Here is a 56,797-nt window from a genome sequence, read left to right as displayed (position 1 = left end):
AATGGCAACGGCCAGACGCTCCAGCCCTTGTTCGGCAGAGCGCTCGACAAATTCGGCCAGAAATCGGGGTGGCAGGTTGTCGATGCACAGGTAGCCGGTATCTTCCAGCAGGCGCAAGGCAACTGATTTTCCCGAACCGGATATGCCGGTAATCAATACAACTTTCAGCATCGTGGCAAAGGGCTCCGAGTCGCCGCCCGGCGGGCAGCGTTTAGGTGAAACAGGACAAAGCTGTCAGGGCCGTTAAGTGCCAACCGGCCCTTGAGCGCCTAGTCGTCGCGACTATTCATGATAGCCAATGCCTGGCGCTCGATGAAGTCGCCCATGGTATCAATGCCGCGGAAGGCCAGAATGGTGTTGCGCACGGCGGCTTCCACCAGCACGGCCAAGTTCCGGCCTGCGGCCACTTGAAGCATCACGCGTTTGATGTCCACCCCCAGCACTTCCTGGGTCTGGTCCTGTGTAGGCAGACGCTCGAAGCTGTCGGGGTTGGAACGAACCAGGTGCACAATTAGTTTAAGCTTCATTCTACGACGAACGGAGGTTTCGCCGAAAATGGTGCGAATGTCCAGCAGTCCCAGCCCGCGTACTTCCAGCAGGTTCTGCAGCAGGGGCGGGCATTGGCCGTCAATCATGTTGGGCGCCGTGCGGGACAGCTCAACCGCATCGTCTGCGACCAGCCCGTGACCACGGGAGATCAGCTCCAGCGCCAGTTCACTTTTACCCAGACCGGATTCGCCGGTAATTAGCACGCCCAGACCCAGCACATCCATGAACACGCCATGCATGGTGGTTTTGGGGGCCAGACGTTTGCCCAGGTAGATGCGCAGCAAATCGATCAGTTGGGCCGCATCGATAGGGGTGTAGAGCAGCGGCACCCCTTGGGTTTCGCAAAACTGGATCAGATCGTCGGGCGCAACGGCGTCGTTGGCAATGAACAGGGCAGGAACACCGCCTTGCCTGAGATCATCCAGATGATGCAGGCGACGTTTGACGTCAAAGCGGTTGTAAAAAGAGAGTTCTTCAGGACCGAAAACCTGAATGCGGCCAGGGTGGATCAGGTTCAGGTGGCCGACCAAATCCGCGGCAGAGGCGCCAAGATCGGGGATGGGGCGTTGGGCAGCTTGTTTTCCGGCTGCCCAGCTTACCTCGAGCTTGTCATGATTATCATTGACCAGTTCTTGAACTGTCAGCATCGGGGTGTTCCGCGTTGAGATCAGGGGTCTGGGTCAGGAGTTGGTGGATTTGAACAGGGTCCGTTTCCTGGGCCAGCGCCTGGCGGATGTCCTGATCGGCCATCAAACGGGCGATCTCGGCCAACAGGTCCAGGTGAATTTGAGTAGCCGTTTCGGGAACCAGCAAAAAGAACAGCAAGCTGGCGGTACGACCGTCGCTGGCATCAAAACGCACCGGTTCGGCCAAGCGCATGAAAACGGCACAAGGCTCCTTCAAGTCCTTGATGCGGCCATGCGGGACGGCTACGTCGTGGCCAAGGGCAGTGGAGCCCAGACGCTCGCGAGCGATCAGGCTATGGAAAACGGCTGTCCGGGCAATGCCGTGATGGTTCTCGAAAATCAGTCCGGCTTGTTCAAAAGCGCGCTTCTTGCTGGTAACAGCAAGATCCAGAACCACGTTGGACAAAGGCAAAATACGCGACAAGAGATTCATGACGGCCATTATAGGGGGGAATGTTTTTTAGCTAAACATTTTTTGGATGGCTAACAACAGGCGGACACTGTGCCAAGAAACACAAAACCCCGAACTTCTGAAAGAACGGGGTTTGTCGGCAGGCGGCTATGCCTGCTGTAACAGTTCGGCGTGATCAGGCTGCCGGAACTTCGAGCCGCTTGGCGGGCTCATGCGCATGGCTGTTTGCCTTTTCCTTGTATTTCAGAATCTGGCGGTCGATCTTGTCGGCTAGCAGATCGATGGCGGCATACAAGTTTTCGTCTGAAGAGGCGCAGTGTATATCTTTGCCGGGGACACGGACGGTCACTTCGGCATTGTGCTTCAGGCGTTCAATGGAAAGCATAACCTGCGAGTCAACCACGTTGTCGAAGTGCTTTTCAATTCGACCAATTTTGCTTTTGACGTAGTCGCGAATGGCAGGAGTTATGTCAAGATTACGGCCAGTGATGTTAAGGCTCATATAGGCTCTCCGTAGTAGTCAAACAACATGTTTCAGAGGGGGGAATATCTTCGTGTTTAGCCTCCTTACTACTGATCTTGGATATTCCAGTATACCTATATGTTGGTCAGATAACATGACCTGGATCAATCTGCAGTGTGCAGGAAAACCCTTGCTCCGACAGGCCCCGTTACAGGGCCACAAGTCGGCTTACATTCGGAAGTTCGAGCCCAGGTAAACCTTGCGCACGGCTTCGTTATCGATGATCTCGGACGGGTGCCCGCTGGTCAGTACCGTGCCTTCGCTGATGATGTAGGCGCGGTCACAGATGCCCAGGGTTTCGCGCACGTTGTGGTCGGTAATCAGCACACCAATATTGCGGCCTTTCAGAAATTGCACAATGCGCTGAATTTCGATCACGGCGATCGGGTCCACCCCGGCAAAGGGTTCGTCCAGCAGAATGAAACGAGGGTTGCTGGCGAGCGCGCGGGCAATTTCTACGCGGCGGCGCTCGCCACCAGACAGGGATAGGGCGGTATTTTGACGAATGTGCGCAATTTGCAGCTCGCTGATCAGGGTTTCCAGGCGCTCGTTGATGTCGTTCTTGCTGATGCTGCGGCCGTTATCGTCCAGCTGCAGCTCCAATACGGCGCGGATGTTTTCTTCGACCGTCAGGCGGCGAAAGACGGAAGCATCCTGGGGCAGATAGGACAGGCCCAGCCGTGCCCGCTTGTGCATGGGCATGGCGGTAATGGGCGTGCCATCAATTTCAATACGGCCTGCATCGGCGGGCACAATGCCCACAATCATATAGAAGCTGGTGGTTTTACCAGCCCCGTTCGGGCCTAGCAGGCCCACCACTTCGCCGCTTTCCACATTCAAAGAAACATCCTGCACGACCGTACGTTTGCCGTAGGTCTTGCGCAGTCCCTGGGCAATCAGACTGCCTTTGGTCGAGTGGCTGGCGCGAGTAGGGGTAGACGGGTTGTTAGAAGCAACCATGATTCAAGGGGGTCCGGGCTATTTGCGGGGGGAGGACTTGCGTTGGCATTCGGCCAGAGCAGCATCGGCATTGGCGCGTGGGCGGGCCACAGAGCGGACCCGGCCATCACGTGTGGCGGAGTCCGAACCACCAAAGGCCTGGTACGTGCCATCTTTTTGGCGGTAGATAATGCGCTGGCCCTGGACAGAGTCCTGCAGCTTGCCGCAAACATAACGATTGACGACTGCCTTGCCAATCAGCTCGACCTCTTCGGTTTTGCCGTTGTAAATAGCTCGGACACCTTCGGCGACCATCAGTTCAAACTTGGCCGGGTCTTCCTGACGAATCGTCACGCGGGCGCGCTCGCTGACCGTGGCCGTGCCGTGCTGGAAACCTTCCGCGTCCTGCTCGATGGCCAATTGGTCAGCCATCAAGGTCATGGCGCCACGGGTCAGGATGATGTTGCCTTTGTAAATGGTCTGCTTGGCAATATCGTCGTAAGTCAGGGTATCGGACAGCACGGAGGTGTCCGGTTCGGCGGCAGCAGAGGCAGCCGCTTGGGCCAGAGCAGGGGCCGTAGGCAGCAAAGCCAGGCTGGCAGTGCTCAGGCACAGGGCCAGGGCACCACGCAAAAGGCTAAGAGAGAGCTTGGGCTTGTGGCCCAGGCGGGCGCTGTCAGGCGTGGTCATGGAGGGGAATCCTTAGAGCTATTGGAAGAACGCGCTTTTTGTGTTTGTTGGCCGGAGATTTTAACGTCGGATTCCGACATGACGTTCAATTGGCGAACGCGATTATCGTAACGCATCCCGGTACCGCGCATGGTGGATTGGCCGTTGACGACCAGGGCCGGTTCGTTGGTGTACACCACGTCCTCTTCGGGCAGGATGATCAGCACTTCGCTGCGCACGTCCATCGCCTCGTCATCGGGTGTGGCCTGGCGGTGAATATGGGCATTGCCTTTCATGGTGATGGTGTCCCCGCCTGCATTCATATGTGCCGTGTCGGAAGTGGCAATGGTCAGGGGCGAATCGGCCCGGTTGCTGACCGCGCGCGGGGCCGTAATGTCGTGCGAGTCGTCATCCGGGTAGTGATAGGCAATCTTGCCATCCAGCCGGCTGATGGCCATCCCGGTTTGGTCGGAGCTGATCATGGTGAAGTCGCGCGCCCAGGAGTCGGGTTCGTGGGTAATGCGGCGCGGCGGGTCAATGGCGACCGAGCTTTGGGTGTAATCGACCGCCCACAGCGTTGCCAGCACCAGCAAGGTCAGCAACAACAGGGAAATGACGGTGGGTAGACGGTCACGCATGATTACTGGATGACTCCCGTGGTCTTCAAAGGACCACCTGTAATAAAGGGCGCAAGGCGACCCTGGGAGGCCAGGATGGCATCACAGCATTCGCGCACTGCGCCGTGGCCGGCGGGCTGTGTGGCTACCCAGCTGGCAATTTGACTGATATAGAAGGGGGCTTCAGGCACGCTGGCGGAAAAACCCACGCGCTGCATGGCGGGCAAGTCGATCAGATCGTCGCCCATATATCCCACTTCACTTAGGGACAGGCCGTTTTCCTGAGCCAGCTGGGTCAGGATGGCAATTTTGTCGCGTACGCCCTGGTAAACAAAAGGAATGCCCAGTTCGGCAGCGCGACGCGATACGATGCCGCTTTCGCGTCCGGTAATCAGGGCGACATTAATGCCGCTTTCGCCCAGCATGCGTAAACCGTGGCCGTCCAGAGCGTGAAAGCTCTTGAACTCCTCGCCGTTCGCGCTGTACCACAGGCGTCCGTCGGTCAGCACGCCGTCCACGTCAAACACCATCATGCGCAACTGACGTAATTGGGTGCGCACGTTCTCGGGCAGCTTGGCCAGAATTTGAGCTTCAGCGGGATGGAGCGGGATGGTGGGCGTATTCATCATGATCAGATTACCTTTGCAGCCAACAGGTCGTGCATGTGCAGAGCTCCCAATAGTAGCCCGTTTGTGTCCAATACCAGCATTTGGCTGATACGCAGGGCATCCATTTGCTCGGCTGCTTCAATGGCCAGGGCTTCGGCGGCAATGCTGCGCGGTTCGCGCGACATGCCTTCAGATACTGGCAGATTGCGTATATCGCCGGCACGAGCAATCAGGCGGCGCAGGTCGCCATCGGTGAACATTCCAACGGGGTGGCCTTGTGCGTCCGTGACAATAGTCATGCCCATGCCTTTGCTGGACATTTCTATCAGGGCATCGGGAATCAGGGTCTCGGGGGATACGATAGGCAGTTGTTCGCCGCTGCGCATGATGTCGCGCACAAACGTCAGTAGTTGACGGCCCAGCGCACCACCGGGGTGGGAGCGGGCGAAGTCTTCGCGGCTAAAGCCTCGTGCTTCCAGGCAGGCAACGGCCAGTGCATCGCCTAATACCAAGGCGGCTGTGGTACTGGCCGTGGGAGCCAGGTTGAGTGGGCAGGCTTCATGTTCTACATGGGCATCCAGATGCAGGTCGGCATTTTGGGCCAGTTCGGACTGGGCATTGCCGGTGATCGCAATCAGTTTGGCGCCCATGCGGCGCAGCACAGTCAGCACCGTGACCAGTTCCTGGGCCTGCCCAGAGTAGGAAATGGCAATGACCACGTCCTGCTTGGTAATCATGCCCAGGTCGCCGTGCAAGGCTTCGGCAGCGTGCATGAAAAAAGCGGGAGTGCCGGTCGAGGCCAAGGTAGCCGCGATCTTGCGCGCTACGTGGCCGGACTTGCCTATGCCGGTCACCACCACACGGCCCTGACAGTGCACGAGCAGTTTGGTGGCTTCTACAAAACTTTGGTCCAGACGCCCGCCCAGCGCTTGTAACGCGTCAACTTCAATGGCGAAGGTGCGTTGTGCCGAGGACAGGATATGTGCGGGGTCTAAAAGTGCCGGTGTATTCATGGCGAAATTGTAAACGTGAAGTGTCTGCTTGGCATGTAGATTTGCAGGAGGCAAATTGTAAGGTCAGATGGCCTTGGACCAGTGGCAAGCCGAATAGTTTAGGGTTAAGATACGTCTTGTTTTGTAATTTCAGTAATTACTGAAAATTCAGGAAGCCATGAATCTAGGACCACAGGCAGAGCGTTTTATTCTGCACTTTGGGGAGATGGGCGGGCGCTGGGGGGTCAACCGGACGGTGGGCCAGATCTATGCGCTGCTGTTCATTGCCCCCGAAGCCCTCCACGCCGACGAGATCGCTGAAACGCTAGGCATCTCCCGCTCCAATGTCAGCATGAGCTTGCGCGAGTTGCAGTCCTGGCGACTGGTCAACATGACGCACAAGATTGGCGAGCGCCGCGAATACTTTGAATCTCCCAAGGATGTATGGGATATTTTCCGTACTTTGGTGGAGGAAAAGCGTAAGCGCGAGATTGATCCCACATTGACCTTATTGCGAAGTATCCTAATGGAAGCGCCCGTCAATGACGAAGAGGAATATGGGCAGCAGCGCATTAACGAAATGCTGGAATTGATCGAGTTGGCTTGTGGTTGGTTTGACGAGGTTCATCACTTACCGCCCGAAACCCTGCAAAATCTGATGCGTTTAGGTAGCAAAGTTCAGAAAGTGCTGGGGTTCGCCGGGAAGATTCGCAAAGCTGATCAAACTGGGGGTCGTCATGATTGATCTGGATGTCGTTACCTTGTCGCGGTTGCAATTTGCTTCCACCGCGATGTTCCACTTTTTATTTGTTCCCTTGACGCTGGGCCTGTCTTTTTTGCTGGCCATTATGGAAAGCGTCTATGTCATGACGGGCAAGGCCATCTGGCGCCGCATGACCAAGTTCTGGGGCGTACTCTTTGGCATTAACTTTGCCCTGGGTGTCGCAACCGGGATTGTGATGGAGTTTCAGTTCGGTATGAACTGGGCCTATTACAGTCACTATGTAGGCGATATTTTCGGCGCACCGCTAGCCATTGAAGGTTTGATGGCTTTTTTCCTGGAAGCAACCTTTGTCGGCCTGTTCTTTTTCGGCTGGGATCGCCTCTCCAAGCTGGGACACCTGATTGTTACCTGGCTGGTTGCCATCGGTACCAACCTGTCGGCCCTATGGATTCTGGTCGCTAACGGCTGGATGCAAAACCCGGTCGGCGCCATCTTCAACCCCCACACCATGCGTATGGAAATGACTGACTTTGCCGAGGTCATTCTCAATCCCGTTGCGCAAGCCAAAGTTGTTCATACCGTCAGTGCCGGCTATGTCCTGGGTGCCATGTTCGTGATGGGCATCAGTGCCTGGTACTTGCTGCGTGGTCGCCATATTGATCTGGCCAAGCGCTCGATGACGGTAGCGGCCAGTTTCGGCTTGGCAGCGTCCCTGTCCGTGGTGGTGCTGGGTGATGAAAGTGGTTACCTGACTACTGAACACCAGCAAATGAAGATCGCAGCCATGGAATCCATGTGGGAAACCGAGGAAGCCCCTGCCAGTTTTAATCTCTTGGCCTGGCCTGATCAGGAGGCCCGTGAAAACCGCTTTGCCGTGGAAATTCCATGGGTGATGGGTTTGATCGGTACACGCTCAGTCAGTACCCCCATGCTGGGCATTAATGAACTGGTCGAACATGCCAAGATTCGTATTGCCAATGGCTTGCGTGCTTACGAGGCACTGCAGCTGGTGCGCGCTGATGACAGCAATATCGAGGCCCGCCGCGTCTTTGACAATAACTGGAAAGACCTGGGCTATGCCTTGCTGCTCAAGCGTTATACGGACGACATTACCAAAGCCGATACCGAGACCATCGCCCAGGCTGCCTGGGATACGGTGCCACAGGTTGCCCCCCTGTTCTGGAGCTTCCGTGTGATGGTGGCGCTGGGGCTGTACTTCATCCTGTTCTTTGGCGTGGCTTTTGTGCTGGCATCGCGTGACCGACTGCAACGTCACCCGCGCTTGCTTAAAGCAGCGGTCTGGAGCATTCCCCTGCCTTGGATTGCGATCGAATGTGGCTGGTTTGTGGCCGAGTTCGGACGTCAGCCCTGGGCGATTGAAGGTGTCTTGCCTACCTACTATGCGGCCTCTGGTCTGTCCTTTGTGGACTTGATGATCAGTATGACCATCTTCCTGTTGCTCTATACCACCTTGGCGGTGATTGGCATCAAGGTCATGTTGCACTCGGTGCGTAAAGGGCCGGACGAGGCTGGCGAGACCGCCACACCTTCCGCTTTGTCTTATGGTTCGCGCAACGCTCCGTTGCTGCGCGGTTAAGGAGGGGGAACCATCATGGAAAATTTGATTCTTCTCGATTACGACACCTTGCGCATCATCTGGTGGTTGCTGCTGGGCGTTTTGTTGGCGGCATTTGCCATCATGGACGGGGCCGACCTGGGTGTGGCCATGGTGTTGCCGCTGGTTGCTCGCACTGATGATGAGCGGCGCACGTTGTACAACGTGATTGGCCCGGTCTGGGAAGGTAACCAGGTTTGGTTGATCGTGGCCGGTGGTGTGGCCTTTGCGGCCTGGCCTTTGCTGTATGCCATGGCTTTCTCGGGCTTTTACCTGGCCATGATGTTGCTTTTGGTCGCCTTGATTGTTCGCCCGGTGGCCATCAAGTACCGCAGCAAGCTCAGCTCGTCGCGCTGGCGTCGTAACTGGGATGCGATCTGGACCGCCTCCGGTCTGGTTTGTGCTCTGGTGTTTGGTGTGGCTATTGGGAACGTGATGCTGGGCGTACCTTTCGGCTTTGACGAGACCACGCTACGTCCCATGTACCAAGGCAACTTCTTCGGTCTGTTCCAGCCCTTTGCCATTCTGTGTGGTTTGCTCAGCGTTCTGATGCTGGCTTTCCAAGGTGCGGTGGTTGTTGCCTGGAAGGGCAGTGATCATGTGGCTCGTCGTGCGCGTGCCTGGGCCATGCCTTTGGGCCTGCTGTCCATTGTGGCTTTTGCTGCCGGCGGCTGGTGGATCAGTGCCATGAATGGCTATAGCATGCCTTGGCCCGAGGCGGCCCACGCCATGTCCAACCCGATTGGCAAGACGGTCGATATGGTTGAAGGTGCCTGGTTGGCTAACTATCGTACCTGGCCTGCCTTGTGGGCAGCCCCCATTGTCGGTTTTGCGGGCTTGCTGTTTGGCGCCTTGCTGGCTGGTCGTGGCCGCGGCTTGTTGGCTCTGCTGTTCTCGTCCTTGGCACTGGCTGGCATCATTCTGACTTTCGGTTTTGCCGTCTTCCCATTCCTGCTGCCTTCGTCCTTGAACCCCGGTTCCAGCCTGACCCTGTTTGATGCCTCTGCCAGTCATCTGACCTTGTGGATCATGCTGCTGGTGACACTGGTGTTCTTGCCCATCATCGTGCTCTATACCTCCTGGGTGTATAGCGTAATGCGAGGCAAGGTGTCGGTTGCCAGCATGAAAGATTCTTCTCATTCTTACTAAGGAGGCCAGCGCATATGTGGTACTTCTCTTGGGTTCTAGGTTTGGGTCTGGCCTGCGCATTCTCCATCCTGAATGCGATGTGGTTCGAGCTGCGTGAAAACACGGCTTTGCAGAGCGCAGCCGCCTCCAAGGCTAAAGCAGATATCGAGGTCTGATTGACACCGCAAAGTCCAACGGCGCAACAATGGCTGGGGCAATTTTCCAGCCGCGCCCGCACGGCTTTGCGGGCTTCCATGCTGGCCCCTGTGCTGGCCGGCGCTTTACTGATTCCTCAGGCCTGGTTGCTGGCAAAGATTGTGCAGGCAATTGTGGTCGATGGCTTGCCCTGGACCGGGCAGCTTTTCTCTATCCTGATGGTGGCCGCACTTTTGTTGCTGCGTGCCGCCATTTCTGCTTTTGGCGAGCGCCGTGCGCAAAAGGTTTCAGAACATCTGAAACAAGGGCTGCGCTCCGAGCTGTTTGCCCGACTGTTCCGCAGTACGATGCCGCGTTTGCGGGCCAGCAATAGCGGCGAACTGTCCACCAGCTTGATCACGCAAATTGAAGCCCTGGATGGCTTTGTGACGCGTTACATTCCTTGCATGGCAGCGGCGGCCCTGGTGCCTTTGGCACTAGTGCTGGCAGTGTTGCCGGTGGATGGCATTGTGTCCTTGATTCTCTTGTTGAGCACGCCCCTGATTCCCCTGTTCATGGCCTTGGTGGGCTGGGGGGCGGAAGCGGCCAGCCGTGAACAACAACAAACAACGCTGCGACTGTCCGGCTTTTTCGCCGACCGGCTGCGCGGCATTTTTACCCTTAGCTTGATGGGGCGTGGGCAGGACGAGTTGCAGCGTGTGGAATTGGCCAGTCAGGAGCTGCGCACACGTACCATGAAAGTGCTGCGAATCGCGTTTTTATCTTCGGCTGTGCTGGAGTTCTTCGCGGCATTGGGTGTGGCCGGGATAGCCGTCTACATTGGCTTGGGTTACCTGGGCTATCTGGGCGAGTCCTTCTCGGGCATTAGCCTGCAACAAGGCTTGTTCTGTTTGCTCCTGGCTCCGGAGGCCTACCAGCCCTTGCGCCAATTGGCCGCTAATTATCATGATCGGGCAGCGGCGCGTGCGGCTGCGGTAGAAGTTGACAGGCTGTGGGCAAACTTGGGCCAGGATTTGATTCCTGCGGCTCCCACCAGCGCCGACAATGAAGCGGTTTTTCCCAACTTGCCGGTACTGGTATTGCGTCATCTGCATTTGCCGCAGTTGGGCGGGCAGGGGACCTTGCTGGAAGTGCCCGGCCTGCAACTTTATATAGATCAGTCTTACGCCTTGCTGGGGGCCAGCGGCTCCGGCAAGACCAGTCTGCTGGAAAGCCTGATTGGTTTGCGCCCCTTGGCGCAGGGTGAAATTTTGCTGCGCAATAGCGATACTGCCGGGCGCTTGCTGACGCGCCATGATGGCGTCGTACTGATTTCCCAGCAGGCCTTTTTAGCCATGGGGACCATTGCCGATGGCTTGCGTCTGGCAGCCCCACAAGCCAGTGATGAACAGCTGTGGCAAGCCTTGCAACAAGCCTGTGCAGCCGAATTTGTACGGGCCTTGCCCGATGGTTTGCAAACGGCGCTGGGCGAGGGTGGTTTTGGTCTTTCCGGTGGCCAGATTCAGCGTTTGGCACTGGCCCGCCTGTTTTTGACAGACCCGCATGTGGTTTTGCTGGACGAACCCAGCTCCCGCCTGGATGCGGCGACCCGGGATCGTGTCATGCGCAATATTCTGCGCTTCTGTCAGGGGCGTTGTCTGGTCGTGGCCACGCATGACCAGCAACTGGCGGCCATGTGCTCGAACCAACTGCACATTGCCCAAGGAGTTCTGACGGCATGAAAGCGTGGTTTCGTCTTTTAGCTTCCAGCCTGCGCGAACGACGTGGGGCCGTATTGTTTACAGTTCTGCTGGCGATCAGTACGGTGGCCGCGGGTGTCGGCCTTTTGGGTGTGGCTGGTTGGTTTCTAAGCAGCGCTTTTCTGGCTACGTTGGGCATCGTATTCAATCTGTTTGGCCCTTCGGCCATGATTCGCGGCCTGTCTTTTTGGCGTATCGCCTCCCGGTATCTGGAGCGCGTCGTCGGTCATGCCCTGACGCTGGATTTGCAAGTACGTATTCGCAGCCTGGTTTTCGGACGCTTGAGCCGATTCAGTCAGTCGCGCTTGGCCCAGTTTCGAGATGGGGAGCTGGCTTCCAGTCTGACCTCTGACGTGGCTGTGCTGGATCTGGTGCTTTTGCTGATTTTGGTGCCGCTGACTACGGCTGTGGTGGCTGGTCTGGTGTTTAGCGCTGTGCTGCAAACCTGGCTGTCCTGGTGGGCCTGGCTGATTCTGGCTTGTTTGCTGATTGCCGCTTGTTTGATTCCGTATATTTGCGCCCGTGGCGCCAGCCGTGCAGCCCAGCAAGTCCATCAACTGGAAAACCGCCAGCGTGTTCTGGTGCATCAGGCCATCCGCGCCTATGCTGATATTCAGGTGTTTGCCGCTGCGGATGCCGTGCAGGAACAAGTGGACAAGCTGGGACTGGAACTGGGGCAAGCCCGTTTGCGCAGTAATGGCTGGGGCATTGTCGGGCAGTTTTCCCAGCAGGTCTTGATGGGCGTGGCCTTGATGACCTGCCTGCTGGTTGGAGCGCAGCAGGTCAATCTGCAAGCCATGAGCGGCCCCTTGTGGGTGGGGCTGGTGCTGGCTTTGCTGGGCTTGTTCGAGATCATGGCACCCATGATGCGCGGTGCGTCCCGCTTGGGAGAGGTTCAGGCAGCCAGCAATCGTTTGCTGACAATTCTGGACGAGCCCGAGGAAACCGATCAGGCGCAAGGGCAGGCGATTGCGTTGGACAAGCCAGCCTCCCTGGAAATCACAGATCTGAATTTTGCCTACGGTTCACAGCCTGTATTGGAGCAGTTGTCGCTGCAAGTCCAAGCTGGCGAGCACATTGCTATTTTTGGCCCCAGTGGTTCCGGCAAGTCCACCTTGCTGGGTGTGCTGATGCGCTTGTTGCCTGTTTCGGGAAAGCAGTATCTGGTTGAGGGTAAAGCAGCCCAGCATTGGAGCCGCACCAGTTGGTTTGATCATTGCGCCTTGCTGGCACAGGACTCGCCGCTGTTTCTGGGTTCGGTGCGAGATAACCTTTTGCTGGCAGAACCGGCAGCCTCAGAGCAACAAATCTGGCAGGTGCTTCACGACGCCCAACTGGACAGTGTGGTACGTGAATTACCCCAAGGGCTGGATACCTGGCTGGGTGAGGGGGGGCAGCAATTGTCCCTGGGGCAGCAGCGCCGCCTGTGTCTGGCACGTGTGCTGTTGTCGCCTGCCCATATCTGGTTTCTGGACGAGCCTACGGCCAGTCTGGATGGCCCGACCAGCCAGGCCTTGATGCGGGATATTCTGGCTGCAGCGCAAGGAAAAACCGTGATTATGGCAACCCACGATACCCGTTTGCTGCCTTTGGTCGATCGTGTTTACCAGTTTGAAGCGGGGCGCTTGCAGGGCAAATCAAGCCTGGAAATAAATGCTTTAGAACCAAACTAAAAGGACGCTGCGGGTCAAGTCTGCAGGGATTTTTGCTCAATCGCGTCGTATTAGTACAACTTACGAGCACAAGCCGGGTGAGCCCTTGTTGCTGCTGCCCAATTGTGTACACTTGCAACGTATCCAAGTGCGCCCTTCGCGCCCGGATTTTTTGTTGTAGAAGCTTTGACATGCAAATTGATCCCACCCAGTACATCCGTCAAATCATTCGCAATGTGCCGGACTGGCCCAAGCCAGGGGTGACTTTCCGCGATATCACCACCGTCTTGCAGGACCCGCGCTCCTTCCGCGTTCTGATTGACCTTTTTGTCTACCGTTACATGGGACAAAAGCTGGATCTGGTGGCGGGTGTGGATGCGCGTGGCTTTATTGTGGGCTCGGTTCTGGCTTACGAGCTGAACTTGGGTTTTGTGCCTGTGCGCAAGAAAGGCAAGCTGCCTTTCAATACCGTGGCCGAAGAGTATTCCCTGGAATATGGCAATGCCAGCGTCGAGATGCACACGGACTCCGTGCGCCCCGGCCAGCGTGTCCTGCTGATTGACGACCTGATCGCTACTGGCGGTACTTTGCTGGCGGCGGCTCGTTTGCTGCAGCGCCTGGGTGCCAACGTGGTGGAAGCTGCCGCGATTATTGATCTGCCTGAACTGGGTGGATCCAAGGCCGTGACAGATTCCGGCTTGTCGGTTTACACCGTCTGTAGCTTTAACGAATCTGACCGCTAATTGCCAGGACCGGCGTATTGCCGGTTTGGCTTTGTAGCCTGAATCCCTGCCATGCCCGGAGCATCGCAGGGATTTTTCATGTCTGTCTGCTTGAGAGCGGGGCTGGCGTACGGCCAGCTCCGCGCTTTGTTGTGTTGCTTAGAAACGGACCTTCATGAACAGGGAGCCAGCATGATCCTGATTGCGGCCAAACTGCCCCTGATAGTTCAGACCAAAAGAAGTGCTCTTGCCTGCTTTGAGCTCTGCGCCCAGCTCGGCAACAGCGGCATTCTTGGCAATAGGAGCACCGCTGATACGGAAGTTGCTGCCGGGCAGGGCGGCAAAGGCCAGTTCACGTTCGGGTGTGGTGTCGCCCAGGGCATGACGCCAGCCTAAACCGGCGCTCAAGGACAGCGTGGTTTTGGACAAGTCCAGTTCCGTGGTGCCGCGCAGACCCAGCGTGACAGTGCTCAGGTTCTGGCGCTGCGAGTCGCCACGCAAGGCGGCTTGACCGCCCGATTCACTAAAGGAGCCGTGACGCAGTTGATGCCAGTTCACGCTGGCATAGGGTTCCACGCTGGAGCGTGGGCTGACCGGCATGCGGTAGCCCAACTGGGCAAAAGCCTGAATGCTATGCGCTTTGTAATCAGCCTTCAGTGTTTCGCTTTGGTGAATCGAAATCGAGCGTTCGCTGTCCAGGCTGTGGCGGGTGTAAGCACCACCTGCCAGCAGGTTCAGACTACCCGAACCCATTTCCCAAGCTTGTGTTCCATACAGGGCCGCGCTGTAGCTGTTGCTGCGTGAGGTCTGGCGACGATCATCCAGCTTGATACGGTTTTCCAGATAGCCCAAGGAGGCCCCCATGCGCCAGCCTTGTTCGCCGATAGCCGTATCGCCACCCAATAACAGACCGCCCACTTTATGACGAACATCCTGGCTGTTGTCGTCACCGTCCAGATCGCGCTGTTGATGGATCACTTCAGCCCAGAGCACTGCCTCTTTGCCTACGGTATTACGCGCGCTTGAAGCCTGTTTGCCCAAAGTACGGGGCAACAGATCTCCGTTGCTTAGCAGGGCGGAAGTCGTACCTGCATGGATCTGGCCTTGTAGCTGTTCCATATAGCCTGCCACGCTACCGGATTGGGCATTGAGTACCGTGTCATACAGCTCAGCCATAGCCGCAGGGGGCTGCGTTGAGCCGGCATCCAAGGCCTGTGCGACAGATTTCTGATTGCCTGTATGAGCAAAAGCGGCAAAGGGGATGTCATTGCGTTCGACCATCACGGACAGACTGGAGCCGTAAAGCAGTGTGGGTGACAAGAAGGCCATGTCATAAGCGATGCTGCTGTATTGCCCGGTCACGCCATTGGCCGCATCCAGGAAGGAATAAGCGATGTTCTGGCGAAAAGGGCCACCGGCCAGTTTCAGTGTGCCGTCGATATGGGCGGCACCACCTACTACTAAACGATCGGTGGCACCTGCTGGGCCAACTTCCAGCTCATGCACCGAACCGGCATGGGCAGTGTAGTCTCCGCTGACGGTCAGAGTGCCAACCGAATTACCTGGAGCCAGGGTGCCGTAGTTATCGACTTGAGCGACTGTACCGGAACCCCCCAGTGTTCCCTCACGCTCGACGGTGACGGCAGATGCCAGCGTGCCATTGATGGCCAGACGACCGCCGCTGACGGTGGTGTCGCCGGTATAGCTGTTATTGCCTGTCAGCTCCAGGGAGCCGGAACCGCGCTTGTGCAGGCCACCTGTGCCGCTGATGTCGTTGGCGAAGGTGGAGTTGTAGCCCAGCGTATCTACATCGAACAGGCGGGTGAATTGTGCGGGTCCTTGTACGGCTTTGCCTACGTTCAACAGGCCCCAACCGTAAATGCTTGGGTCACCCAGAGGCGTCGCGGTGGTCAACAAGGTTTGCTGTAAGTGATACGCCGTGAAATAGGGAAAGGCTTCTTTCACCAGGGCAGCAGCGCCTGCGACGTGCGGGGAGGCCATGGAGGTGCCGCCCGCATAGGCATAGCCACCCGCAGAGTTGACGGAGTAAATACCGGGATTCTCGCCACCGGGGGCGGACAAGCACCATTCAGCAGCGACGCCGCATTTATTGGCATAGGAGGCTAGATTGCCTTGTTCATCCAGAGCTGTGACGGCTAGCCAATTGTCTTTAAGTTCGGGAAACCAGTGAGGAGAGCCAGCCATGAAATCGGGGTGGTCTTGTGTCTCATTACCGGTGGCAAACACCATCAAGGTGCCCGCTTTTACGCTGTTCCTGAAGGAATCAATAATCAAGGGCTGCCAGTCCAGAGCACCTTGTGCTGAGCCATACTCCAGGATATGGCAAGGTGGGTCATAGGAGTCGCGGCAGTCATTGAGTCCTAGGCTGTTATTGATAATGGGCAGTTTGAACTGAGCAAGATAATTCCAGCTTCTGGAAAACTCACGGTCGTCGTACGCGGCTTCTTCTTCGGGGCTTAGGAAATTCCCATTTTCGACGTAAGCAACGGCAAAGAGCTGGCTGTTGAAGGCAACACCGTGCATGCCGACGCCATCGCGGCGTGCACCGATAATTCCAGCAACATGAGAGCCATGGCCTGGTACGTCGTCGTCTGAGTCCACCCCTTGGGTATTGGTGTAGGGAGTATTGGTGTTGAAGTCAAAGCCGCCCGCAATGGCACCCGCAAACTCTGGGTGAGTTGCCTGAATTCCCGAATCCAGATAGCCGACCGTTACGCCTTTGCCTGTAAAGCCTAGCGAATAAGCTTTGGCCGCATTGATCATGTCCAGGCCAGATTGGCGCTTGTACTCTTTTGTGCGCCATTGCTCCAGTGTGTTATCGGGTTCGGCATGGGCGATACCCGGTAGGGCAAGGCTTAGCAAAGCCAACTGCACCAGTAGATAGATAGGGCGTTTCTTGTTCGACATCTCTTCCTCTCTTGGGATTTTCTATGTATGGCGGCAATTCGTTGTGAAAGCTTGCCGTTGATATCCTTGAGGCATATTGAACGGCATGGCCGTTTAATTTTGTTGTTATGTGCCGATGTGGCGTCGAGCTAGTGCTCTATTAAGCGTCTCCGGCGTGTCTGTGCATCGCCGGGATTACTCATGCCTGTTTGTTTTGTTGCGAAGAGGGTGACTGCGCGGGGCAGGCACCACCCTATAGGTTTCTTGTTTAGAAGCGCACTTTCATGAAAATAGAGCCTGCATGATCCTGATTGCGGCCAAACTGACCCTGGTAGTTCAGACCAAAGGATGTGCTCTGGCCTGCTTTGAGCTCTGCGCCTAACTCGGCAACAGCGGCATTCTTGGCGATAGGTGCGCCGCTGATACGGAAGTTGCTGCCGGGCAGGGCGGCAAAGGCCAGTTCACGTTCGGGAGTGGTGTCACCCAGGGCATGACGCCAGCCCAAACCGGCGCTCAAGGACAGCGTGGTTTTGGACAAGTCCAGTTCCGTGGTGCCGCGCAGACCTAGCGTGACGGTGCTCAGATTCTGGCGCTGCGAGTCGCCACGCAAGGCGGCTTGACCGCCCGATTCGCTAAAGGAGCCGTGACGCAGCTGGTGCCAGTTCACGCTGGCGTATGGTTCTACGCTGGATCGTGGGCTGACCGGCATGCGGTAGCCCAACTGGGCAAAAGCCTGAATGCTATGCGCTTTGTAATCAGCCTTCAGTGTTTCGTATTGGTGAACGGAGAGAGAACGCTCGCTGTCCAGGCTGTGGCGGGTGTAAGCACCACCTGCCAGCAGGTTCAGACTACCCGAACTCATTTCCCACGCTTGCGTCCCATACAGAGCTGCGCTGTAGCTGTTGCTGCGCGAGCTTTGACGGCGGTCGTCCAGCTTAATGCGGTTTTCCAGGTAGCCCAGAGAAGCACCCATGCGCCAGCCTTGTTCGCCGATGGCGGTATCGCCACCCAGGAACAGACCGCCCACTTTATGACGAACATCCTGGCTGTTGTCGTCACCGTCCAGATCGCGTTGTTGGTGAATCACTTCGGCCCACAAGACGGTGTCTTTGCCGTTTGTATTACGTGCGCCTGAGGCTTGTTTACCCAGGGTGCGGGGCAGCAGGTCGCTGTTGCTCAGCAGAGCCGAAGTGGTTCCTGCATGGATCTGACCTTGTAGCTGTTCCATATAGCCTGCCACACTGCCAGACTGGGCATTGAGCACCGTGTCATACAGTTCAGCCATCGCGGCTGGCGGTTGATCCGAGCCGGTATCCAGCGCGTTGGCCACGGCTTTCTGGTTTCCCGTATTGGCAAAGGTGGCAAACGGTGTGTCATTGCGCTTGATCAGCAAGGACAGGCTGGGGCCATAAAGCAGTGTGGGCGACAGGAAAGCCATGTCATAAGTGATGTGACTGTATTGACCAGTCACACCATTAGCCGCATCCAGAAAGGAATAGGCTACGTTTTGCCGGAAAGGGCCGCCGGCCAGTTTCAGTGTGCCGTCGATATGGGCTGCACCGCCTACTACTAAACGATCGGTGGCACCTGCAGGGCCAACTTCCAGCTCATGCACCGAACCGGCATGGGCGGTGTAGTCGCCGCTGACGGTCAGAGTGCCAACAGAATTACCTGGAGCCAGGGTGCCGTAGTTATCGACTTGAGCGACTGTACCGGAACCACCCAAGGTGCCTTCGCGTTCCACTGTGACCGCAGAAGCCAGCGTGCCATTGACGGCCAGACGACCGCCGCTGATTGTGGTGTCACCGGTATAGCTGTTATTGCCCGTCAGCTCCAGGGAGCCGGAACCGCGCTTGTGTAGTCCACCTGTACCGCTGATGTTATTGGCGAAGGTGGAGTTGTAGCCTAGCGTGTCTACATCGAACAGGCGGGTGAATTGCCCGGGTCCTTGTACGGCCTTGCCTATATTCATAAGGCCCCAGCCAAAAACGCTGGGGTCGCCCAGGTCAGTGGCGGTGGTCAGCAAGGTCTGCTGCAGGTGATACGCCGTGAAGTAGGGGAACGCTTCCTTTACTAGCGCCGCACCGCCCGCGACGTGGGGGGAGGCCATGGAGGTGCCGCTAAAGGCGACATAGCCGCCAGAGGATTGGACCGAATTAATCCCTGGATTGTCGTCACCACCGGGGGCGGCCAGACACCACTCGGCTGCTACGCCGCACTTGTTCGCATAGGAGGCTAAAGATCCATCCTCGCCCAGGGCTGTCACGGCCAGCCAGTTATCTTTTAGTTCAGGAAACCAGTAGGGGGAGCCTGCCAGCAGGTCAGGGTGGTCCTGCGATTCATTGCCGGTGGCAAAGACCATCAGGGAGCCTGCGTCTACGCTGTTGTGGAAAGCCTCGATCGCCAGTGGCTGCCAATCCAGTACGCCTTCGGGCGAGCCATAGTCCAGGACATTGCAAGGTGGTGGGGAGCTGGCATCGTTGCAACCATTGACGCCCAAGCTGCTGTTGATGATGGGCAGTTTGAACTGTGCCAGATAGTTCCAGCCTCGGGAGGCAACGCGGTCGAATGCGGCGGCTTGGTCGCGTGGGTCCGGTTCATAAGGATCGTTGCCAAGCATGTCATCATCATCGTCTTCTCTCGCATCGTAGGCGACCGCAAAGAGCTGACTGTTGAAGGCGACACCGTGCATGCCTTTGCCGTCGCGACGTGCGCCAATAATGCCCGCAACGTGGCTGCCATGACCTGCTGGAGGATCGGCATCTATGCCTTGGCCGTTGGCATAGGGGGTATCCGTGTTGAAGTCAAAGCCACCCGCAATGGCACCCGCAAACTCCGGGTGTTTGGCTTCAATTCCAGAGTCCAGATAGCCGACCGTCACGCCCTTGCCCGTAAAGCCCAGCGCATACGCTTGGGCGGCGTTGATCATGTCCAGGCCAGGCTGGCGTTTGTATTCTTTAGTACGCCATTGCTCCAATGAGCTGTCTGCTTGCGCATGGGCAAGGCCAGGTAAAGTCAGGCTCAGCAAGGCCATCTGCACCAGCACATAGGTGCTGCGTTTCTTGTTCGACATCTCTTCCTCTCCTGGGTGTTTTTCTCTGTGTGGCGGCAATGTGTTGCGAGGTCGTGTTGTCGAGTCCTTGCGTGCCATTTAACGTCGTAGCTGTTGAATCTTATAGCGGCCAAATTTACGTTTTGTCATGCTTGGCGTTTGAAACACACGAAAACGGACGACTGCACCGGAAGTGCAAGGAGAAGGAGTGGCGATTTCTCTGGTCAGAAAGGCGTTTAATCAGTGATCCGTTTTCTTTGTCTGGAAATCAGTTAGTGACGAATTTGTTGCAGAGTCTGCAACATTTTGGGTGCAGGCCGGGGCTTGTAAGGGGCGAAGGCTCACCTGTTTGTCGTTGTATTAAGGTGCTTTGACGTGGTGAAGGCTGGAGCACAGTTCCAGCGCTTCCAAGGCTTGCTGCGATTGCGAACTCGGGGACTTCAATTGGCCACAGGCTCTGCCAGCAAGGCACGCACTAGCTCAGGGCTCAAGGTTCGTGCCGCCGCAAACCCGGCAATATGGCGCACCCTGACCAGATCCAGAGCGAAGAAATGAAAGTCCGTAAAGCTGCTTAGAAATTCCATATCGGGAAAACGGGCGGTATAGGCTCGTTTGGCCTGTTCCCAGTCGGGCTGCTCGCGCTCCAGTTTGCGGGCCTGCATTTGGAAGGTGACACGGGGCAAGTCATGGACAGCATCCTGGCCATGCTCGCTTTGGCTGACCATCAGGCTGGCATCGGGACGTTGCAGCAAATAACGGGTGTGAGCCGCCATTTCGCTGATGTGGATGATGATGCTGGCTTGTTCGGGGCAGATCGCAAAAGGGACGCGAGAGACCACCGGCAAGCCCTGATTGCTGAGTGTGCCCAAAGACGCAGTGCGTTCACTGCGGAGCAGGGCCTGCAGGCTGTTTAGCAATGGATCATCAACAGACATAAAGACACCTATTCTGAAAAAGCTTCCATACTGCGGTTGGGGTTTCATTCGTCCCCAAGGGAATTTCCTTGGGCTGCTCCGCAGAAAAATCTCCGCGCAGCCCCTTTGCTTTATTGCTATCCGGGCGGCGCTTCTGGGGGAGGGCCTGGCGATGAATAGCGATCACGCTGCGCTTTCTCCCCACCCAGGGGCATTTTTATCCTGGAGCAGTCCAGCGGTAAAAGATACTTGCTCACCCCTTACAAAACAGGCCGACATAAAGCCGGCCTGTTCAGGGGGAGTGATGCGTTTGGTTTACACCAGAACGCGCTCAATACCACCGTCGTTGGCACGGCGTACGTAGTCCGCCATCCAGTTCTCGCCCAACATGTGCTTGGCCATTTCCACCACGATGTAATCCGCATCCATCTTGGTTTCGTCTTCGTAGCGGGACAAACCTTGCAGGCAGGACGGACAGGAGGTCAGCACTTTGACTTCGCCCTGGAAACCATCGGCACGGACGGTGTCCTGGTTCTTTTGCAGTTCTTCGTGCTTGCGGAAACGGATTTGCGTGGAAATATCCGGACGCGACACCGCCAGCGTGCCCGACTCGCCACAGCAGCGGTCGGCCTTGATGGTGCTGTCGCCCACCAGGGATTTGACCGTTTTCATGGGGTCTTGCAGCTTCATGGGGCTGTGGCAAGGGTCGTGGTACATGTAGCGCACGCCTTGCACGTCTTCCAGCTTCAAGCCTTTTTCCAGCAGGTATTCGTGGATGTCGATCAGGCGGCAGCCAGGGAAGATCTTGTCGAATTCATAGCCTGCCAGCTGGTCGTAACAGGTACCACAGCTGACCACCACGGTTTTGATATCCAGGTAGTTCAAGGTGGTGGCCATGCGGTGGAAAAGCACGCGGTTGTCGGTGATGATCTTCTCGGCCTTGTCGCTTTGACCGCTGCCGCGCTGGGGATAGCCACAGCACAGGTAGCCAGGAGGCAGAACCGTCTGCACGCCGACATGCCAGAGCATGGCTTGAGTAGCCAGACCCACTTGCGAGAATAGACGCTCCGAACCACAGCCGGGGAAGTAGAACACGGCTTCCGAATCCACGGAGGTGGCTTCAGGGTTACGGATGATAGGTACGTAATCCGAGTTCTCGATATCCAGCAATTTACGGGCAGTCTGCTTGGGCAGGCCGCCGGGCATCTTGCGGTTGATGAAGTGGATGACCTGTTCACGGATCGGAGCCTTGCCGATGGTGGCAGGGGGAGCGCTGACCTGTTTGCGAGCAGGGGCAGCCAGCAGATTGTGCACCGCACGCTGGGCCTTGTAGCCCACTTCAATCATGGCGGTACGAGTGGCCTTGATGACGCGCGGGTCCTTGGCGTTCAGGAAGAACATGGCCGCAGCCGAGCCCGGATTGAAGGACTTCTTGCCCATGCGGTTCAGCAAGGAACGCATTTCCATGGACACATCGCCAAAGTCGATGTCCACCGGACAGGGGTTGTAGCACTTGTGGCACAGGGTGCAGTGGTCGCCTACGTCTTCAAACTCTTCCCAATGCTTCAGGCTGATCCCGCGACGTGTTTGCTCTTCGTACAGGAAGGCTTCGATCAGCAGGGAGGTGGCCAGGATCTTGTTGCGGGGCGAGTACAGCAGGTTGGCGCGTGGCACGTGAGTGGCACAGACCGGTTTGCACTTGCCGCAACGCAAGCAATCCTTGATGGCGTGAGAGATGGAGCCAATTTCGCTGCGTTGCATGATCAGCGATTCGTGGCCCAGCAGGTTGAAGCTGGGGGTCCAGGCGCGGCTCAAGTCCGCACCGGGCATCAGCTTGCCAGCGTTGAAGTGGTTGTTCGGGTCCACTTCGCGCTTGTAGTTCTGGAAGGGATCCAGCTCTTCCTGCGTCAGGAACTCGTACTTGGTCAGGCCAATACCGTGCTCACCGGAAATCACGCCGTCCAGACCACGCGCGATTTGCATGATGCGGGCTACGGTGACATTGGCTTGTTGCAGCATGCCGTAGTCATCCGAGTTCACGGGGATGTTGGTGTGTACGTTACCGTCACCGGCGTGCATGTGCAGCGCCACAAACACACGGCTTTTCAGCACACGGTCGTGAATGGCTTGCAGTTCGGTCAGCACGGCTGCGCAGTCGGCACCCGGGAAAATATGTTCCAGGTTTTCGCGGATCTCGCTCTTCCAGGAGGTGCGGATCGTGTGATCTTGCAGCAGCTGGAAAATCGAGGTGTTCGGGTCTTCTTGCAGACGGGCCTCGATCGCGGCGCTATCCAGCGGCACACCAATCTCGGCCAGATCAGACTGCGAGTCTTTCAGCGGTTTGTCCAGATTGTCCTGCAGCCACTGCCAGCGCTGGCGCACATTGCGTACGATTTGCAGGGCGTCGTGACGGCGCTCGTCCAGAATCTCTTCGCGGGTGTGCTCGGCGTCGTTGTGATCTTCGATCTTGCCCACAGGCAGATCGCCTTGCAGGAAGTCTTCCAGTTCACGGGTCAAGCGCAGCTTGTTGTCCGTGGACAGTTCAATATTGATGCGTTCGATTTCTTCGGTGTACTCACCCATGCGGCGCAGGGGGATCACCACGTCTTCGTTGATCTTGAAGGCGTTGGTGTGGCGGGCAATGGCGGCGGTGCGGGAGCGGTCGGCCCAGAACTTCTTGCGGGCTTCAGCGCTGACGGCTACAAAACCTTCACCGGAGCGGCCATTGGCCAGACGCACCACTTCAGAGGCAGCTGTGGCCACGGCATCGGGATCGTCGCCCACGATGTCGCCAATCAGGACCATCTTGGGCAGGCCGTCGCGCTTGCTCTTGGTGGCATAGCCCACCGCACGCAGATAGCGTTCGTCCAGGTGTTCCAGACCGGCCAGAATGGCGCCGATGCGCTTGCCTTCGCCGTTCAGGTAGTCAATGACTTCCACAATGGAGGGCACGGCCTGCTTGGCCTGGCCGAAAAACTCCATACAGACGGTGCGTGTATGCGCCGGCATGCGGTGCAGCACCCAGCGGGCCTGCGTGATCAGGCCATCACAGCCTTCTTTCTGAATACCGGGCAAACCTGCCAGGAATTTGTCGGTAACGTCTTTACCCAGGCCTTCCTTGCGAAAGCGCCGACCCTCAATGTGCAGGGTTTCGCTGCGCAGCAACTGGGCACCAGGGGCGTAACGGCCATCAAACCATTTGACTTCAAAATGAGCCATTTCCACGTCGTGGATCTTGCCCATATTGTGTTCAAGGCGGGTGACTTCCAACCAGTTGCCCTGGGCATCGACCATGCGCCACCAGGCGAGGTTATCCAGTGCAGTACCCCACAGCACGGCTTTCTTGCCGCCTGCGTTCATGGCGATATTGCCGCCCACACAGGAGGCATCGGCCGAGGTCGGGTCTACCGCAAACACGGCACCAGCGGCTTCGGCGGCATCAGCCACACGACGAGTCACCACGCCAGCACCCGTCAGAATGGTGGTGACGGGCTCGGACATGCCGGGCAACGTGGTTTGTTCAGGCTTGCCAATGGCATCCAGCTTTTCGGTGTTGATGACAACCGAGCGCCAGCTAAGTGGAATGGCACCGCCGGTGTAACCGGTACCACCCCCACGCGGGATGATGGTCAGCTTCAGTTCGATACAGGCGCGCACCAGTGCGGCCATCTCGTTTTCGTGATCGGGGGTGAGCACGACAAAGGGATATTCCACACGCCAGTCGGTGGCGTCAGTGACGTGCGAGACGCGCGACAGGCCATCAAACTTGATGTTGTCCTTGGCGGTCAGGCGCGACAGGGAGCGCACAATTTTCTGGCGCAGCTCGCGGGTGTCGGTAAATTCTTGTTCAAACGCAGCTACTGCACCCCGAGCAGCGTGCAACAGGCGCAGAACCTTGGCATCGCGATCGGGCACGGCGCTGTCGCGGCGCTGGTCAATCTCGTTCAAGCGATGGTTCAGGGCCTCGATCAGTTGATGCTGGCGCTTGGGATTGTCCAGCAGATCGTCCTGCAGATAGGGGTTGCGCTTGACGACCCAGATATCACCCAGCACTTCAAACAACATGCGTGCGGAGCGGCCGGTGCGGCGTTCGGAGCGTAGCTCGGACAGCTTTTCCCAGGCCTCTTCACCCAGCAGTCGCAGGATAATTTCCCGGTCTGAGTACGAAGTGTAGTTGTAGGGGATTTCACGCAGGCGCGGCGTGTCGTTGTTGCGTGCCTGGGCAGCCAGGTGCTTGCTTGCAATGGGGGCGTTCATGGCGATAGTTGGCAAGGCCCGTCAAGGGCGGCTCAGCGAGGAGCAGATAGGCAAAAGACAAGTGTATACGAATCGTAGCCGGGCTGCCCCCTTACTACAGGGCCAAGTCAGGGTTAAGGGGGCGTTTGCGGCCAGTTTGCTGCAAATTACCAACCCAATTTGGGGAAAATCCACAGCAGGCCAGCGGTCATGGTGATATAGCGCGCCAGTTTTCCCACCGCCATGTAAAACACGCTGGGCCAAAATGGCAGGCGTAGCCACCCGGCTACGGCACACAGGGGGTCGCCTACCACGGGTAGCCAAGACAAGAGCAGGGCGGGTGGTCCCATGCGGGTCAGCCAGCGCTGCCCCAGCTCGTGCCAGCGGCCTGCTGCCTTGTTCTTGGGAGTTGCGCCGTCTTCTGTGTGTTGCGGGTGCTTCTCGCGCCAGGCTTCGTAGGCTTTCTCGGCGCCCAGACCCATGGCATAGCTGATGGCCCCACCTGCCGTATTACCCACAGTGGCAACCAGCACGGCGGGCCAGAACATATGTGGAGCCAGATTGATATAGGCGAATACGGCGGGTTCCGAACCCAGGGGGAGCAGGGTAGCCGAGACCAGGCTGATGATGAAAATGGCGCTCAAGCCCACTTCGGGCAGAGATAGGGCGGCCAAGAGCCACGAAATAAGATCAGAGATCCAGGCTTGCATAAGTAAAGTGGACGGGTTTTGTAGGGAATAATGGACGCCAGTTAGGGCATCCGCCTATGGTATTCTGTTTTTCTTTTCCGGTGAGCGGTCTCAGGCAGGGGCCTGCGGCTGGCCTTGGTGGCAAAACCGGTTGTTATTAAAAGCTGAGTCATGTCGAACGATTACCTAAAGCGCATTCTGACCTCGAAAGTGTACGATGTTGCCATCGAAACACCACTTGAACCCGCTCCCCAGGTATCGGCACGAATTAGTAACACGGTCCTGCTCAAGCGCGAAGACTATCAACCTGTTTTTAGCTTCAAGCTGCGCGGTGCCTATAACAAGATGGCCAATCTGTCGGCCGCGGAATTAAAACGGGGTGTATTGGCCGCTTCGGCGGGTAACCACGCGCAAGGCGTGGCCATGGCAGCGCGCAAGCTGGGTTGCCGTGCCGTTATCGTCATGCCAACCACCACCCCGCAAGTGAAAATTGATGGTGTACGTAATCTGGGCGGCGAAGTGGTCCTGGTGGGCGAGAGCTATTCGGATTCCTACCAGCACGCTCTGGAACTGCAAAAGAACGAAGGCCTGACCTTTGTGCACCCTTTTGACGATCCTGATGTGATCGCCGGGCAGGGGACGGTGGCCATGGAAATTCTGCAACAGCACCCCGGCCCGATTGAAGCGGTCTTTGTCGCGATTGGCGGCGGCGGTCTGGCGGCGGGCGTGGCCACATACATCAAGTCCTTGCGTCCTGAAATCAAAGTGATCGGCGTACAGACCGAAGATTCCTGTGCCATGGTGCGCAGTATCAAGGCCGGTCGTCGTGTGAATTTGTCGGACGTGGGCCTGTTCTCTGACGGTACTGCCGTCAAGCAGGTGGGTTCCGAAACTTTCCGTCTGGTGCGTCAGTATGTGGATGATTTTGTCATCGTGGATACGGACGCGATTTGTGCGGCTATCAAAGATGTGTTCCAGGATTCGCGTAGCGTGCTGGAACCAGCGGGTGCCCTGGCTTTGGCGGGTGCCAAGCGCTACGCCGCTCAAAACAAGCTCAAGAACAAGACCCTGATTGCGGTCACGTCCGGCGCGAACATGAATTTTGACCGTATGCGCATGGTGGCGGACCGTGCGGATGTGGGGCAGGCTCGTGAAGCTTTGTTCGCCTTGACGATCCCCGAGGCAAAAGGCAGCTTCCGCCGCCTGTGCGATGCTCTGGGCACCCGCTCGGTGACGGAGTTCAACTACCGCATGTCCAATCCTGAAAAGGCGCATGTCTTTGTGGGTATGTCGATTTCCTCGGAAGCGGAGATCGAAAAGCTGGAAGAGCGTTTCGTGAAGAAAGGCTTTGGTACCTTGAACCTGACGGGCAACGAACTGGCCAAGACCCACGTACGTCATATGGTGGGTGGAGTGTCCAGCCAGGCTACGGACGAAGTCCTGCTGCGGTTCGAGTTTCCAGAGCGTCCTGGTGCCTTGCGTAAATTCTTGTCCAGCATGAATCAGGATTGGAATATCAGCTTGTTTCATTACCGTAATCAGGGCGATGACTACGGTCGTATTCTGATCGGAATCCAGGTGCCGCCGTCGGACAAGAAAGAGTTCAAGGCGTTCCTGGGCAATCTGGGCTATCCGCATTGGGACGAAACAGACAACCCGGCTTACAAGCTGTTCCTTTAAGTCTTAAGTTCAAAAAACTCCGTCTGTTCAGGACGGAGTTTTTTTATTCCTTGAATGATTTGGGTAGCTGTTTAACCTTGCAGTTTTTTCTCTACCGCCAGAGCAAGCTTCTCCGCGTCCGCAAACAGCACCATCTCGGCTTTAGCTGCGGCCCAGGGGTCATTCAGTGACGCTGTCGAACTAATGAGTAAATCGCGATATTGTTTGTAGAAATCGTGCTCGCGACCGACTCTGGGAGCGCGTTTTACGGACGGTTGGCTACGGATCAATTTGTCGACACGACTGACCACAGTATTACGGCTTTGTAGTTGGGGCAGCAGTACTTCGATACGACCCAGCATGAGGAGTTGCAAGGCGTTCAGTGACATGACGACTCGGGCATCAAAGATAAAGTTTTTTTGTGGTTCAACAACGGCGGCAATCTTAGACCATGATGGAATGCCTTGTAGTTGTGGGTACTGCTGCTTGCTTAATTGAGCAACATAGCGGTCAATAGTCTCTGGGCGTACCGCTCGAATACCACCCCATGTGCGTACAAAGTAATCAGCGATTTCCACGCGTTCAGAGTGATCACTGCCCAGCCAACGTTGATGTAATTGATTTTTGAGGCTCAGGTTCTTGGCTGCCCAGCTGTCACCTTCAATGTGTGGAACTAGATGCTGAACTTTATCCATATCAAAAGCCCATCGATATGAGTCTCCCAGCACAGGAAGGTGCTTGGGTACATATGAGCTCACGATGGATTCCAGACGATGTGGCATAAGGCCTCCTTGGATACGTCCCTACCGCTTGAGGCGGTCAGGAGCTGGGTTTAGGTGGAATGCCTCATACGTTTTCAGGTGTTTTGCGCGCAACCGCTTATGCTGGGTCAAGCTTTCGGGGGGGGCTCGGTCTACCAGTTCAGGACGAGGCAATGCCGTAGTAACGGCAGCATCTAGCGGAAGTTGCTAGCTGTCTTTTGTTTTATCAGTGGTTTGTATGGAGACTGGTAGCTAGGCGTCGTTAACGATGCATTGTTACTTCAGATGGTGGCCAAAGCCTGCCGCAAAGCCTCCAGGCTGTCATTCAAGCGCGCAAAAGCTTGTTCCTGACGGGCAGCCAGGGCAAGAGCCTGCTCTGTGCTCACCACTTCAAAACTCAGATTCTGACCGGGCAAGCGCTGGGCAACTTGAGCCAGATCCACGCTGGCGACTTGTCCGATACGCGGATAACCGCCGGTGGTTTGCCGGTCCGCCATCAACACAATGGGCTGACCATCGTTGGGGACCTGGATTGTTCCAAAGCAGGTGGGGGCGGACAGCAGTTCTTTTGGCGACTTGCGCTGCAAGGGCTGGCCTTCCAGGCGATAGCCCATGCGCTCTGAGGCCGGGCTGATGCGGTAGTTTTGGCTTTGGAACAATTCCAGCGATTCGTCGGTAAACAAATCAGCTTGATCCAGAATGACGCGCAGGCGCTCCCGTGGGGCCAGGGCCAGGGCGGCGGGCATGTAAATGCGCAGCTCATCCAGCTCGGCTTGCAGACGGTTCAAGGTCGTTTCGTCATTGGGTAGTGGTCGAGCCAATGCGATCTGGTCGCCTTTCTTCACGGCGCGGCCTTCAAAGCCGCCCAAACCGACTCGCATATGCGTGCTTTGACTGCCCAGCAAGGATTCGACCTGAAAGCCGCCGTAAACAGACAGGTAGCTACGGGCACCTTGGCCGGGTTTGGCGGACTGCATCGTCAGGGTTTGTCCGGCACGCGCCAGAGTAGGGCGCAGGACCGCCACGGGCTGGCCGTCCAGGCTGGCGTTCATGTCCGCACCCGTCAGGACAAACAGGGCGGGTTCTGCAAAGCGCAGGCTGGGGCCTTGCACCGTGATTTCCAGGCTGGCCAGATCCTGCTCTGCGGCATTGCCTGCCAGCAAATGGGCCAGTCGGTGGGCACGTTCGTCCATGGCACCGCTGGGCGAAACCCCCAGGTGCTGATGTCCATAACGGCCTCGGTCTTGCAGGCTGCTCATCATGCCTGGTTTGAGGATATGCACCGTCATGCGGGTGTCCAGTGATCAAACTGCTCGTGAGGCAGAGGCACAAAGCGCACTTGGTCGCCGGGGGCGAGCAGGGCGGCGGGCGAGCGCCGGGCATCGAATAAATTAACCGGCGAGCGGCCAATCAGATGCCAGCCGCCGGGGGATTCGTTGGGGTAAATAATGGTTTGCTGGTTCGCAATGGCGACCGAGCCTTTGGGCAGCACGGTGCGTGGTGTGGCGCGGCGCGGCACATTCAGTTGCTCGGGCAAGATGCCCATATAGGGAGCGCCGGGGGCAAAGCCCACCATGAATACCAGTTGCACCTGGCTGCTGTGCAGTTCGATGACTTGTTCCTGGCTTAGCCCCAATTGCTCGGCAATGGCAGGCAGGTCCGGACCGAAGAGGCCGCCGTAGCACACGGGAACATCTACCAGTGCGCCGGGAGCGGCCTGGTCCTGGCTGGCATCCAGCTCGGCCAGGGCTTGATGAACATAGTCGTGCAAACGAGCAAGCTGGTCGCTGCTGCCATCCGGGTAAAAGTGGATGGCGACTGCGGTAAAGCTGGGGACCAGATCACGGACACAGGCGGGGGCGTGGTCGCGCAGCAAGCGGGCGGCGCGGGTACAGCGCAAGCCGGTGTCCAGAGAAAGCGTGCCGCTGAACTGCACTAGCAGACAGCGGTCGCCTTGCTCGTTAAGTTGCCAGGATTTGTGCATCTTTATTTGGCGAAAAGCGAATCCAGGCTATTGAAGGCCTTGAACTCCAGGGCGTTGCCCGAAGGGTCCATGAAGAACATGGTGGCCTGTTCGCCGGGCTCGCCCTTGAAACGGATATAAGGTTCGATAACGAATTTGGTGCCAGCGGCAACCAGCTTGTCAGCCAGGGTCTGCCAGGTGGGCATGTCCAGCACGACGCCAAAGTGGCGCACGGGCACATTATGGGCATCCACCGCGCTGGTGGCGTTGCTGCCACACTCTGAAGGGGCCAGATGAGCCACGATCTGGTGGCCGTAGAAGTTGAAGTCAATCCACTGATCCGAGGATCGGCCTTCGGGACAGCCCAGTGTCTGTCCGTAGAACTGGCGTGCAACGGCCAGATCATGGACCGGAAAAGCCAGGTGGAAAGGGCGCAGCTCGTTGGTATGGGACATGCTTGGCTCCTGTGCGGCATAAGGCCGCCAACGTGGTCTTCAGAGCCATTTATTGTAGGGCCAATATGGCCCCACATGTTCTAGCTGTCCTGGAGTCGAACCCGGCTCTTGGGGAAACGCAACATAAACACGCTGCCCACACCCAGACGGCTCTGGATTTGCAGGTCGGCGTTATGTCGCACGATGATGTGTTTGGTGATGGCCAGGCCCAGACCCGTACCGCCAGTGGAGCGGGAACGGCCCTTGTCTACGCGGTAAAAGCGTTCGGTCAGGCGGGGAATATCCTGGGCGGCAATACCGATGCCCGTGTCTTGCACCGAATAACAGGCCTCACCATTGTCATTCAGATACCAGCGCACGGTGATGGTGCCATCCTTTGGGGTATAGCGCACCGCGTTGGTAATCAGGTTGGAGACAGCCGAGCTCAGTTCGGTTTCCATGCCCTGAATGGCAATGTGAGGGTCCAGATCTGTGACAAAGCTGTGTTGGCCGCCAGAAATAGCCTCGCCTTGTTTCAGCGCGCTTTCAATCAACTGGCTGACCTGTACTGTCTCCCCTTCCACTGTGGGTGAGGATTCCAGCGTGGATAAGGTCAGCAAGTCGGACACAATCGACTGCATGTGGCGGGTCTGCTCCAGCATCATCTGCTCGTAGCGTTGACGCTGTTCCAAAGGCAGGCTTTCGGGCGGCATGTCCTGCAGGGTTTCCAGAAAACCCAGCAAGACGGTAAGTGGTGTGCGCAGTTCATGGGAGACATTGGCCACAAAGTCCTTGCGGGTGGTCTCCAGCATTTCCACCTGGGTGACATCACGCGTCACGATCAGGAACTGGCCCAGGCCATAAGGGGTTAATTGCAGCAGCAAGGAGCGCTCACGTCCGTCTTTGCTCAGATGTAGCAGCAAAGGGCCATCCCATTGAGGCTGACGGGCGTAACGAGAAAACTCAGGTTCGCGCAGGATATTGAAGATGCTGTGATGGCGGTCCGTGGCCAGATTCAGGCCTATGTGCTCACAGGCGGTCTGGTTGCACCATTGCAGTTCCATCTCCCCATTCAGGGTAATGGCACCGTCGGGCAGGGCCTCGGCGGCCATCATGATGCCGTCTACGTAACGATTCAGGTCCTGAATTTCCTGCCGGTCGCGGCGCAATTGGCGATAGATGGGAGCCAGGATGGCGTCCCAGGGGCCGACAGCGGGCGGTGGGGGATCGTTCAGGTTGCGGGTCCAGCGCTCAACGCGGGACAACTGCAAGGTGCTGATGACAACCAGCATCAACAGGCCGCCACAAAACAAGGCCAGGCCGATGAATGGCCCGAGCCACCAGCCAATCAGGCTGCCCAACAGGGCCCAGATAACAATAGACGTGAATATGCTGAACATGGGATCAGGCGCTTGGAGCCTTTTCCAGTGGGGAAAGGGCAAAACGATAGCCCGAGCCACGAATCGTTTCAATATGTTTGTCGTGTCCGCTAGGCTCCAGCGCCTTGCGCAAGCGACGAATGTGCACGTCTACCGTGCGTTCTTCCACAAATACGTGGTCGCCCCAGACCTGATCCAGCAACTGGGAGCGGGTGAATACGCGTTCGGTGTGCGTCATGAAAAAATGCAGCAGACGGAACTCGGTAGGCCCGATGGTCAGCGCCATGCCCTGGCTGGACAGACGGTGCGTGCTGGGGTCCAGCTGCAGGTTGCCAATGGAGATCACATCGTCAGTTAGCTGGGGAGCGCGGCGGCGCAACACGGCCTTGATGCGGGCAATCAGTTCTTTGGGCGAGAAAGGCTTGGTGATGTAATCGTCCGCACCGGCTTCCAGGCCATCGACCTTGTCCTGTTCCGAGCCTTTGGCGGTCAGCATGATGACCGGAATATGACGGGTACGTTCGTCCGAGCGCAGTTTGCGGGCCAGATTGATGCCCGAGGAGCCGGGCAGCATCCAGTCCACCAGAATCAAATCAGGCAGTTCCGCGCGAATGAGGATCTGGGCTTGTTCGGCATCGAAGGCGCGCAGCACTTTATGGCCGGCAAAAGACAGATTGACAGAGATCAGTTCCTGGATCGCAGGCTCATCTTCCACGACTAATATGCTTGTACTCATTGTTAGCTTCAGACTGGTCCGATAAAAAATAATAGAGGGTCAGGCTGGCTGTCTGTATTGTGCTTGGGCGCGGGGCCTGCTGTTGCCATCAGGCGGCTCAAGGGCAATACGGCAGGCGCTTCAAATCCCTGACTGCACGTAATAGCGCCATCATATGGCGTTAATGTTTCAGGTTTGTGAACGTGTAAAAAAGGGGAGCACTCAGCGAGCCGGATTTTCGTTTCTGTACCGGGAAATCTGCGTTACGATTATGCACTATGGAAAAACAGCGTCCTCAAACCTCCTCCGCCCAGAACGCCGATACGCACTTCGGTTTTCAAACCGTGGCCGAAAACGAAAAAGCGGGCAAAGTAGCCCAGGTTTTTCATTCGGTGGCTAACAACTACGACATTATGAACGATCTGATGTCGGGCGGCCTGCACCGTATCTGGAAAGCCTTCACGATCGGTCGCGCAGCAGTGCGTCCCGGCATGAAAGTGCTGGATATTGCCGCGGGTACGGGTGATTTGACCAAGACTTTTGCGCGTCAGGCTGGTGCGGACGGCGAGGTCTGGCATACCGATATCAATAGCTCCATGCTGCGCGTGGGTCGTGATCGTCTGCAGGACAAGGGCATCATCACGCCCGTTACGGTCTGTGATGCCGAGCACCTGCCTTTTCCTGATGGCTATTTTGATCGTGTCTCGGTGGCCTTTGGTTTGCGCAATATGACGCACAAAGACCGCGCGCTGGCTGAAATGAAGCGGGTGTTGCGTCCGGGCGGCAAATTGCTGGTGCTGGAGTTTTCCCGCGTGGCCAAGCCCTTGCAGGCCCCGTATGACTGGTATTCCTTCAATATCCTGCCCCGTATTGGCAAGTTTGTGGCCAAGGACGAGGAAAGCTACCGCTATCTGGCTGAATCCATTCGCATGCACCCCGATCAGGAAACCCTGGCCGACATGATGCGCGAAGTGGGCCTGGAGCGCGTGCAGTATTTCAATCTGACAGCCGGCGTGGCCGCGCTGCACGAAGGCATCCGCCTGGATTGATGCCGGGTGTATCCTCTTTCTAATAACAGCGGCACCTTCAGGTGCCGTTCGTTTTTTGTCTGTAATGAACGGTAAAAAAAACATGGTGCATGAGAACTTGTCATGTTAATGTTCAGCTTATCGTAAGTTTTCTTGAATAATCGACTGGGATGGCATGGCCGGGGGCGTCAAAACCCTGTGTGTTAAACGCTTGTTCTGGTCAGGAGTTTGTGACTATGTCTGGACGGCTTTCTCGTTATTTCATGGCCGCTGTATTGGCTTTTAGCACCGGCGCCTTGCTGACCGTTTCTTATGATGCGGAAGCACGACGCATGGGTGGTGGCTCCAGTTTTGGCCGCCAATCCTCCAACATCACCAGCAACCGCTCGGCAGCGACGCCTCCTGCTGCAGCGAATAACGCGACTCGCTCGGCTACGCCTGCTGCGGGTGCCGCTGCTGCCGGTACGGCTGCGGCTGGTACCGCTGCCAAGTCGGGCATGTCCCGCTTCCTGGGCCCGATCGCCGGCATCGCCGCTGGTCTGGGTATTGCCGCCTTGCTGTCCAGCATGGGTCTGGGCGGTGCTTTCCTGGAAATGATGTCCAGCCTCTTGCTGATCGGTCTGGTGATCTTCGCCGTTTTGTTCATCGTGCGTCGTCTGCGTGGCTCGGCCGCTCGTCCTGCCATGCAACAAGCCGGTGGTCAGTCCATGATGCGCAATGCTGATCCTGCTCCTAGCCCATGGAAGCAGCCCCAAGCTGCGCCAGCACCTATGCCTGCTGCCGCTCCAGCTGCTCAGCCCGCTGCTGCCGCCGCTGTTCCAGCGCCGCCAGTAGACGAAAGCTGGTTCATCCCCGGTGATTTTGACACGCCTACGTTCCTGGCCAATGCCAAGACCCAGTTCGTGGAAATCCAGAAACTGTGGGACAAGGGCGACGTGGAACAACTGCGTACCTTCCTGACCGACGACCTGCTCAAGGAAGCCGCTCCTCAAATCGCTCAGCGCCAAGGCGAGAACGTGACTCAAGTGGTACTGCTCAATGCAGAGCTGCTGGGTATCGAAAAAGTAGCCGACGGCCACCTGGCCAGCGTGCGCTACTCCGGTATGCTGCGTGAAGAAGTGGGTGCAGAGGCTTTCCGCTTTGAGGAAGTCTGGAATCTGTTCAAGGCCGACGGCGCAGGCTGGCTGCTGGCTGGTATTCAGCAGATCCCGGTTGACCCCAACGCTTGATCTCTATCTATACAGACAGCCGCCTTCTTACCCAGGCGGCTGTTCTGTTATGAGCGCTCCCGTTTCGCTGTGATCCCATCTGCCCGTGTTCCTGTCGCCCTGTACATCCGGCCGTGTCTGTGTCGGGTTAAACTGGCTGTTTTAATTGGACTGGTTTACTCGCCCCGGCAGTAGACTTGCATGGACATGCTTGGTATCCCTTCATTCCTAGAACCTGGCGCCGTGGGCGTGCGTTTGCTCAATGCCTTGCTTGATCGCGAGGATTGGGCGCGTGAGCGTTTGCGCAGCCATGCAGGTAAAACCGTGTCGCTGATTGTGGGCCGTTTGCAACTGGTCTACACCATCAGCTCTCAAGGAAAGCTGGAGCAGGGCCATCCTGCCGTCGTGCCGGATGTCACGTTGACACTGCCTCAGGACAAGCTGCCTGAACTGCCACAAATCCTTCAAGACGGCGATTTCAGCCGTGTCGCCCAGTTAATGCATGTTCAAGGCGAGGCCGGGCTGGCCAATCTGGTGTCGGACCTGGCGGCCAATCTGCGCTGGGATGCCGAGCACGATCTGGCCAAAATCGTGGGGGATGTCATGGCCGTGCGCCTGTTCAGCGGGGCGCGCCGGGCCTTTTCCGGGTTGAGGGATCTGGGCCAGCGTCTGGCTGGTAATGCCAGCGAATACCTGACTGAAGAAAGCGCCTTGCTGGTTACCCGCCCCGAACTGGAACGGATGCGCGAGCAATCGGCTGGTTTGGTCCAACGCCTGGACGAACTGGACCAGCGTTTGAAACGTCTTGACGCGCGTCGGCGGGAGTCCTGAGCATGTTCTCCTTGTGTCGTCTGCTGACCATTTTACTGGTTGTATTCCGTTATCGCCTGGACGAGCTGGTGCTATCGAGCATCCGCCACCCTTGGGCATCGCGCATGTTGCGCATTGTGCGCCTGGGTCGCAAACCCAAGCTGCCACGTGGCGTACGTTTACGGCTGGCCCTGGAAAGTCTGGGGCCCATCTTCGTTAAATTCGGCCAGGTGCTCTCCACTCGCCGGGATTTGATCCCGCTGGATATTGCCGAGCAACTGGCGTTGCTGCAGGACCGCGTGCCGCCATTCCCTTCGGAGGTGGCGGAAGCCACAATTCAGAAGGCCCTGGGTGCTTCGCCTTACGAGCTGTTCCAGAAGTTTGATCGCGAACCCATCGCTTCGGCGTCGATTGCGCAGGTTCACTTTGCCGAGCTGCATAATGGCCGCGAAGTAGCCGTGAAGGTGTTGCGCCCTGGCATGCGCGAGGTCATCCATAAAGACTTGCGTCTGATGCGCGTGCTGGCTGCGTTCATGGAACGGCTGGGCCCGGATGCCCGTCGCCTGAAACCGCGCGAAGTGGTGGCCGAGTTCGACAAGTACCTGAACGACGAGCTGGACCTGATTCGCGAAGCCTCCAACTGCAGTCAGCTACGCCGCAACTTCACCAAAGATGTAGAGCGTACCCAGCTGTTGATCGTGCCTGAAGTGCATTGGGACTATTGCGCCTCGACCGTGTTCACCATGGACCGCATGAAGGGCATCCCGGTCAACCAGATTGATCGCCTGCGCGCCGCCAATGTGGATTTGAAGGATCTGGCCCGCAAAGGGGTGGAGATTTTCTTCACCCAGGTGTTTACCGACGGTTTTTTCCATGCCGACATGCACCCCGGCAATATTTATGTCTCGGATGCACCGGAGAGCTTGGGCCGTTATATTGCCCTGGACTTTGGCATTGTGGGTTCGCTGTCCGAGTTCGACAAAAACTATCTGGCGCAAAACTTCCTGGCTTTCTTCCGGCGCGATTACCGCCGGGTGGCTCAATTGCACATCGAGTCCGGCTGGGTGCCACCTGAAACCCGTGAAGAGGAGCTGGAAGGCTCGGTACGCGCGGTATGTGAACCGTATTTTGATCGGCCCTTGTCCGAGATCTCGCTGGGGCAAGTGCTGTTGCGCCTGTTCCAGACCTCGCGCCGGTTCAATGTAGAAATTCAGCCGCAGCTGGTGCTGCTGCAGAAAACCCTTCTGAATGTGGAAGGGATGGGGCGGGACCTGGATCCGGAGCTGGATCTGTGGGATACCGCCAAACCTTATCTGGAAAAGTGGATGTACCAGCGTATTGGTCCATCGGGCTTTTATTCGCGTTTGAAACAGGAAGCAGGGCAGTGGGCCCAGATCATGCCGCAGCTTCCGCGTCTGGTGTATTCCGCTTTGAATAGGCCAGAGACAGGGCAGGCGTTGAACCAGGAACTCAAGCTGCTGCGCCAGTCGCAGCAGCAGACCAACCGATTATTGACTGCCTTATGTGCTGTATTGGCGGTTGCGGTCGGGGTGGCCATCTGGGCTTTGGTGGGGCGATAAGTGTGACGACCCCGCAACGCGTCAGTTTTTTTGTGGCTGACATATTTCTGATAACTGCAGGTTCTACGATAGACGCAGGTCCGCCAGCTGATTGCTAAGCTGGCGCTTTCCGGCGCCTTCCGGACGGTGAATGGCCGCCCTCAAGGAACCGCTTGATTCTTTTTAGGAATCGTTATGCTTTACCATGACTTATTTAAATCCATGGAAGCGGTGCGCTGGAATTTTGCGCATGACATACCGTGGGATGACTTTGATGGCAGCAAGCTTACAGACGAGCAAGCCTACACCATCAAAATGAACGCCATTACCGAGTGGGCAGCCTTGCCTGCTACCGAAATGTTCCTGCGTGACAATAAAGATGACAGCGATTTTTGCGCTTTTATGTCCGTGTGGTTCTTTGAAGAACAAAAGCACTCGCTGGTTCTGATCGAATACCTGCGCCGTTTCCGCCCCGAGCTGATGCCTACCGAAGAAGAACTGCACAAGGTGCGTTTTGACTTCGATCCGGCCCCGGCCATGGAAACGCTGATGCTGCACTTTTGCGGCGAAGTGCGCCTGAACCACTGGTACCGCCGTGCTGCCGACTGGCATACCGAGCCGGTGATCAAGGCCATCTACAAGATCGTGGCTCAGGACGAGGCTCGTCACGCCGGTGCTTACTTGCGCTACATGAAGCGTGCCCTGGTGCACAAGGGCCAGGAATTTGGCCTGCAAGCCCGTCTGGCTTTCTCCAAGATTGGCGTTCTGATGGCTTCGGCCCATCGCACCGCTCAGGCGCTGCATCCCACCAACTTGCACGTGAACAAAGCCATGTTCCCGGAAGATACCGTGCAGTCCAAGCTGCCATCGCCCGGTTGGCTGGAAAACTGGCTGGATACGCAGATTCGTTTCGACAAGGAATGGGAGCACAAGGTCAGCTCGCGCATCTTGCACAATATGTCGCTGCTGATGGGGAGCTCGTTCGAGACCGTGCAGGAATTGAACCGCTACCGCAAGGATCTGGCACGTCAGGTCGGCTCTGATTCGACGCTGGTGCAGGCTTGATATGAGCGCACGTTTCGAGGCCAAGGTGATGGGTCTGGATGCCTTGCGTGAAGCGGTGGAGCAGGGGCGCCTGGCGCGCCCGCTGGTCTTTACCAACGGTGTGTTTGATATTTTGCACCGTGGGCATGTCAGCTACCTGGACGAGGCTGCCCAATTGGGTGCCTCGCTGATTGTCGGTGTGAATACCGATGCCTCGGTGCGCCGTCTGAACAAGGGGCCGGAGCGCCCCATCAATCCCGAGCAGGATCGCGCTGCCTTGCTGGCTGCGCTGGCCTGCGTGGATGCGGTGGTCTTGTTTGACGAGGATACGCCCGAAGCCCTGATCGCAGCACTGCGCCCGGACCTGATCGTCAAGGGTGGTGACTACGATATGGAAGCCTTGCCTGAAACGGCCTTGGTGCGTAGCTGGGGTGGTGATGCTGTCGCAATTCCCTTCGAGTTCCAGCGTTCCACGACAGCACTGGTCAAGAAGCTGCGCGACTAAAAGCGCAGGACAAATTGATGTGTTGAATCCCGGCTTGGTCCGGGATTTTTTTTGCTTCTAAGTCGTGAGCTCGAGGTTCTGCTGATGCCCAGGATTGCATGGCGTTTGAGATATGCCGGGGCATTGGGCCCAAGCCAGACCGGGTTGCTAATGCCACTGTCAGTGCTCGGACCAGGTTTGATGTGACCCTCTTGCTTGATCGGGCTTGCTTGGCGTGTCTGTCTCAGAGGCAGATATTGAGCATATTTCGGAGATATTAAATCTGGCTGGAGAGGTCTCGCTTTAAAGGCCAGATTGCGGTGCCTAGTCTGTATTTTTTGCCAGCGCAGGCTTCAGGATGCCGGTTCAAGCAGATCGTTGACAGCACGCAGATCGTTTTCGTTCAAGGTGCCGCTGGCTGCTTTCAGGCGCAGGCTGTTCATCAGAACTTCGTAACGCGCTTGGGCCAAGCTGCGTTGCGCTTCATACAACTGCTGCTGGGCATTGAGTACATCGATGTTTACACGTACACCGACCTCGTAAGCCAGTTTGTTGGCCTCCAGGGCGTCCTGACTGGATTTGGTGGCTGCTTCCAGTGCCTGCACACGGACCAGGCCTGTGGTGACGCCAGAGAAGTACTGGCGCGTCTGCTGGATGGATTGCTGAATAGCGAACTGATGATCGTAGCGGGCCTGTTGCAGGCGCGAGCTTTGTTCGCGTACTTGCGAGCTGGTTTCACCACCACGGAAAATCGGGATGCTTAACTCCAGACCTAAAGCGCTGTTCAGCGAACGTGGGCCACCGCCCGCTTGGCCAAACAGAGTCTGGTCGCTACCGCTGCCGGTTTGGGCTTTCAGGGCCAGGGTGGGTTCGTGCAGGGCCTGGGTGCTTTTCAACTGCTCTTCGGCAGCACGGGCCTTGATATCAGCCAGTGCCACGGTCAAGCCGGACTGGCTGGACTGATCCAGCCAGTCTTGCAAATTCGCAGGTTGCGGGGCGGGAAGACGCAAAGGCTCACGCAGGCGCGCCAGCGTGTCATAACGCTCCAGCGTCAGCGCAGCCAGCTTGTCCTGAGCCACTTGCAAGGCATTTTCAGCCTGCAAGACGCCAGCCCGGGTCAGGTCCAGGCGCGATTTGGCTTCGTAGGAATCGGTAATCGTGGTGCCACCCAGCTGAAAGTTCTGATCAGCAGCGCGCAATTGCTCGTCAATGGCGGCTTGCTGGGCTTTCAGGGTGGACAGCGTATCTTGCGCAGCCAGCACATCAAAATAGCTTTGGCTGACACGCAGCATCAAATCTTGCCGATCCAGCGTCAGTTGAATATCCGCACCCTGCGCCAGTAATTGGGCACGTTCGTAACGGGCCCAGGCATTACGGTTGTACACGGGTTGGCTCAGTGTCAAGGTCCAGGCAGCTCGGTCACTGGAATGCTGATTGGACAGCTTGCTGGTTTGACGACGCTCTTGTAGTTCGGCTGTGCCGATGGCGCTGATCTGTGGCAACAGTTGTGCCCGGCTTTGGGGTACTTGTTCCTGATCGGCTTGATGCGCAGCTTGCGCAGCGCCAAACTGCGGTTCATGTGCCAGGGCCTGGTTCCAGGCCTGCAGCAGATCTTGCGACTGGGCGGTGCTACTTAAGGCAAGCAGCGAAAGCAATGCCAGGCGCAAGGGAGTCATGAACCGCATATGTGCTTAAAAGCGGAATTGCGAAACGGCGGTGCCGCGCAAAGGTTTGATCCAGGTGTCGAACAGGGGCGTAGTCTCGAAGCTGGCCGCGCTGGTGCGAGTAATACGTACAGCCGTCATGACCGGGTTTTGACCGACCACGACAACCAGACGGCCGCCGATACAGAGCTGGTACTTCAAAGCATCAGGAATGGTGGGCACGGAGCCGGTGACCAGAATGGCGTCGTATTCGGTGGTGCCCCAGCCTGCGTGTGCGTCACCCACTTCAACCTTGACGTTGCGCACATTGTTGCGCTGCAGGTTTTCCTGGGCGAAAGCGGCCAGTTTGCTGTCAATTTCAATGGAGGTAACTTGTTGGGACAGGTGAGCCAGCAAAGCAGCCTGGTAGCCCGAGCCGGTACCAATTTCGAGCACACCGTCGCTAGGCTGCAGCAGCAGTTCTTGAGCCAGACGGGCTTCGACTTTGGGCGAGAGCATGGTCTCGTGCGTGTCCACGGCATTGATGATCAGTGGCAGCTCGGTGTCCGAAAAGGCCGAAGGGCGCAAGGACGAGGGAACAAAGCGTTCGCGCTGGACCTCGACCAATGCTTGCAGCACTTTTTCGTCGGATACGTTCCAGGGACGGATTTGTTGTTCCACCATGTAGTAACGGGCACGTTCGAGTTCAGACAGCGCAAAATGGTTCATAGCTTCCAGAAAACTAAAGGCTTGGCAAAGAGCCGATTATAAGCCAGCACATCGATAAAGATGCGCAGTTGGGCTTAGCAGGACGGCACCATTGCATGGAGCAAGGTGCTGGCGTTGTTGACGGCAATGGGCAAGAAGGTATCAAAATCCATGTGCGCTTCACTGTTGGCATTGTCTGAAATACTGCGTATGCAGACAAAAGGTACCTTGTTCAGATAGCACACCTGGGCAATGGCGCCACTTTCCATTTCGCAGGCTAAAGCGTTGAAGGTGGCGCTTAACCACCGTATTTTATCGTTACATGCGATGAATTGGTCGCCGGTAACAATTCGGCCCGTATGGACCTGGTGGCCTTCGATCTGCTGGGCGGCGGTTTGAGCCACGGTCAGCAGGGCGGGGTCAGCGGGGAAATCGAAGGTATCCAGACGGAAAACCTGTCCCGGCGCCAGACCCAGGGCTTTCAGTTCCACATCGTGCTGGACCAGGGTATCGGCAATGACGATATCGCCCGGCCGGATGCTGGGCTCAACCGCACCCGCAATGCCGATATTGATAATGCTGCCCACGGCAAATTCCGAGATCAGCATCTGGGTGCAGGCGGCGGCGTTGACCTTGCCCACGCCGCAAACCACGGCCACAACGGGCTTGCCCAGATAGCTGCCGCGATGAAAATCCATGCCGGCGCGCTGGATGGTCTGGGGCTCTTGCAAGCGCTCCAGCACAATCTCCAGCTCTTCGCGCATGGCGACAATAATTCCAAGTGTAGACATAAGACAGGGGCCTTCAAGCGGCCCGATCAAACGGCACGTATCAGGACGATGGCCACAGTTTATGGAAGTGATGCACCGGACCGTGTCCGCTGCCTACTGTCAGTTCACCCGAACGGGCAATGGCTTCGTACAAGTACTTTTTGGCAGCCAGAGCAGCGTCAGGCACATTGCTGTATTGGGGTAGCAGGGCGGCCAGCGCAGCCGACAAGGTGCAGCCGGTGCCGTGCGTATTGGCAGTATCAATACGTTTGGCGGGCATTTCGATCATCTTGTCGCCATCGTGCAGCAGGTCTATGCAGTCCGAACCGGGCAGGTGACCGCCTTTCAGGAAGACCCAGCGTTGATCGCTGTGATTCATCAGGCGACGCAGGCGCTCGGCAGCCTGACGCATTTCCTTGACGGTTTCTACCGGGCGGGCGTCCAGCAGGACACCGGCTTCGGGCAGATTGGGCGTGATCATGGTGCACTGGGGCACTAACTGTTCACGCAGGGCATGGACGGCCGACTTTTCCAGCAGATGATCGCCGCTTTTGGCGATCATTACCGGGTCCAGCACCAGATGCCTGGGTTTGAAGTGAGCCATGCGCTCGGCCACCACGGTGGTGACGGCCTCCTGGCCCAACATGCCGATCTTGACACCATCAATGCGCACATCGGCAAACAGCGTATCAAGCTGCTGGCGCACAAAGTCGGCAGGAACCGGGCTGATACCGGTTACCCCTTGAGTATTTTGTGCCGTCAAAGCGGCAATCACAGCGGTGGCATAAGCACCCAGGGCGCTCATGGCTTTGACATCAGCCAGAATACCGGCGCCGCCGGAGGGGTCAACCCCGGCAATGGTCAGCGTGTTGGGAATCATGTCTCAATCAGGTACGGGAGTGAATCAGCCCTTCGGTGGGGGAGCTGGGGTCGGCATCGTAGTATTTGCGGGGCACACGGCCAGCCAGATAAGCCTGACGACCGGCTTGTACAGCCAGGTTCATGGCGCTGGCCATCATCACAGGCTGGCGGGCACCGGCAATGGCGGTGTTCATCAGGACACCATCACAGCCCAGTTCCATGGCAATAGCCGCATCCGAGGCTGTACCGACACCGGCATCGACCAGCACAGGCACCTTGCTCTGATCGATGATCAGGCGCAGGTTCCAGGGGTTGATGATGCCCATGCCCGAACCGATCAGGGAGGCCAAGGGCATGATGGCTACACAGCCAATGTCTTCCAGCATACGGGCCTGGATAGGATCGTCGGCGCAATACACCATCACATCAAAGCCTTCATCCACCAGGGTTTTGGCGGCTTTCAAGGTTTCGGGCATATTGGGGAACAGATTGCCGGAGTCGCCCAGCACTTCCAGTTTGACCAGTTTGTGGCCGTCCAGCAGTTCGCGGGCCAGACGCAAGGTACGCACGGCGTCCTCGGCGGTATAGCAACCCGCGGTGTTGGGCAGCAGGGTGTATTTGGAGGGGGGCAGGTAATCGAGCAGATTGGGCTCGTTGGCGTTCTGGCCGATATTGGTGCGGCGAATGGCCACCGTCACAATTTCAGCGCCACTGGCTTCAATAGCCTGACGAGTTTCATCAAAATCTTTGTATTTACCGGTGCCTACCAATAGCCGGGATTGGTAGCTGGTTCCGGCCAGGATAAAGGGATCGTTGTTCACTGTTTGGGTCATGGTGGTGCTTTGTTGCGCATCCGTCTTTGTTGACGGATAAAGAATTGGTTTTTTGCTGGGCAAACACTGCAAGAATAATCCATTTGGCCGGTGCCCGCAGGAAAACCCGTATGCCGGCTTGCTGGTGTGCGGTAGGGATTTGGCTCGGGCAGGGGGCTGGCCACGGATGCGAGCCTGATTGGCCTGTGGCTGTGGCAAATATATACCTTGGCATATTCGCCTTATGTTTAAGGCCATGCGCAAGGCCCCAATGCAGGCTGGCCCTGCCAGAGTTGCGATGCGAAAATTCTGTTGTTCCTCAAGAACGGGATTTTTCTTGAGGAATCCGTAGATTTCATGCGTTCTTTCTGTTTTATCGCTCGGACACAAGCCCTAGGTGCTGATGTACCTGGGGCTTGAGTTCGATTGACATTGTTTGATTGTTAAAGGAGCACGTTCTTGGGCCCTGACCCTGAATCTGAAAGACGCACATTTGCGTTGCGCCCCGCGTTTCATGTCCGCATGAAACCCCATTGCGAATTGAGCACCGGCTCCAGGTTCCTCACGGTCTAAGACGTGTGGGGTGCTTCTGTGGCCGTGTGCCCAGGAGAATCTCATGCTGTTTTCCCGCCCTCACGATAGCTTGCAGCGCGCTTTGCGTATGGCTGTCGCCACTTACCGTCCTGTCGCCGTGTGCGACTTGCTGGCCTCGCACGGCACCCTGGCTTTTGCCCAGGCCTTGCCCGAGCTTTCGGCTCGTGTCCGCGCCGATGTTCTGGCCATGCTTCCCGCGTTTGATCGTAGTCAGGTCTACAACGCCATGCATACCGGCGTGCGAGTAGGGCATTTGGGTCGCCGCCGCACTCATGGCCCGTCGCCCAGCCTGTTCACCCTGTTCCCGCACCGCTACGGCACGCAGGACTGGCTGCGTGAGTATCGCCAGCCCCAGCGCTCTTGAGCACTGGACCCTACCCCTTTTCTGTTCAACCTGTCACAGCAGACCAGCCCATGCGGGGTTCGCACCGTCATGGACGGCTGCTGTGGCTTTCATCAACCCAAAAGAGTGCTATGCCGCAAACCATTCCCTCTTCCTTGAGCAGCAAACCGTATCAGGACAACTCGCTGGCCGCCCAGGTCTGGACCCGCTCGGCGCGTCGCCCCAGTGTTGCACCGCTCAAGGGCCGCAAGCGTTGGTCGCGCTACGAGCGTCTGTCCTTTTCCATGCTGCTGTCTTCGTGGGGCATTTTGATTGTGGTGGTGAGCTGGCTGTTTTTCAGCAACTCGCACCTGGAAACCCGGACCAGTTCTACCTCCGGCTCGCATTCCAGCTTTTACATGGGTACCACGACGCCGTCGCCCGATGCGTCCAGCACCCAAGAGACCCGTTCTGATGGAGATCAACAATGACGGACCAAGGTAAAACGCCGCCGCTCTTTGGCAACGACGGCCAGCCCAATAACTGGATGCGCATCAGCATCCATGCCACCGAGCAGATCAGTGGCCTTCGTAAAAAGCTGGGCGTGGAAATTCCACAGACCTTGCAGAACAGTCCCACACAGGAAGGCCCCTTCAGCTTTGTGCCTGTGACGTTTCTGAACGTGGACAAGGGTCAGAAGAAAGCCAGCCGTGTGGTGTTCATCCTGAGCCGCGAAGCCTTGGTGTCCATTGAACCTGATCCCAGCCCCAAGCCACTGGCCCAGGCCCTGCAGCGCTTGCAGCGTGATGGTCGCGAGAACGATGCCTTTGAAAGCTTTGCGGTGATTTTGCAATCCATTAACGATGCCACCGATGAACTGTTGGACTCCCTGAGCCACGATCTGGGCAAGGTGCTGACTCAGACCAACGCCGTGCTCAACAGCCTGGAAACCAAGGACCGGGACTTTGGCGTCAGTGATGTGGTCTCCACCCAGATGGATTTGAGCGAAGTAGAAGAACTCTTGTCCGACTGCCTGGAAAGCCAATTGCAGCTGGCCATGGCTGCTCGTCATGCCCTGGCGCGTTTACCCGCAGATCAGGAAAAACTGAAGCCTGTTTTTCATACCCTGATCGACGACATCGAGGCCGTGGAAAAGCAGGTGAACTTTGTGCACGACCGCGTCCGCCTTTTGCAGACCACCAACAATATGGCGCTGAACGTGAAGCAGAACCAGATTGTGAAAGTGTTCTCGGTGGTGACCGCCGTGTTCCTGCCCGCCATGCTGATTTCAACCTACTACAGCATGAACTTTGCCTATATGCCGATTCTGCAATGGGAGCACGCCGAGATAGTGGGGATTATTTCCACCGCCTTGTTCTCCATGTTGCCGCTGATCTATGTGAAACACCGGGGCTGGCTGCGCTAGAGCGCGCTGCCTTTGATACTTAAATGAATGGGAAGAATTTCGTATGTTGAACACACTGAAAAGCAGTACCGAGGTGGCAACGGCAGGCTCGGATAAATTACGCGGACTGGTTTGGAATGAAGACTTGAGCCTGCAGTCGGACTCCAACGCGGCCGTCCAGCAGCGCCGTCAGGCCATTGACCGGGCGCGTGCCAACCGCCCACGCACCGCGCATATCGAGCGCGAAATCATGATTGCGGTGGTGGTGCTGTACATCCTGATTCTGGGCAGTTTTGCCGGTCTGCATTTGTATGGCCACTACATGGTTTCCCCGGAAGCGGAACAGGTACAAAGTGAGGACTAAGCCATGACTGAAAAAAAACAGGGGGGCGCGGTGGTGTCCAGCCTGAGCGACAAGCGCGGGCAAAAAACGGCATGGTTGCAGCTGTCGGCCAGCCGGCACGATGAACTGGCCGAGGCGCAAGCCAAACTGGGCCTGGACCTGAGCGTCAAACGGGGCCGTGCTGCCGCGGAAGAAGCGGGCTTTATTCTGATTCCCGTGGAGATGGTGATACGTCAGGGCCAGCAGTACCGCGAAACCAGCCTGCTGTTCGCCTTGAGCAAGGACCGCCTGATCAGCGTGGAGCAGGACGTGCGGGTTGATACCTTGGAGCGAGTCAGCCAGCAGTTGAACGCCATGGCAGAGGCCGGACAAGCTGCGCCCAGCCCCGCGTCAATTCTGTTCATGATCCTGCAGGCTCTGAACGACCAGGCTCGTGCCACGATTTCCGATATTGCCGGGCGTCTGGACGAGCGCAGCGATACGGTGGCGGCAGCCAGTGGCGGCTTTGATACCTCCGGCCGTCAGGCCGGGGTAGCGGATATTGCCAGTACCGCTATCGGCCTGGGTGAGGCCGAGGAACTGGTCGCCAAAACCGTGGAAGGGCAATTGATGCTGGCTCGCGCAGGCCGTTGGCTGCGTCGTACGCCCGGTGGCGAAAGCGCAGAGAACCTGTCCATGTTGCTCTCCGACATTCAAAGCTTGCGTCGCTATGCCCGCTTTCAGCACGACAAGATCCGCAACTTGCAGCAGTCCTTGATGACCACGCTGGATTTGAAGCAGAACCAGGTGATCAAGGTCTTTACAGTGGTTACTGCGGTGTTCTTGCCGCCTACGCTGATCGCGGCGTTTTACGGCCAGAACTTTGCCAATATGCCCGAGCTGGAAATTATCGGTGGCGAGTGGCTGGTCATGGGCATGACCGCCGTATTTGCCTTGGCTCCCTTGGCCTATGTAAAGCGTAAAGGGTGGATGCGATGACGGCCCGTTTCAAGGATATGGCTTCCTGGCGGCGCTTGCAGGCCCCTGACCGTCAGGCGCTGGAAGATCTGGGCAAGTTGTATCGCGTGGATTTGTTGCCACAAGCCCAGGCCAGCCTGGGGATGGCCACACGCATACGCTGTGTGCGAGTGAGTGACGAACAGATGCAGGTGTCTGACCTGATCTGGTGTTTGGGGCAGGACGATCAGCCTTTGTATACCGTGGAAACTGGCCATCGTCTGCTGCGTCCCGGCCAGGCTCTGGAGCGCTTGAGTGCCCAGGAAATGTCCTTGGCCAGCTCCCATGCCCTGGCTTTGACTTTGCTGTATCAATTGCTGGCGCAGACCTCGCAAGTGCTGGACCGTATTGATCAGGGCCTGAGTGTCTCGACCCTGTCCTTGCGCGGCTTTCTGTCCAATGTCGGCACGGACTATTCGCGCGGTGCCGAGGACATGATTGATCTGGACAGCCATATGGCAACTCTGCACAAACCGCTGTCTCATGTGATGCGTTCCATTGACGATCTGGAGCAGGCCGCACAACGCTTGCGCCGCTGGGTGTATCAGGAAAAAAGCCTGGAGTTGAGCCGAGTGGACGAGCTGATTGCCGCCATTGAAGGCATGCAGCGCCGTGCGCATTTCGCCATTGAACGCCAGCGTTTTCATTGGCGTGCCGCCGGAGAGTCCGTGGCCATGAGCGACCTGAACGTGACCAAGGTCTTTACGGTACTGTGGGCCTTGCTGGTGCCCGGTACAGCCTTGATCAACTGGTACGGTCAGAACTTCCATGTCATGCCCGAGTTATCTTGGGAGGGCACCATGTGGGTGCAGTTGGTGACCGTGTTGGTGTTGACGGCGGTACCGATCTGGACAATCAAGAAATCGGGCGCGTTGCGTTGAGGGGGAGTGCTGTGTGCTGGCCCGGTTAGGCGCTAACTCCTACCCGAATCAATTCGCGATTTTTGTCTTTCCACTGCGACGGTAAACACATCCTTAGCTTTTCAGAGCGGGGTGGCCGTCCCTGCACCAATGTGTAGAGGTATCCATGAATGCAAGCCGGTTTTTCCATCCCGATCACAGCGCCGTCGTACACCAGAGCCCGGTGCGTCTGGTACGCCGCGCCCACTGTGCGCTGAGCTACTACGCCACCCGCAGCGTGCCACAAGTGTTGCAAGCCTTGAATACCCAGCGCCATGGCCTGGCCTTTGATGAAGTGTTGCGCCGTCTGATACAGAACGGCCCCAATCAAGTACGGGTACTGCGTTCCAGCCCCGCTGATCTGACTCAAGTGGTCCAGACCATGAAAAAACAAACCTGTCAGGTGCGCCGCGATTTGACCATGTACGATCTGGCACGGGATCACCAGTCCCGCGTGCCGGCTCGTATGCTCGTGACTGGCGATATCGTGCTGTTGTCTGCCGGTGATTACGTGCCGGCGGATCTGCGCTTGATCCATCAGGATCACCTGATTCTGAACCGCGCCATTTTGCAGGCCGCACCCGATACTTGCGCCATGGGCGACCGGGTTGTGGCCGGGACCGCACAAGGTGTGGTGGTGGCGACGGGTAATCAAACCTTGTTAGGAGTTCTGATGCGTGAACCTGTTCCTGTGGCCTGCGGCTGGCGTCGTGTGCTGGAGTGCAGTCCTTTTCAATTGAGCAAAGCCGCTTCTTTGGCAACTGGCGTGGCCCTGTTTGGTCTTGCAGGAGCGCTGATGATGCCCAGCCACAGCCATGCTGAAACCTCGGTGCAGCTCTATGGCACTTTGGATGCCGGTTTGGGTTGGACTCGCGTGAGCGGTGAAGGCTCGCAGCGCGACGTATTAAGCGGTGGGCAGACGGACTCGCTGTGGGGGATTCGCGGCCATGAGGATCTGGGCGATGGGCTGCGCGCCACCTTCAATCTGGAAAGCGGTATTGATCTGGCCACAGGCCGGGCCGAGGATTCCGGGCGTCTGTTCAACTATCAGGGCTGGCTGGGTCTGGGCAGTGATAACTGGGGCGAGCTGCGTTTTGGACGCCAGTACACCGTGGGCCAGGAATTTGTCTCTGCCATTGAAGTGGGTTCCTGGAAAGACTTTGGCATGGGCGCTTTGATGCGTGCCTCGGACAACTACCAGATCTCCAATCAGTTCAGCTGGCGCAGCCCGGAATGGGCGGGTATGCAGTTAGGCGCCAGCTATAGCGCGGATGTGGGCGAGCAGGGCCTGGGAGGGTCTCGCAGCAAACTCTATAGCCTCGCTTTGCGCTACGAGGACGGCCCCTGGCTGTTGGGGGCCAGTTACGAGGGCTTGAGTCGTGTCGAGTCCCATCGTCCTACGGCCTGGCAATTGGGCGCGAGCTATGACTTTGAGGTAGCCCGCCTTGCAGCTGGCTGGAGCCGTCAGAGCAATGGCTTTGTGGGCCTGAATGGTGATGATGGTCCTGCCCATCTGCAAAACAAGGGCTTGGAAGGCTTGGGCCCGGCGGAGTTCATCAACGGTGGCCGACTGGACACCTGGTATGTGGGCACGGCGATTCCTGTAGGCAAGGGCGAGTTCCAGCTGCAATGGTCTTTGGGCCGTCCGAACTGGACCTGGGAGGATACCGATGAGCGCGCACGTCGCATTCAGGTGATGTCTGTGGGCTACGTGCATGCTTTGTCGCCCCGAACCAGCGTCTATGCCTTTGCGGCTCAAGGACGTCGCTTTGATATGGAAACGGCAGCCAGTGCCAGCGAACCGCGTAGCAGCCGTGTGGCTTTGGGTGTGACGCATCACTTCTAATGAAATGGCCGGTTTCCTGCACCTGAGTCCGTGTTCTCACTGGCCCTGGCGCAGGAAGGTCGGGCAGGGCTGAGTGCTTGTGGGGACGGCTCAGGAGACATATCCCTAAGTATAAATTTGATGTCTGCAAGGCGATGGAAAGTGTGCCAATGCCTGGCGGACAAGCCCACACTCAGATGCGAAAATACTGTTGGTGCAAAAACCGTTGCACCTTCTTTTTTAACTACTCACGTTTAAAAGTAAATGGACCCTGATCCTTCTTTATGGCTTTGTTCCTGTAAAGGACGAGCCTCCTTAATGACCAGTCAATTGGACACTGGACCACAAAGCGGGCCCCTCTGATGAGGTGAGCACTCTTTCTGGACCCCTGTGTCCGAAGGAGAATGCTATGTTCCGCCTCAACCTGTTCCGTTCCGCCCCACACAACAACGCTCTGCAAGACGCTCTGCGCCTGGCCGCATCCCGCCAGCGTCAAGGCTACCTGCTGGAGCTGCTGCAAACCCACGGCGCTCGCGAGTTTGCTTACGCACTCAACGACCTGTCCGGTCGCACCATCGAAAATGCACTGTCCACACTGCCCACCGTGGAGCGCAGCCAAGTCCTCAAGCATCTGTCCCGTCGTGCCAAAGCCCGTCTGAACGATGTAGAAGGCTTTCGCTACCAGCCCACTCATGCCGTGCTGACACTGCCTTCTTTTGTGATGTAAGAGCTTGGCAGATGCCCCTGACATTCGGGGCGTACTCCGGCGCCGCGGCAATGATCTGTGCAGAGATCGTTGGGCGGGCATGGCTTTATAGCTATGTCCGCCTTTTTGATTGCAGCCTGAACGCACTTCTTTTTTTTACGGCCCTGCAGGGCGAACAGTTGTTTTCATCGATGATCTGTCGTGAGCAGACGACGCTTGCGGCGCTCGCAATCAGAATCCCTGCCTTTTCATGTCATAATTTTGTAATGAGAATGATTATTGATTAGTTTGATCAGGGTCTATGGACTATTCGTCAGCGCCCATAGGGATGGGAGATTTCTATCAAGATCACCGTAGCTGGTTGTTGCGGTGGTTGCGCGCGCGTCTGCATTGCAGCTTTACGGCGGAAGATCTGGTGCAGGACACCTTTGTGCGTCTGCTGTTGGCCCCCTCTACCGTTCATCATTTACGTCATCCTCGTGCGTTTCTGGCTACCACGGCCAGAAGGCTGTTAATTGATCGCAGCCGACGCATGGCTGTTGAGCAAGCCTATCTGGAAGCCTTGGAGGCGACCTTGGCCGAAGGGGCGCAAGCACCCTCGGCAGAGCAGTGCGCCCAAACCCTGGAGGCGCTGGCCTTGTTGGCTCAGGCTTTGGACGAGTTGCCCGCGCGGGCTCGCATGGTGTTCCTGAGCTGCTATCTGGATGGGGAAACGCAATCAAGCGTGGCCAAGAGCTTGGGGGTTAGCGAACGCACTGTGCGTAATGATCTGGTGCAGGCTTTGCTCCATGTTCAGACCTTGATTCCAGCTTGAGCCTCATGTCCAACGAGGAAATAGAGCGACAGGCCGCCCAATGGGTTGTGCTCTTGTCTGATCCCGAACAATTCACCGAACAGACCCAAGCCGAATTCATGGCCTGGCGTGCGCAGGACCCGCGTCACGAAGCGGCGGCTGCAGGTATGGAAGCGGTCTTGGGCAGAGTCAGAAAACTGGCGGTACAGGCCAATACCACCCCTGGCCGTAGTGCGCTGGATGCAGGATTGTCGGCGCGTCCCAAGCTGTTGCGTGATTGGCGTCAGGGCATGATGCTGCTGCTCTGGGCTGTGGTGTTTATCTTGCCGATTCTGGCCTTTGTATTGCCCTGGTCCAATCAGTCCGTACAGACCGCTGCCGGAGAATGGCGCAGTGTGGTGCTGGAGGATGGCACTCGTTTGGAGTTGGCCGGAGCATCACAGGTCAAGATTTTGTATAGCAAGCAGTACCGGGATATTGAGCTGCTGGAAGGGCAGGTCCGGGTGGTGGTAGCCAAGCAGCCGGATCGACCCTTGCGGGTCTTGAGCAGCCAGGCGGTATCGCAAGCCTTGGGAACTGAATTTATTGTGCAGGAACAGCCGCAAGGCACGCTGTTGACGGTGCTGTCTTCTCGGGTGCTGGCTTATCCGCGCCCCCAGGGCCCGCAAGCCGCTCGCGAACTGGGGCCCGGCGATCAGGTGCAGATCAATGCACAAGGCCTGGGGGCGAACCGCCAGACCGATGTAAGCCGTGTCATGCGCACTTGGGACCAGCGGCAGTTGCTTCTGGAGCATGTGCCTTTGACGCAGGCTCTGGAGCAGATCACCCGCCAGTACTCCGGCAAAACACAGATCAATCCGCAAGGTATGGAAGGTTTGACGGTCAGCGCTGTCTTGCCTGCCGACAAGCCCTTGTCGGCTCTGGCTTTGCTAAAGGACTTGTATCCCCGATTGCAGGTGCAGAACCTGTCAGACCAAGGATTGATGATTAATTTCAGGCCTTGATTGCCGCTTTTTTGAGCTCGTGCGTCTTTAACAGATAGACCTTGCCAAAGAAGGAGAGATTTCATGGTCCCGAAGAATGCGCCGCCTTTGGCGCTTGTGAAGACGCCGTTCATGCCCAATACCTGCCGCCGCCTGCTGGGCTTGGCCTTTGTAGGGGCCTTGATGCTGAGCGTGGCGCCGGCCTCGGCCCAGACGACCCAAGCCTACGCGCTGGAGGCCGGGGATCTGGCCAGCCGCTTGAGCCAGTTCGCTCAACAGGCCGGGGTAGCGCTGGTGATGGATTCCTCCCGATTGCAGGGTTTGCGCGCTCCGCGCTTGCAGGGGCAGTATTCGGTGCAGGATGGCTTTGCCGCCTTGCTGGCTGGGCAGCCGTTTCAGGTGCAAAGCCGGGATCAGGGCTATGTCTTGATTTCCTTGCCCGATAGCGACACCTTGGCGGACGACGCCAGTGTGCAGTCTTTGGCCAGTATTGAAGTGCGTCGCAATGCGCTGGGCGACATTACCGAAGGTTCAGGCACGTATGCAGCGGGCACGATTGCCACGGCAACCCGCTTGCGTCTGACTCCGCGTCAGACGCCGCAGGCCATCAGCGTGACTACACGCAAGAAGATGGACGACTTCAACCTGACCAGTATTGATGACGTGGTGCGCCATACGCCGGGCGTCAGCATCATTACTTACGATAGCGAGCGTACCGCCTACGAGGCCCGTGGCTTCGATATCAAGAACTTCCAGTACGACGGTATCCCCACCTTGCGGGATTCGCCTTACTCCGCCGGTAACACGTTAAGCGATATGGCAATTTACGACCGTGTTGAAGTCTTGAAAGGGGCCTCTGGTCTGTTGACTGGCAGTGGCAACCCTGGCGCCACGATCAATATGATTCGCAAAAAACCGACGCAAGAGTTTCAGGGCCACGCCAGCGCGGGTGCGGGGACGTGGGACAACTATCGTGGTGAAGTGGATTTCTCCGGTCCTTTGAACGAGACAGGGTCTATACGTGGCCGCATGGTCGGTGCCTATCAGGACAAGAAAAGCCAGCTGGACCACTACCAACGTCAGACTTTGGTGCTGTACGGCATTATGGAAGCCGACCTGACTCCAGACACCCGCCTGACGCTGGGGGCGGATTTGCAGGATAACGACCCCAAAGGCTCGACCTGGGGCGGCATCCCGATTTATGACGCGCAAGGCAACTTCAACGATATGGACCGTTCTTTTAATAACGGTACGCGCTGGAGTCGCTGGAACCAGTACACCCGTTCGGCCTTTGCCACTTTGGAGCATGAGTTCGACAGTGGCTGGATGGCCAAGGTGCAGCTCAATCACCTGATCAACGGTTATGACTCCGAATTGGCGGCGGTGGCGGCTGGCAATCCCGATCCTTTGACGGGCAAAGGCACCTCCTTATGGTCCGGGCGCTACGTGGGCAAGACGGTCTCGAATACAGCGGACTTCTATGCGACCGGCCCCTTTGAACTGTTCGGACGCGAGCATGAGTTGGTGGTTGGAGGCGGCGTATCGCGTCGTCGCTGGACCAATGCGTCTTACGGTGAAAACAGTAATACCGATGTCTCGAATTACTACGAATGGGATGGTCGCTGGCCGCGCATGAACTGGAAGCACCTGGGCGATGATCGTGAAGTGACACGAGAAAATGGTTTGTACGTCAGCACGCGCCTGAACCTGCGTGATGACTTGAAGCTGCTGCTGGGTACACGTTATGCCAACTACAACAAGCTGGATATGCGCGAGACAGGTGTATGGGTGCCTTACTTTGGGGCTGTGTATGACCTGAACGACAACTTCTCGGTCTATGCCAGCTACACCAATATCTTCCAGCCCCAAGATTTGCAAGACGAGGGCGGTCGTACTCTGGATCCCTTGCGAGGCGATAACTACGAGGTCGGTGTCAAAGGCGAATTCATGGGCGGCCGTTTGACGTCCAGCCTGGCTTACTTCCAGCTGCGTCAGGATAACTTTGGCAAGGAGACGGGGGGGCGCACACCGTCGGGGGGTATCGCTTATGAGGCCACTCAAGGTGTGCGTACTCATGGCGTAGAACTGGAAGTGGCCGGTCAGTTAACGCCGCAATGGCAGATGCATGCAGGCTATGCCTACAAGCTGTCGCGCCGCGATGGTGAAAAGGTGTCGACCCTATCGCCTGAGCACCAGTTCAACATCTATACCACCTACGATTTCGAGGGCGACTTGAATGGCCTGACCTTGGGCGGCGGTGCACGTTGGCAAAGCAAGACCTGGGGCGATGTCAGTCGACCTGGATCGCCGGGCAAGGTGCGGCATACGGTCTCGGGGTACTGGCTGGTAGATGCGATGGCGCGCTATCGCTTCAACAAAAATTTGTCGGCCACTTTTACCGTCAATAACTTGTTCGACAAGCGCTATTACTCCATGTTCTCCTGGTACAGCACCTATACCTGGGGCGAACCGCGCAACATGATGCTGGCGGTGAAGTATCAGTTCTAAGCCGAAGTAGAAAACCGCTCAGGATACCTGGGCTCGATAGCGATCCAGTTGCTCGCATAGTTCGCGAGTCGCCTCTATCAGCCTGGGGCCGGGGCGGTACAGCGCATCCGGGTTCAGGTTCAGCAAGGCGTGGGGACTTAGCCCCAGATGCTTTTCCCAGAACAGGTGGCGGGCGCGCAGTTGGGCCGGATCACGGTAGGCCATGATGACCACTTGCGGGCGCTTGTGCAGCACGTCTTCCAGACTGATGGTGGGGGCGACGGCAGCATGGCGAGCGTAGATGTTTTGCGCTTTGCAGGTGGTCAGCACATCTTGAATCAATGGATCGCGCGCCAAGGTGTACAAAGGCTCGGAGCCGATTTCCAGAAACACGCTGACCGTCTCGCCCAAGCGGCTGTTCTGGCGCAGGGCGGCAATCTGATTGTCCAGCAAAGCAGCCATCGGAATGGCCACCTCCGCCGTATCCAGGCTGTCTCCTGCCAGACGGACAAAGGCGGGAATATCGTCCAGTTTTTCAGGGGCGGCAAAGATCAGGCTGATATGGGTTTGCTGTAGCTGGCGCTGTAATTCAGGGCCGATCTGGTTGGCTTGCCAGGCCCAGACCTGATCAGGCTTTAGCTCCAGCAGCCGTTCCGGGTTTACGCGCAAGGCGTCCCCAATGCGGGGCAAATCCTTGGCGGCAGGCGGGTAGTCACTGGAACTGTCTACGGCGATCAAGTGCTCTTGGGCACCGGCGGCAAACAGAATTTCAGTGATGTGAGGGGCCAGACTAATCGCGCGGGCTGGAGCGACAGTTTGTGGGGGTTGGACTGCTTGCCCTGTCGCGGCTTTTTGTATTGTTTTATCTTGCTGCTTGCTCTGTACTTCTTGAGTGCTTTGCTCTGTGCGTGTCTGTGTCTGTGTCTGTGTCTCGGGCTGTGCTTGAGACTGCGCCTGTGACAGCAGCGGGTCTTGCTCCTGCGCTTGCGTCAAGATGGGCAATCCCAAAAGCAGGGCGAACAGGCAAAGCAAACCCCATAGCCCCAATCCGCTCCAGACAGAGCGCTTTGAGTGCTGAAGACGACAAGTCGCAGGCAAAGAGGGCATCGTGCGCCTTTAAGTAAATGGCGCGGCTCTTGTGCAGATCCGCGCCAGAATCAAGCGAAGCTGATTTTACTGATTACATGCGCCAGGCAAAGTTCAGGAACACGCTGGAGCCGGCGTTGTTATAGCCACGAGCCAAGGTGTAATCCTTGTCGAGCACATTGTTCCAACGCAGTTGGGCCTCCAGACTGGAGGTCAGAGGGTAGCTGGCGGTCAGGTTCAACAGGCCGTAGCTGCCCAGACGCTGTTCGTTCTTCGCATCTTCATAGCGATGGGAGGCGAACAGGTACTCTGCGCCGGTTTTCAGCTCACCAAACTTGTGCTCCACAGCCACTTTGTAGTTTTGCTTGGCACGGCGCACCAATTGCTTGTCGGTGTTTCTATCTTTTGGGTCGGTGAAGTCAGCACTGGCGCTCAAAGTGGTGTCGCCCAGTTGCTTCATGGCCGTCAAAGTCAAGCCGGTGATACGCGCTTTTTCGGTGTTGCTGGTCGTGCACTCGAAGTTGGCGTCACACACATAAGGGTTGATCATGTCGCGGATGCGGTTCTGGTAGACCACCAAGCCCAGCTCAGTCGTATCGTCCGTGTAGCGGATATGGCCTTCGACGTTGCGGGATTTTTCCGGTTTCAGATCCGGGTTGCCTTGGAAGCCCCAGTTGTATGGCGAGTACAAGTCCGCGAACGTAGGTGCACGAAAGCCCGTGTTGGCGGCGACGCCTACTGTCCAGTTGCTGGTGATATCCAGGTCATAGCCCAGGCCACCCGTTACCTTGTTGCCATAGCCACTGATATTGTCGTTACGCACGCTGGCTTGCAGGTGGTGTTGATTGATATCGCCACGGTAAATCAGGGCAAAGGCATTGGTGTTGCGCTTGTCGTCCTTGTGTACGGTGGTGTGGGTCATGCGCTCTTCCAGACGCTCGGCCAGCAAGGAGACGGTATGGCCCTTCGCCACGGTCAGATCGTTTTGCCA

General features: G+C 57.3%; 53 protein-coding genes (2 of these 53 only partly in view). 26 read left to right on the top strand and 27 right to left on the bottom strand.

Annotated elements, in window-relative coordinates; all coding sequences use genetic code 11:
* From rapZ to OSH04_RS09215, 9 genes are all read right to left on the bottom strand, one after another.
* Window positions 1-171: the 5' end (the start) of an RNase adapter RapZ gene (gene rapZ / locus OSH04_RS09255; protein ID WP_009458649.1), read on the bottom strand. Its footprint begins 705 nt before the window's first position; the window shows 171 of its 876 coding nt (coding positions 1-171); the start codon lies at window positions 169-171; its stop codon lies off the left edge, out of view.
* A 98-nt stretch (window positions 172-269) separates the two neighbouring features.
* A complete protein-coding gene (hprK, locus tag OSH04_RS09250; protein ID WP_009458650.1) occupies window positions 270-1,196 on the bottom strand; it encodes an HPr(Ser) kinase/phosphatase in 927 nt (308 codons plus the stop codon).
* Window positions 1,168-1,668 (bottom strand): PTS sugar transporter subunit IIA, encoded by a 501-nt coding sequence (locus tag OSH04_RS09245; protein ID WP_051316301.1) that lies wholly within the window; start codon window positions 1,666-1,668, stop codon window positions 1,168-1,170. Before OSH04_RS09245 ends, hprK begins: the two co-directional genes overlap by 29 nt.
* Window positions 1,669-1,822: 154 nt before the next feature.
* Complete coding sequence (gene hpf / locus OSH04_RS09240; protein WP_009458652.1) at window positions 1,823-2,149, bottom strand: ribosome hibernation-promoting factor, HPF/YfiA family; 327 nt, start codon at window positions 2,147-2,149, stop codon at window positions 1,823-1,825.
* 189 nt (window positions 2,150-2,338) lie between these two features.
* Window positions 2,339-3,130: an LPS export ABC transporter ATP-binding protein gene (gene lptB / locus OSH04_RS09235; RefSeq protein ID WP_009458653.1), complete on the bottom strand. Its 792-nt coding sequence runs from the start codon at window positions 3,128-3,130 to the stop codon at window positions 2,339-2,341.
* An 18-nt stretch (window positions 3,131-3,148) separates the two neighbouring features.
* The gene (gene lptA, locus OSH04_RS09230; RefSeq protein WP_060185341.1) at window positions 3,149-3,799 is read right to left on the bottom strand and encodes a lipopolysaccharide transport periplasmic protein LptA; all 651 of its coding nucleotides are present in this window, start codon (window positions 3,797-3,799) and stop codon (window positions 3,149-3,151) included.
* Window positions 3,796-4,416: an LPS export ABC transporter periplasmic protein LptC gene (gene lptC / locus OSH04_RS09225; RefSeq protein WP_060185340.1), complete on the bottom strand. Its 621-nt coding sequence runs from the start codon at window positions 4,414-4,416 to the stop codon at window positions 3,796-3,798. The genes lptA and lptC overlap by 4 nt, the downstream gene beginning before the upstream one ends.
* Before the next feature lie 2 nt (window positions 4,417-4,418).
* Window positions 4,419-5,024 (bottom strand): KdsC family phosphatase, encoded by a 606-nt coding sequence (locus tag OSH04_RS09220; protein ID WP_080748003.1) that lies wholly within the window; start codon window positions 5,022-5,024, stop codon window positions 4,419-4,421.
* Window positions 5,025-5,026: 2 nt separating this feature from the next.
* Window positions 5,027-6,016 (bottom strand): KpsF/GutQ family sugar-phosphate isomerase, encoded by a 990-nt coding sequence (locus OSH04_RS09215; protein ID WP_021447172.1) that lies wholly within the window; start codon window positions 6,014-6,016, stop codon window positions 5,027-5,029.
* Window positions 6,017-6,173: 157 nt separating this feature from the next.
* Between OSH04_RS09215 and OSH04_RS09210 the strand changes: the two genes are divergently transcribed.
* From OSH04_RS09210 to OSH04_RS09180, 7 genes are all read left to right on the top strand, one after another.
* Window positions 6,174-6,740, top strand: coding sequence for a GbsR/MarR family transcriptional regulator (locus OSH04_RS09210; RefSeq protein WP_009458660.1), 567 nt, complete (start codon window positions 6,174-6,176; stop codon window positions 6,738-6,740).
* Window positions 6,733-8,316, top strand: a complete 1,584-nt coding sequence (locus OSH04_RS09205; protein WP_009458662.1) for a cytochrome ubiquinol oxidase subunit I — start codon at window positions 6,733-6,735, stop codon at window positions 8,314-8,316. The genes OSH04_RS09210 and OSH04_RS09205 overlap by 8 nt, the downstream gene beginning before the upstream one ends.
* Window positions 8,317-8,331: 15 nt before the next feature.
* Window positions 8,332-9,483 (top strand): cytochrome d ubiquinol oxidase subunit II, encoded by a 1,152-nt coding sequence (gene cydB / locus OSH04_RS09200; protein WP_035270300.1) that lies wholly within the window; start codon window positions 8,332-8,334, stop codon window positions 9,481-9,483.
* Between the two features lie 14 nt (window positions 9,484-9,497).
* Window positions 9,498-9,638 (top strand): cytochrome bd-I oxidase subunit CydX, encoded by a 141-nt coding sequence (gene cydX, locus OSH04_RS09195; RefSeq protein WP_009458674.1) that lies wholly within the window; start codon window positions 9,498-9,500, stop codon window positions 9,636-9,638.
* Window positions 9,639-11,339: a thiol reductant ABC exporter subunit CydD gene (cydD, locus tag OSH04_RS09190; RefSeq protein ID WP_266108314.1), complete on the top strand. Its 1,701-nt coding sequence runs from the start codon at window positions 9,639-9,641 to the stop codon at window positions 11,337-11,339.
* Window positions 11,336-13,030, top strand: coding sequence for a thiol reductant ABC exporter subunit CydC (cydC, locus tag OSH04_RS09185; protein ID WP_266108313.1), 1,695 nt, complete (start codon window positions 11,336-11,338; stop codon window positions 13,028-13,030). The genes cydD and cydC overlap by 4 nt, the downstream gene beginning before the upstream one ends.
* A gap of 170 nt (window positions 13,031-13,200) precedes the next feature.
* Entirely contained in the window at window positions 13,201-13,752 is a 552-nt protein-coding gene (locus OSH04_RS09180) for an adenine phosphoribosyltransferase (RefSeq protein WP_009458676.1), read from the top strand.
* Window positions 13,753-13,890: 138 nt separating this feature from the next.
* On the opposite strand, the gene OSH04_RS09175 is transcribed toward OSH04_RS09180, so the two are convergent.
* The 5 genes from OSH04_RS09175 to OSH04_RS09155 form a co-directional block, all read right to left on the bottom strand.
* Entirely contained in the window at window positions 13,891-16,659 is a 2,769-nt protein-coding gene (locus OSH04_RS09175; protein ID WP_266108312.1) for an autotransporter domain-containing protein, read from the bottom strand.
* A gap of 247 nt (window positions 16,660-16,906) precedes the next feature.
* On the bottom strand, window positions 16,907-19,711 hold the full coding sequence (locus tag OSH04_RS09170) for an autotransporter domain-containing protein (RefSeq protein WP_266108311.1): 2,805 nt from the start codon (window positions 19,709-19,711) through the stop codon (window positions 16,907-16,909).
* A 419-nt stretch (window positions 19,712-20,130) separates the two neighbouring features.
* Window positions 20,131-20,625 carry a HugZ family pyridoxamine 5'-phosphate oxidase gene (locus OSH04_RS09165; protein WP_247966391.1) on the bottom strand — a complete coding sequence of 165 codons (495 nt, stop codon included), beginning with the start codon at window positions 20,623-20,625 and terminating at the stop codon, window positions 20,131-20,133.
* Window positions 20,626-20,919: 294 nt separating this feature from the next.
* Complete coding sequence (locus OSH04_RS09160) at window positions 20,920-24,861, bottom strand: DUF3683 domain-containing protein (RefSeq protein ID WP_266108310.1); 3,942 nt, start codon at window positions 24,859-24,861, stop codon at window positions 20,920-20,922.
* A 146-nt stretch (window positions 24,862-25,007) separates the two neighbouring features.
* Window positions 25,008-25,550 (bottom strand): YqaA family protein, encoded by a 543-nt coding sequence (locus OSH04_RS09155; RefSeq protein ID WP_035270318.1) that lies wholly within the window; start codon window positions 25,548-25,550, stop codon window positions 25,008-25,010.
* A 150-nt stretch (window positions 25,551-25,700) separates the two neighbouring features.
* On the opposite strand from OSH04_RS09155, the gene ilvA reads away from it, so the two are divergent.
* Window positions 25,701-27,209, top strand: coding sequence for a threonine ammonia-lyase, biosynthetic (gene ilvA, locus OSH04_RS09150; protein WP_035270321.1), 1,509 nt, complete (start codon window positions 25,701-25,703; stop codon window positions 27,207-27,209).
* 71 nt (window positions 27,210-27,280) lie between these two features.
* On the opposite strand, the gene OSH04_RS09145 is transcribed toward ilvA, so the two are convergent.
* The 6 genes from OSH04_RS09145 to phoB form a co-directional block, all read right to left on the bottom strand.
* Complete coding sequence (locus OSH04_RS09145; RefSeq protein WP_266108308.1) at window positions 27,281-27,970, bottom strand: hypothetical protein; 690 nt, start codon at window positions 27,968-27,970, stop codon at window positions 27,281-27,283.
* Between the two features lie 260 nt (window positions 27,971-28,230).
* A complete protein-coding gene (locus OSH04_RS09140; protein WP_266108307.1) occupies window positions 28,231-29,238 on the bottom strand; it encodes a 5-oxoprolinase subunit C family protein in 1,008 nt (335 codons plus the stop codon).
* Entirely contained in the window at window positions 29,235-29,933 is a 699-nt protein-coding gene (pxpB, locus tag OSH04_RS09135) for a 5-oxoprolinase subunit PxpB (protein ID WP_035270325.1), read from the bottom strand. Before pxpB ends, OSH04_RS09140 begins: the two co-directional genes overlap by 4 nt.
* 2 nt (window positions 29,934-29,935) lie before the next feature.
* A complete protein-coding gene (locus OSH04_RS09130; RefSeq protein ID WP_022983640.1) occupies window positions 29,936-30,367 on the bottom strand; it encodes a VOC family protein in 432 nt (143 codons plus the stop codon).
* Between the two features lie 80 nt (window positions 30,368-30,447).
* Window positions 30,448-31,746, bottom strand: coding sequence for a phosphate regulon sensor histidine kinase PhoR (gene phoR / locus OSH04_RS09125; RefSeq protein ID WP_266108306.1), 1,299 nt, complete (start codon window positions 31,744-31,746; stop codon window positions 30,448-30,450).
* Window positions 31,747-31,750: 4 nt separating this feature from the next.
* Window positions 31,751-32,461, bottom strand: a complete 711-nt coding sequence (gene phoB, locus OSH04_RS09120) for a phosphate regulon transcriptional regulator PhoB (RefSeq protein ID WP_042486659.1) — start codon at window positions 32,459-32,461, stop codon at window positions 31,751-31,753.
* A gap of 257 nt (window positions 32,462-32,718) precedes the next feature.
* Between phoB and ubiE the strand changes: the two genes are divergently transcribed.
* The 6 genes from ubiE (at window position 32,719) to rfaE2 (ending at window position 38,594) form a co-directional block, all read left to right on the top strand.
* Window positions 32,719-33,489: a bifunctional demethylmenaquinone methyltransferase/2-methoxy-6-polyprenyl-1,4-benzoquinol methylase UbiE gene (gene ubiE, locus OSH04_RS09115; RefSeq protein WP_026484476.1), complete on the top strand. Its 771-nt coding sequence runs from the start codon at window positions 32,719-32,721 to the stop codon at window positions 33,487-33,489.
* A 215-nt stretch (window positions 33,490-33,704) separates the two neighbouring features.
* On the top strand, window positions 33,705-34,697 hold the full coding sequence (locus OSH04_RS09110; RefSeq protein WP_026484475.1) for a Tim44 domain-containing protein: 993 nt from the start codon (window positions 33,705-33,707) through the stop codon (window positions 34,695-34,697).
* Window positions 34,698-34,877: 180 nt separating this feature from the next.
* The gene (locus OSH04_RS09105) at window positions 34,878-35,507 is read left to right on the top strand and encodes a ubiquinone biosynthesis accessory factor UbiJ (RefSeq protein WP_026484474.1); all 630 of its coding nucleotides are present in this window, start codon (window positions 34,878-34,880) and stop codon (window positions 35,505-35,507) included.
* A gap of 2 nt (window positions 35,508-35,509) precedes the next feature.
* Window positions 35,510-37,066, top strand: coding sequence for a ubiquinone biosynthesis regulatory protein kinase UbiB (gene ubiB / locus OSH04_RS09100; RefSeq protein ID WP_022983639.1), 1,557 nt, complete (start codon window positions 35,510-35,512; stop codon window positions 37,064-37,066).
* A gap of 174 nt (window positions 37,067-37,240) precedes the next feature.
* The gene (locus OSH04_RS09095) at window positions 37,241-38,110 is read left to right on the top strand and encodes a ferritin (protein ID WP_026484472.1); all 870 of its coding nucleotides are present in this window, start codon (window positions 37,241-37,243) and stop codon (window positions 38,108-38,110) included.
* A gap of 1 nt (window position 38,111) precedes the next feature.
* On the top strand, window positions 38,112-38,594 hold the full coding sequence (gene rfaE2 / locus OSH04_RS09090; RefSeq protein WP_009458698.1) for a D-glycero-beta-D-manno-heptose 1-phosphate adenylyltransferase: 483 nt from the start codon (window positions 38,112-38,114) through the stop codon (window positions 38,592-38,594).
* Window positions 38,595-38,926: 332 nt separating this feature from the next.
* On the opposite strand, the gene OSH04_RS09085 is transcribed toward rfaE2, so the two are convergent.
* The 5 genes from OSH04_RS09085 to OSH04_RS09065 all read right to left on the bottom strand — a co-directional run bounded on the left by OSH04_RS09085 (window position 38,927) and on the right by OSH04_RS09065 (window position 43,388).
* On the bottom strand, window positions 38,927-40,249 hold the full coding sequence (locus OSH04_RS09085; protein ID WP_266108305.1) for a TolC family outer membrane protein: 1,323 nt from the start codon (window positions 40,247-40,249) through the stop codon (window positions 38,927-38,929).
* A gap of 15 nt (window positions 40,250-40,264) precedes the next feature.
* Window positions 40,265-40,945: a protein-L-isoaspartate O-methyltransferase family protein gene (locus OSH04_RS09080; protein WP_035270341.1), complete on the bottom strand. Its 681-nt coding sequence runs from the start codon at window positions 40,943-40,945 to the stop codon at window positions 40,265-40,267.
* Between the two features lie 74 nt (window positions 40,946-41,019).
* A complete protein-coding gene (locus OSH04_RS09075) occupies window positions 41,020-41,715 on the bottom strand; it encodes a 5'-methylthioadenosine/adenosylhomocysteine nucleosidase (RefSeq protein WP_266108304.1) in 696 nt (231 codons plus the stop codon).
* Window positions 41,716-41,755: 40 nt separating this feature from the next.
* Window positions 41,756-42,574, bottom strand: coding sequence for a bifunctional hydroxymethylpyrimidine kinase/phosphomethylpyrimidine kinase (gene thiD / locus OSH04_RS09070; RefSeq protein WP_266108303.1), 819 nt, complete (start codon window positions 42,572-42,574; stop codon window positions 41,756-41,758).
* Window positions 42,575-42,581: 7 nt separating this feature from the next.
* A complete protein-coding gene (locus OSH04_RS09065; RefSeq protein WP_009458704.1) occupies window positions 42,582-43,388 on the bottom strand; it encodes a thiazole synthase in 807 nt (268 codons plus the stop codon).
* A 595-nt stretch (window positions 43,389-43,983) separates the two neighbouring features.
* Between OSH04_RS09065 and OSH04_RS09060 the strand changes: the two genes are divergently transcribed.
* The 12 genes from OSH04_RS09060 to OSH04_RS09005 all read left to right on the top strand — a co-directional run bounded on the left by OSH04_RS09060 (window position 43,984) and on the right by OSH04_RS09005 (window position 54,741).
* Window positions 43,984-44,325, top strand: coding sequence for a hypothetical protein (locus OSH04_RS09060; protein WP_052159301.1), 342 nt, complete (start codon window positions 43,984-43,986; stop codon window positions 44,323-44,325).
* A 110-nt stretch (window positions 44,326-44,435) separates the two neighbouring features.
* Entirely contained in the window at window positions 44,436-44,774 is a 339-nt protein-coding gene (locus tag OSH04_RS09055; RefSeq protein WP_179136473.1) for a hypothetical protein, read from the top strand.
* On the top strand, window positions 44,771-45,709 hold the full coding sequence (locus OSH04_RS09050) for a CorA family divalent cation transporter (RefSeq protein WP_009458707.1): 939 nt from the start codon (window positions 44,771-44,773) through the stop codon (window positions 45,707-45,709). Before OSH04_RS09055 ends, OSH04_RS09050 begins: the two co-directional genes overlap by 4 nt.
* 43 nt (window positions 45,710-45,752) lie before the next feature.
* Complete coding sequence (locus OSH04_RS09045; protein ID WP_009458709.1) at window positions 45,753-46,052, top strand: hypothetical protein; 300 nt, start codon at window positions 45,753-45,755, stop codon at window positions 46,050-46,052.
* 3 nt (window positions 46,053-46,055) lie between these two features.
* Entirely contained in the window at window positions 46,056-47,009 is a 954-nt protein-coding gene (locus tag OSH04_RS09040; protein WP_009458711.1) for a magnesium transporter CorA family protein, read from the top strand.
* A complete protein-coding gene (locus OSH04_RS09035) occupies window positions 47,006-47,908 on the top strand; it encodes a CorA family divalent cation transporter (RefSeq protein ID WP_266108301.1) in 903 nt (300 codons plus the stop codon). The genes OSH04_RS09040 and OSH04_RS09035 overlap by 4 nt, the downstream gene beginning before the upstream one ends.
* A gap of 145 nt (window positions 47,909-48,053) precedes the next feature.
* Window positions 48,054-49,772 carry a porin gene (locus OSH04_RS09030; RefSeq protein ID WP_266108300.1) on the top strand — a complete coding sequence of 573 codons (1,719 nt, stop codon included), beginning with the start codon at window positions 48,054-48,056 and terminating at the stop codon, window positions 49,770-49,772.
* 388 nt (window positions 49,773-50,160) lie between these two features.
* On the top strand, window positions 50,161-50,478 hold the full coding sequence (locus tag OSH04_RS09025; RefSeq protein WP_009458715.1) for a hypothetical protein: 318 nt from the start codon (window positions 50,161-50,163) through the stop codon (window positions 50,476-50,478).
* Between the two features lie 11 nt (window positions 50,479-50,489).
* A complete protein-coding gene (locus OSH04_RS09020) occupies window positions 50,490-50,744 on the top strand; it encodes a hypothetical protein (RefSeq protein ID WP_266108299.1) in 255 nt (84 codons plus the stop codon).
* 14 nt (window positions 50,745-50,758) lie between these two features.
* Window positions 50,759-51,271 (top strand): sigma-70 family RNA polymerase sigma factor, encoded by a 513-nt coding sequence (locus OSH04_RS09015; protein WP_035270353.1) that lies wholly within the window; start codon window positions 50,759-50,761, stop codon window positions 51,269-51,271.
* Window positions 51,272-51,276: 5 nt separating this feature from the next.
* A complete protein-coding gene (locus tag OSH04_RS09010; protein ID WP_035270357.1) occupies window positions 51,277-52,254 on the top strand; it encodes a FecR family protein in 978 nt (325 codons plus the stop codon).
* 63 nt (window positions 52,255-52,317) lie between these two features.
* Complete coding sequence (locus OSH04_RS09005; RefSeq protein WP_266108298.1) at window positions 52,318-54,741, top strand: TonB-dependent siderophore receptor; 2,424 nt, start codon at window positions 52,318-52,320, stop codon at window positions 54,739-54,741.
* Between the two features lie 18 nt (window positions 54,742-54,759).
* On the opposite strand, the gene OSH04_RS09000 is transcribed toward OSH04_RS09005, so the two are convergent.
* Together OSH04_RS09000 and OSH04_RS08995 are read right to left on the bottom strand one after the other, a co-directional pair.
* Window positions 54,760-55,713: an ABC transporter substrate-binding protein gene (locus tag OSH04_RS09000; protein ID WP_266108296.1), complete on the bottom strand. Its 954-nt coding sequence runs from the start codon at window positions 55,711-55,713 to the stop codon at window positions 54,760-54,762.
* Between the two features lie 187 nt (window positions 55,714-55,900).
* On the bottom strand, window positions 55,901-56,797 hold the end of the coding sequence (locus tag OSH04_RS08995; RefSeq protein ID WP_266108295.1) for a TonB-dependent receptor domain-containing protein. It continues 948 nt past the right edge of the window; the window shows 897 of its 1,845 coding nt (coding positions 949-1,845); its start codon lies beyond the right edge, outside the window; the stop codon is at window positions 55,901-55,903.

The organism is Alcaligenes nematophilus, from assembly GCF_026344155.1.
GTDB lineage: Bacteria > Pseudomonadota > Gammaproteobacteria > Burkholderiales > Burkholderiaceae_B > Alcaligenes > Alcaligenes phenolicus.
The sequence above is the reverse complement of the archived record's forward strand: the minus strand, read 5'-3'. Positions and strand labels throughout refer to the sequence as shown.

Coding starts and splice junctions, on each gene's coding strand:
- OSH04_RS09175 (WP_266108312.1), bottom strand. CDS start 16,659: ATGTCGAACAAGAAACGCCCTATCTATCTACTGGTGCAGTTGGCTTTG.
- OSH04_RS09215 (WP_021447172.1), bottom strand. CDS start 6,016: ATGAATACACCGGCACTTTTAGACCCCGCACATATCCTGTCCTCGGCA.
- rfaE2 (WP_009458698.1), top strand. CDS start 38,112: ATGAGCGCACGTTTCGAGGCCAAGGTGATGGGTCTGGATGCCTTGCGT.
- OSH04_RS09085 (WP_266108305.1), bottom strand. CDS start 40,249: ATGACTCCCTTGCGCCTGGCATTGCTTTCGCTGCTTGCCTTAAGTAGC.
- OSH04_RS09205 (WP_009458662.1), top strand. CDS start 6,733: ATGATTGATCTGGATGTCGTTACCTTGTCGCGGTTGCAATTTGCTTCC.
- OSH04_RS09015 (WP_035270353.1), top strand. CDS start 50,759: ATGGACTATTCGTCAGCGCCCATAGGGATGGGAGATTTCTATCAAGAT.
- OSH04_RS09050 (WP_009458707.1), top strand. CDS start 44,771: ATGACGGACCAAGGTAAAACGCCGCCGCTCTTTGGCAACGACGGCCAG.
- thiD (WP_266108303.1), bottom strand. CDS start 42,574: ATGATTCCCAACACGCTGACCATTGCCGGGGTTGACCCCTCCGGCGGC.
- OSH04_RS09095 (WP_026484472.1), top strand. CDS start 37,241: ATGCTTTACCATGACTTATTTAAATCCATGGAAGCGGTGCGCTGGAAT.
- phoB (WP_042486659.1), bottom strand. CDS start 32,461: ATGAGTACAAGCATATTAGTCGTGGAAGATGAGCCTGCGATCCAGGAA.
- OSH04_RS09060 (WP_052159301.1), top strand. CDS start 43,984: ATGCTGTTTTCCCGCCCTCACGATAGCTTGCAGCGCGCTTTGCGTATG.
- OSH04_RS09210 (WP_009458660.1), top strand. CDS start 6,174: ATGAATCTAGGACCACAGGCAGAGCGTTTTATTCTGCACTTTGGGGAG.
- OSH04_RS09010 (WP_035270357.1), top strand. CDS start 51,277: ATGTCCAACGAGGAAATAGAGCGACAGGCCGCCCAATGGGTTGTGCTC.
- OSH04_RS09170 (WP_266108311.1), bottom strand. CDS start 19,711: ATGTCGAACAAGAAACGCAGCACCTATGTGCTGGTGCAGATGGCCTTG.
- cydX (WP_009458674.1), top strand. CDS start 9,498: ATGTGGTACTTCTCTTGGGTTCTAGGTTTGGGTCTGGCCTGCGCATTC.
- OSH04_RS09075 (WP_266108304.1), bottom strand. CDS start 41,715: ATGTCTACACTTGGAATTATTGTCGCCATGCGCGAAGAGCTGGAGATT.
- OSH04_RS09105 (WP_026484474.1), top strand. CDS start 34,878: ATGGACATGCTTGGTATCCCTTCATTCCTAGAACCTGGCGCCGTGGGC.
- OSH04_RS09245 (WP_051316301.1), bottom strand. CDS start 1,668: ATGAATCTCTTGTCGCGTATTTTGCCTTTGTCCAACGTGGTTCTGGAT.
- cydC (WP_266108313.1), top strand. CDS start 11,336: ATGAAAGCGTGGTTTCGTCTTTTAGCTTCCAGCCTGCGCGAACGACGT.
- OSH04_RS09065 (WP_009458704.1), bottom strand. CDS start 43,388: ATGACCCAAACAGTGAACAACGATCCCTTTATCCTGGCCGGAACCAGC.
- pxpB (WP_035270325.1), bottom strand. CDS start 29,933: ATGCACAAATCCTGGCAACTTAACGAGCAAGGCGACCGCTGTCTGCTA.
- OSH04_RS09080 (WP_035270341.1), bottom strand. CDS start 40,945: ATGAACCATTTTGCGCTGTCTGAACTCGAACGTGCCCGTTACTACATG.
- OSH04_RS09025 (WP_009458715.1), top strand. CDS start 50,161: ATGTTCCGCCTCAACCTGTTCCGTTCCGCCCCACACAACAACGCTCTG.
- hpf (WP_009458652.1), bottom strand. CDS start 2,149: ATGAGCCTTAACATCACTGGCCGTAATCTTGACATAACTCCTGCCATT.
- OSH04_RS09180 (WP_009458676.1), top strand. CDS start 13,201: ATGCAAATTGATCCCACCCAGTACATCCGTCAAATCATTCGCAATGTG.
- OSH04_RS09045 (WP_009458709.1), top strand. CDS start 45,753: ATGTTGAACACACTGAAAAGCAGTACCGAGGTGGCAACGGCAGGCTCG.
- lptC (WP_060185340.1), bottom strand. CDS start 4,416: ATGCGTGACCGTCTACCCACCGTCATTTCCCTGTTGTTGCTGACCTTG.
- OSH04_RS09020 (WP_266108299.1), top strand. CDS start 50,490: ATGCCCCTGACATTCGGGGCGTACTCCGGCGCCGCGGCAATGATCTGT.
- OSH04_RS09040 (WP_009458711.1), top strand. CDS start 46,056: ATGACTGAAAAAAAACAGGGGGGCGCGGTGGTGTCCAGCCTGAGCGAC.
- OSH04_RS09145 (WP_266108308.1), bottom strand. CDS start 27,970: ATGCCACATCGTCTGGAATCCATCGTGAGCTCATATGTACCCAAGCAC.
- OSH04_RS09110 (WP_026484475.1), top strand. CDS start 33,705: ATGTCTGGACGGCTTTCTCGTTATTTCATGGCCGCTGTATTGGCTTTT.
- OSH04_RS09220 (WP_080748003.1), bottom strand. CDS start 5,024: ATGATGAATACGCCCACCATCCCGCTCCATCCCGCTGAAGCTCAAATT.
- hprK (WP_009458650.1), bottom strand. CDS start 1,196: ATGCTGACAGTTCAAGAACTGGTCAATGATAATCATGACAAGCTCGAG.
- cydB (WP_035270300.1), top strand. CDS start 8,332: ATGGAAAATTTGATTCTTCTCGATTACGACACCTTGCGCATCATCTGG.
- OSH04_RS09005 (WP_266108298.1), top strand. CDS start 52,318: ATGGTCCCGAAGAATGCGCCGCCTTTGGCGCTTGTGAAGACGCCGTTC.
- OSH04_RS09140 (WP_266108307.1), bottom strand. CDS start 29,238: ATGACGGTGCATATCCTCAAACCAGGCATGATGAGCAGCCTGCAAGAC.
- OSH04_RS09130 (WP_022983640.1), bottom strand. CDS start 30,367: ATGTCCCATACCAACGAGCTGCGCCCTTTCCACCTGGCTTTTCCGGTC.
- OSH04_RS09160 (WP_266108310.1), bottom strand. CDS start 24,861: ATGAACGCCCCCATTGCAAGCAAGCACCTGGCTGCCCAGGCACGCAAC.
- OSH04_RS09055 (WP_179136473.1), top strand. CDS start 44,436: ATGCCGCAAACCATTCCCTCTTCCTTGAGCAGCAAACCGTATCAGGAC.
- lptB (WP_009458653.1), bottom strand. CDS start 3,130: ATGGTTGCTTCTAACAACCCGTCTACCCCTACTCGCGCCAGCCACTCG.
- phoR (WP_266108306.1), bottom strand. CDS start 31,746: ATGTTCAGCATATTCACGTCTATTGTTATCTGGGCCCTGTTGGGCAGC.
- lptA (WP_060185341.1), bottom strand. CDS start 3,799: ATGACCACGCCTGACAGCGCCCGCCTGGGCCACAAGCCCAAGCTCTCT.
- ilvA (WP_035270321.1), top strand. CDS start 25,701: ATGTCGAACGATTACCTAAAGCGCATTCTGACCTCGAAAGTGTACGAT.
- OSH04_RS09165 (WP_247966391.1), bottom strand. CDS start 20,625: ATGTCTGTTGATGATCCATTGCTAAACAGCCTGCAGGCCCTGCTCCGC.
- OSH04_RS09030 (WP_266108300.1), top strand. CDS start 48,054: ATGAATGCAAGCCGGTTTTTCCATCCCGATCACAGCGCCGTCGTACAC.
- ubiB (WP_022983639.1), top strand. CDS start 35,510: ATGTTCTCCTTGTGTCGTCTGCTGACCATTTTACTGGTTGTATTCCGT.
- OSH04_RS09155 (WP_035270318.1), bottom strand. CDS start 25,550: ATGCAAGCCTGGATCTCTGATCTTATTTCGTGGCTCTTGGCCGCCCTA.
- OSH04_RS09035 (WP_266108301.1), top strand. CDS start 47,006: ATGACGGCCCGTTTCAAGGATATGGCTTCCTGGCGGCGCTTGCAGGCC.
- ubiE (WP_026484476.1), top strand. CDS start 32,719: ATGGAAAAACAGCGTCCTCAAACCTCCTCCGCCCAGAACGCCGATACG.